This window comes from Persicimonas caeni (assembly GCF_006517175.1).
Lineage (GTDB): Bacteria > Myxococcota_A > Bradymonadia > Bradymonadales > Bradymonadaceae > Persicimonas > Persicimonas caeni.
On sequence record NZ_CP041186.1, the window covers coordinates 1 to 57,671 of the forward strand.

General features: G+C 64.3%; 43 protein-coding genes and 1 pseudogene (1 of these 44 running past the window's edge). 18 read left to right on the forward strand and 26 right to left on the reverse strand.

Features of this window, described 5'->3' with window-relative positions:
* The first annotated feature begins 15 nt into the window (after positions 1-15).
* Positions 16-1,512, forward strand: a complete 1,497-nt coding sequence (locus FIV42_RS00010) for a DNA translocase FtsK (RefSeq protein WP_246099118.1) — start codon at positions 16-18, stop codon at positions 1,510-1,512.
* 93 nt (positions 1,513-1,605) lie between these two features.
* On the opposite strand, the gene FIV42_RS00015 is transcribed toward FIV42_RS00010, so the two are convergent.
* Positions 1,606-3,477 (reverse strand): M48 family metallopeptidase, encoded by a 1,872-nt coding sequence (locus FIV42_RS00015; protein WP_168210286.1) that lies wholly within the window; start codon positions 3,475-3,477, stop codon positions 1,606-1,608.
* 187 nt (positions 3,478-3,664) lie between these two features.
* Between FIV42_RS00015 and FIV42_RS00020 the strand changes: the two genes are divergently transcribed.
* The 7 genes from FIV42_RS00020 (at position 3,665) to FIV42_RS00050 (ending at position 12,309) form a co-directional block, all read left to right on the forward strand.
* Positions 3,665-5,467 carry a hypothetical protein gene (locus tag FIV42_RS00020; RefSeq protein ID WP_141195678.1) on the forward strand — a complete coding sequence of 601 codons (1,803 nt, stop codon included), beginning with the start codon at positions 3,665-3,667 and terminating at the stop codon, positions 5,465-5,467.
* Positions 5,468-5,753: 286 nt separating this feature from the next.
* Complete coding sequence (locus tag FIV42_RS00025; RefSeq protein WP_222615346.1) at positions 5,754-7,445, forward strand: FAD-dependent oxidoreductase; 1,692 nt, start codon at positions 5,754-5,756, stop codon at positions 7,443-7,445.
* Positions 7,446-8,011: 566 nt separating this feature from the next.
* A complete protein-coding gene (locus tag FIV42_RS00030; RefSeq protein WP_141195679.1) occupies positions 8,012-8,347 on the forward strand; it encodes a hypothetical protein in 336 nt (111 codons plus the stop codon).
* 54 nt (positions 8,348-8,401) lie between these two features.
* Positions 8,402-8,629, forward strand: coding sequence for a hypothetical protein (locus FIV42_RS00035; RefSeq protein WP_141195680.1), 228 nt, complete (start codon positions 8,402-8,404; stop codon positions 8,627-8,629).
* A gap of 140 nt (positions 8,630-8,769) precedes the next feature.
* Positions 8,770-10,308 carry an alpha/beta hydrolase gene (locus FIV42_RS00040; RefSeq protein WP_141195681.1) on the forward strand — a complete coding sequence of 513 codons (1,539 nt, stop codon included), beginning with the start codon at positions 8,770-8,772 and terminating at the stop codon, positions 10,306-10,308.
* Positions 10,309-10,546: 238 nt separating this feature from the next.
* Complete coding sequence (gene tnpA / locus FIV42_RS31345; protein ID WP_141195682.1) at positions 10,547-11,191, forward strand: IS200/IS605 family transposase; 645 nt, start codon at positions 10,547-10,549, stop codon at positions 11,189-11,191.
* A gap of 149 nt (positions 11,192-11,340) precedes the next feature.
* Positions 11,341-12,309 (forward strand): hypothetical protein, encoded by a 969-nt coding sequence (locus tag FIV42_RS00050; protein ID WP_141195683.1) that lies wholly within the window; start codon positions 11,341-11,343, stop codon positions 12,307-12,309.
* A gap of 349 nt (positions 12,310-12,658) precedes the next feature.
* Here FIV42_RS00050 and FIV42_RS00055 read toward each other — a convergent pair whose 3' ends face one another.
* Both FIV42_RS00055 and FIV42_RS00060 read right to left on the reverse strand, forming a co-directional pair.
* On the reverse strand, positions 12,659-14,845 hold the full coding sequence (locus FIV42_RS00055) for a hypothetical protein (protein ID WP_141195684.1): 2,187 nt from the start codon (positions 14,843-14,845) through the stop codon (positions 12,659-12,661).
* Positions 14,846-15,064: 219 nt separating this feature from the next.
* Positions 15,065-15,538 carry a TspO/MBR family protein gene (locus tag FIV42_RS00060; RefSeq protein ID WP_141195685.1) on the reverse strand — a complete coding sequence of 158 codons (474 nt, stop codon included), beginning with the start codon at positions 15,536-15,538 and terminating at the stop codon, positions 15,065-15,067.
* Positions 15,539-15,614: 76 nt separating this feature from the next.
* Here FIV42_RS00060 and FIV42_RS00065 point away from each other — a divergent pair, with 76 nt between their 5' ends.
* From FIV42_RS00065 to FIV42_RS00080, 4 genes are all read left to right on the forward strand, one after another.
* On the forward strand, positions 15,615-17,183 hold the full coding sequence (locus FIV42_RS00065; RefSeq protein WP_141195686.1) for a Re/Si-specific NAD(P)(+) transhydrogenase subunit alpha: 1,569 nt from the start codon (positions 15,615-15,617) through the stop codon (positions 17,181-17,183).
* 3 nt (positions 17,184-17,186) lie between these two features.
* Positions 17,187-18,629, forward strand: a complete 1,443-nt coding sequence (locus tag FIV42_RS00070; protein WP_141195687.1) for an NAD(P)(+) transhydrogenase (Re/Si-specific) subunit beta — start codon at positions 17,187-17,189, stop codon at positions 18,627-18,629.
* Positions 18,630-18,723: 94 nt separating this feature from the next.
* Complete coding sequence (locus tag FIV42_RS00075) at positions 18,724-20,226, forward strand: PhoPQ-activated protein PqaA family protein (RefSeq protein WP_141195688.1); 1,503 nt, start codon at positions 18,724-18,726, stop codon at positions 20,224-20,226.
* A gap of 498 nt (positions 20,227-20,724) precedes the next feature.
* Positions 20,725-21,336 (forward strand): metallophosphatase domain-containing protein, encoded by a 612-nt coding sequence (locus FIV42_RS00080; protein ID WP_141195689.1) that lies wholly within the window; start codon positions 20,725-20,727, stop codon positions 21,334-21,336.
* 196 nt (positions 21,337-21,532) lie between these two features.
* On the opposite strand, the gene FIV42_RS00085 is transcribed toward FIV42_RS00080, so the two are convergent.
* On the reverse strand, positions 21,533-22,603 hold the full coding sequence (locus FIV42_RS00085) for a DUF4279 domain-containing protein (protein ID WP_141195690.1): 1,071 nt from the start codon (positions 22,601-22,603) through the stop codon (positions 21,533-21,535).
* Between the two features lie 32 nt (positions 22,604-22,635).
* Positions 22,636-23,019, reverse strand: a complete 384-nt coding sequence (locus FIV42_RS00090; protein ID WP_141195691.1) for a polymorphic toxin-type HINT domain-containing protein — start codon at positions 23,017-23,019, stop codon at positions 22,636-22,638.
* Here FIV42_RS00090 and FIV42_RS00095 point away from each other — a divergent pair.
* Positions 23,003-23,323 (forward strand): annotated as a pseudogene (locus FIV42_RS00095) (PhoPQ-activated protein PqaA family protein); the annotation flags it as partial. The gene FIV42_RS00090 and the pseudogene FIV42_RS00095 sit on opposite strands and share 17 nt — an antisense overlap.
* Before the next feature lie 215 nt (positions 23,324-23,538).
* Here the strand turns inward: FIV42_RS00095 and FIV42_RS00100 are convergent.
* Positions 23,539-24,264 carry a hypothetical protein gene (locus FIV42_RS00100; RefSeq protein ID WP_141195693.1) on the reverse strand — a complete coding sequence of 242 codons (726 nt, stop codon included), beginning with the start codon at positions 24,262-24,264 and terminating at the stop codon, positions 23,539-23,541.
* 243 nt (positions 24,265-24,507) lie between these two features.
* On the opposite strand from FIV42_RS00100, the gene FIV42_RS00105 reads away from it, so the two are divergent.
* Together FIV42_RS00105 and FIV42_RS00110 are read left to right on the forward strand one after the other, a co-directional pair.
* Positions 24,508-27,264, forward strand: a complete 2,757-nt coding sequence (locus FIV42_RS00105; protein WP_141195694.1) for a TIM-barrel domain-containing protein — start codon at positions 24,508-24,510, stop codon at positions 27,262-27,264.
* Positions 27,265-27,397: 133 nt separating this feature from the next.
* On the forward strand, positions 27,398-29,071 hold the full coding sequence (locus tag FIV42_RS00110; protein WP_141195695.1) for an FHA domain-containing protein: 1,674 nt from the start codon (positions 27,398-27,400) through the stop codon (positions 29,069-29,071).
* Positions 29,072-29,234: 163 nt separating this feature from the next.
* Here the strand turns inward: FIV42_RS00110 and FIV42_RS00115 are convergent, their stop codons facing one another.
* The 10 genes from FIV42_RS00115 to FIV42_RS00160 form a co-directional block, all read right to left on the reverse strand.
* Entirely contained in the window at positions 29,235-30,884 is a 1,650-nt protein-coding gene (locus tag FIV42_RS00115; protein ID WP_141195696.1) for an NADH-quinone oxidoreductase subunit N, read from the reverse strand.
* A 75-nt stretch (positions 30,885-30,959) separates the two neighbouring features.
* On the reverse strand, positions 30,960-32,765 hold the full coding sequence (locus FIV42_RS00120) for a complex I subunit 4 family protein (RefSeq protein WP_141195697.1): 1,806 nt from the start codon (positions 32,763-32,765) through the stop codon (positions 30,960-30,962).
* 84 nt (positions 32,766-32,849) lie between these two features.
* Entirely contained in the window at positions 32,850-34,979 is a 2,130-nt protein-coding gene (gene nuoL / locus FIV42_RS00125; RefSeq protein ID WP_141195698.1) for an NADH-quinone oxidoreductase subunit L, read from the reverse strand.
* Positions 34,980-35,041: 62 nt separating this feature from the next.
* A complete protein-coding gene (gene nuoK, locus FIV42_RS00130) occupies positions 35,042-35,353 on the reverse strand; it encodes an NADH-quinone oxidoreductase subunit NuoK (protein ID WP_141195699.1) in 312 nt (103 codons plus the stop codon).
* 62 nt (positions 35,354-35,415) lie between these two features.
* On the reverse strand, positions 35,416-36,240 hold the full coding sequence (locus FIV42_RS00135; protein ID WP_141195700.1) for an NADH-quinone oxidoreductase subunit J family protein: 825 nt from the start codon (positions 36,238-36,240) through the stop codon (positions 35,416-35,418).
* 107 nt (positions 36,241-36,347) lie between these two features.
* Entirely contained in the window at positions 36,348-37,649 is a 1,302-nt protein-coding gene (gene nuoF, locus FIV42_RS00140; protein ID WP_141195701.1) for an NADH-quinone oxidoreductase subunit NuoF, read from the reverse strand.
* 60 nt (positions 37,650-37,709) lie between these two features.
* Complete coding sequence (locus FIV42_RS00145; protein ID WP_141195702.1) at positions 37,710-38,237, reverse strand: NADH-quinone oxidoreductase subunit NuoE family protein; 528 nt, start codon at positions 38,235-38,237, stop codon at positions 37,710-37,712.
* A gap of 95 nt (positions 38,238-38,332) precedes the next feature.
* Positions 38,333-40,096 carry a GGDEF domain-containing protein gene (locus FIV42_RS00150; protein ID WP_141195703.1) on the reverse strand — a complete coding sequence of 588 codons (1,764 nt, stop codon included), beginning with the start codon at positions 40,094-40,096 and terminating at the stop codon, positions 38,333-38,335.
* Positions 40,097-40,138: 42 nt separating this feature from the next.
* Entirely contained in the window at positions 40,139-40,633 is a 495-nt protein-coding gene (locus tag FIV42_RS00155; protein WP_168210288.1) for a GNAT family N-acetyltransferase, read from the reverse strand.
* Positions 40,634-40,841: 208 nt separating this feature from the next.
* A complete protein-coding gene (locus tag FIV42_RS00160; RefSeq protein WP_168210289.1) occupies positions 40,842-41,345 on the reverse strand; it encodes a hemerythrin domain-containing protein in 504 nt (167 codons plus the stop codon).
* Between the two features lie 196 nt (positions 41,346-41,541).
* Between FIV42_RS00160 and FIV42_RS00165 the strand changes: the two genes are divergently transcribed.
* A complete protein-coding gene (locus FIV42_RS00165) occupies positions 41,542-42,318 on the forward strand; it encodes an alpha/beta fold hydrolase (protein ID WP_141195706.1) in 777 nt (258 codons plus the stop codon).
* A 25-nt stretch (positions 42,319-42,343) separates the two neighbouring features.
* Here the strand turns inward: FIV42_RS00165 and FIV42_RS00170 are convergent, their stop codons facing one another.
* The 4 genes from FIV42_RS00170 to FIV42_RS00185 all read right to left on the reverse strand — a co-directional run bounded on the left by FIV42_RS00170 (position 42,344) and on the right by FIV42_RS00185 (position 46,938).
* On the reverse strand, positions 42,344-43,255 hold the full coding sequence (locus FIV42_RS00170) for an SDR family oxidoreductase (protein ID WP_141195707.1): 912 nt from the start codon (positions 43,253-43,255) through the stop codon (positions 42,344-42,346).
* Entirely contained in the window at positions 43,252-44,112 is an 861-nt protein-coding gene (locus tag FIV42_RS00175) for a lysophospholipid acyltransferase family protein (RefSeq protein WP_141195708.1), read from the reverse strand. Before FIV42_RS00175 ends, FIV42_RS00170 begins: the two co-directional genes overlap by 4 nt.
* A 56-nt stretch (positions 44,113-44,168) precedes the next feature.
* Positions 44,169-45,905: a hypothetical protein gene (locus FIV42_RS00180; RefSeq protein ID WP_141195709.1), complete on the reverse strand. Its 1,737-nt coding sequence runs from the start codon at positions 45,903-45,905 to the stop codon at positions 44,169-44,171.
* A 64-nt stretch (positions 45,906-45,969) separates the two neighbouring features.
* A complete protein-coding gene (locus FIV42_RS00185) occupies positions 45,970-46,938 on the reverse strand; it encodes an endonuclease/exonuclease/phosphatase family protein (RefSeq protein ID WP_141195710.1) in 969 nt (322 codons plus the stop codon).
* Between the two features lie 205 nt (positions 46,939-47,143).
* Between FIV42_RS00185 and FIV42_RS00190 the strand changes: the two genes are divergently transcribed.
* Complete coding sequence (locus FIV42_RS00190) at positions 47,144-48,085, forward strand: acetamidase/formamidase family protein (RefSeq protein WP_141195711.1); 942 nt, start codon at positions 47,144-47,146, stop codon at positions 48,083-48,085.
* A gap of 452 nt (positions 48,086-48,537) precedes the next feature.
* On the forward strand, positions 48,538-49,311 hold the full coding sequence (locus FIV42_RS00195) for a hypothetical protein (RefSeq protein ID WP_141195712.1): 774 nt from the start codon (positions 48,538-48,540) through the stop codon (positions 49,309-49,311).
* Between the two features lie 704 nt (positions 49,312-50,015).
* On the opposite strand, the gene purL is transcribed toward FIV42_RS00195, so the two are convergent.
* From purL to FIV42_RS00225, 6 genes are all read right to left on the reverse strand, one after another.
* Positions 50,016-52,247, reverse strand: a complete 2,232-nt coding sequence (gene purL, locus FIV42_RS00200) for a phosphoribosylformylglycinamidine synthase subunit PurL (RefSeq protein ID WP_141195713.1) — start codon at positions 52,245-52,247, stop codon at positions 50,016-50,018.
* Positions 52,248-52,279: 32 nt separating this feature from the next.
* On the reverse strand, positions 52,280-52,969 hold the full coding sequence (gene purQ, locus FIV42_RS00205) for a phosphoribosylformylglycinamidine synthase subunit PurQ (protein WP_141195714.1): 690 nt from the start codon (positions 52,967-52,969) through the stop codon (positions 52,280-52,282).
* Between the two features lie 170 nt (positions 52,970-53,139).
* Complete coding sequence (gene purS / locus FIV42_RS00210) at positions 53,140-53,388, reverse strand: phosphoribosylformylglycinamidine synthase subunit PurS (protein ID WP_141195715.1); 249 nt, start codon at positions 53,386-53,388, stop codon at positions 53,140-53,142.
* Between the two features lie 94 nt (positions 53,389-53,482).
* Positions 53,483-54,196 carry a phosphoribosylaminoimidazolesuccinocarboxamide synthase gene (gene purC, locus FIV42_RS00215; RefSeq protein WP_141195716.1) on the reverse strand — a complete coding sequence of 238 codons (714 nt, stop codon included), beginning with the start codon at positions 54,194-54,196 and terminating at the stop codon, positions 53,483-53,485.
* A gap of 89 nt (positions 54,197-54,285) precedes the next feature.
* The gene (gene purB, locus FIV42_RS00220) at positions 54,286-55,584 is read right to left on the reverse strand and encodes an adenylosuccinate lyase (protein ID WP_141195717.1); all 1,299 of its coding nucleotides are present in this window, start codon (positions 55,582-55,584) and stop codon (positions 54,286-54,288) included.
* A 132-nt stretch (positions 55,585-55,716) separates the two neighbouring features.
* Positions 55,717-57,671: the 3' portion of a protein kinase domain-containing protein gene (locus FIV42_RS00225; protein WP_141195718.1), read on the reverse strand. The gene runs 325 nt beyond the window's last position; the window shows 1,955 of its 2,280 coding nt (coding positions 326-2,280); its start codon lies beyond the right edge, outside the window; its stop codon occupies positions 55,717-55,719.

Sequence of the window (57,671 nt, forward strand, 5' to 3'; positions counted from 1 at the left end):
AAAGGCAAGTACGAGCTGCCGCCGCTTAGCTTCCTCGACTACGACGACTCCGACGGCGTCGACGTCGACACCGAGGCGCTGCGCTCGATGGCCGCCCAGATCGAGCAGACGCTCTCCGACTTCAAGGTCGAGGGTCAGATCGTCGAGATCTGCCCCGGTCCGGTCATCACGATGTTCGAGTTCAGCCCTGCCCCGGGCGTCAAGATCTCGAAGATCGCCCGGCTCTCCGACGACCTCGCCATGGCGCTGGCCGCCTACAGCGTGCGTATCGTGGCGCCGATTCCCGGCAAGGGCGTCGTCGGTATCGAGGTACCCAACCCGACGCGCGAGATGGTCTGGCTCAAAGAGATCATCGCCGACGACGTGTTCCAGGGCAACGAGATGCAGCTCCCCATGGCGCTCGGCAAGGGCACCGAGGGTGAGCCCGTGACGGCCGACCTGGCCAAGATGCCGCACCTTTTGGTCGCGGGTGCCACCGGCTCGGGTAAGTCGGTCGCGGTCAACACCATGATCGTCAGCCTCCTGTACATGAACTCCCCGGAGGACGTGCGCATGATCATGGTCGACCCGAAGATGCTCGAATTCAATATCTACGAGGATATCCCGCACCTGCTCTTGCCGGTCGTGACCGACCCCAAGCAGGCTACGGTAGCCTTGAACTGGGTCGTCAACGAGATGGAGCAGCGCTACCAGAAGCTGGCCGACCTCGGGGTGCGAAACCTCAAAGGCTACAACAAGAAGGTCGAGCGACTGACCAAGCAGGCCGAGCTCGACCACCTCGACGGCAAGGAAGAATCGGCGGCGATGCGCGAGCTCGACATCGACCACAACGGCAAGGCGACCCACGAGCGCATGCCCTACCTGGTCGTCGTCATCGACGAGTTCGCCGACCTGATGATGACCGCCTCGAAGGACGTCGAGCAGGCCGTCGCTCGCCTGGCCCAGAAGGCGCGTGCTGCCGGTATCCACGTGATTCTGGCCACCCAGCGCCCCTCGACCGACGTCATCACCGGTCTCATCAAGGCGAACTTCCCCACGCGCATGGCGCTGCGGGTCACCAGTAAGACCGACAGCCGCGTCATCCTCGACTCCAACGGCGCCGAGAACCTGCTCGGAAACGGCGACATGCTGTTCGTGCCCCCGGGCACCAGCAACCTCAAGCGCGTCCACGGCGCGTTCGTCTCGGAGAACGAGATCCACCAGATCGTCGACTTCCTCAAAGAGCAAGGCGACCCGCAATACGACGAGTCGATCCTCGTCGAGGAAGACGAAGAGGAAGAGAGCCCCCTCGAGCAAGAGTGGGAGAAGGACGAGTACTACGACGACGCCGTCAAGGTCGTCGTCGACTCAGGCAAAGCCTCGATCTCGATGATCCAGCGCAAGCTGCGCGTCGGCTACAACCGCGCCGCGCGCATGGTCGACCGCATGGCCGCCGAGGGCATCGTCGGCGAGTCCGACGGCTGCCGCCCCCGCGAGGTGCTGGTCGATACGGTGCCCGACCACTGCAAGTGAGCGAAGGAGCGAATTAGCGAAGGAGCTAATGAGCTAAACCAAAAAGCGCGGCCCCGGGGACGGGGTCGCGCTTTTTGTTTGTGAGGCTCGGGCTCACAGGATCCGTGAGCCCGAGGCCTGCTCGAGCGGGGTTCTCAGCCAAGAGAAGTCGCTATCCTTCAGGTTGATGACGAACGTCTCGCCGGGAAACTCGACCTCGTCGAGGATCATCGGAAGGAGCTCCTCGACCTCCTCACCACCGCCGAAGAGGCCGGTATGCGGCACGATTCCCAGCACGTAGAGCGGAACCTCCTTGAAGTGCCGAACATCCTTGCAGGCGATGTAGGCCTCCTCGATGGTCGGGTACATGTCGAGCTGGCTGCGCAATTGGGCGAGCTGCTCGGGCTCCAGGGAGGCGCCGAAGAACGTATCACCCGGCTTCAGCGTGTTGCGCTCTTGTCGAGCCTCGGCCATCCGGTGCTGATACACGTCGTGCCTATCGATCCACCGCTGCGCCTCTGCGCGACGGTCATTGCGAAAGAAGAACTCGACCGCGTCACGGCAAGCGTGTGGGGTGTGGGCTTCGTTCTTCTCGATGGCTGTCTCGAGGCAGCTAAGCCCCGCCTCGTCGTCTTGACTCAGCAGGAGGCGCCCGACGACGTAGTGGCCGTCGGCGTCTTCGGGATAGGTGTCCAGATACACCTGGAACAGTTCGAGTGCTTCCTCCTCGCTGTCGAAGCGCTCGGTCAACGTCGCCAACTGCCACAACTCCTGGTCACCCAACTCGCGCTCACCACGAAGCTCGCGAAGCTCGGCCAGCCGCTCTCGACCGGAGCGCGACTCGGCGTGGATCTCCTGCCACTTCCGCCGCACCGAAGCGTGCCACGCTCGGCTGAACTCCTCGGTCAATCCCTCGTGCACCCCGGCGAGGAGCACGTCTCCTGCGCTCTGCTCGGCAGGCGGCGGCAACTCGGCCTCGACGCCCAGTGCCTCGAGCCGGTCCGATAGACTCGGGTGTGTGTCGTCGAAGCCCGTCTGGCGCTGCAACGCTTGGGTCAACAGCATCTGGGCGTCCGCGCTCTCGACCGAGGCGTTGAGCTCGGTATGCATCTCGACGAAGAGACGTCGAGGCGCCTCTTCCTCACGTTGATTGCGCTCGAAGAGTTTCGGCCAGAACTTCTCCCCCAGATACGCCCCCAACACGTGCGTCTTGACCAGGGCAGCGCCGGCGACCTGCGCGCCGCTCACCTCGGCGGCGCTTCGATCAGCCTCGTACTCATCCTGTCTGGCCAGCACAAACGAGTAGGCGCCAAAATAGGGGACGAACCAATTGAAGAACCGGTTGAAGAGCATCGAAGCGTTCTGGCCATCGTCGAAGCTCGCCTTGATGCGGTACCAGGTCATGCGCAGCCGATAAATCCAGGCGCTGAATTTGCCGTGGTTCCCCGCCAGGTGACCCATCTCGTGGGCGACCACCGCGCGGAACTCGTCGAGCGTCAGCGTCATCATCAACGGCAGGCCGAGAATCAGATTGTTCTTCTGCCAACCGAAGAGACCCAGCCGAGGCACCTGAGTGATGGCAGCGTTGAAATCATCGGTGATGATGACCTCATGAACGCGCGGCGCCCCCAGGTCCTTGCGAATGCGCTTCAACTCGGCGAAGAGCTCGGGAGCCTCGTCGGGGGTCAGAGCGCGGCCCTCCGGCTCCCCCAAGCGCACCCAAATCGCCTTGGCACACACACCAATCACCACCGCGAGCGGAATGAGCAGCTTGAAGCCAATCTTGGCTAAGAGCAACGGCTTGATGAGCACCAGCGCGCCGAGACCGAGCACCAGCGCCAGAAGAACGATCAGCACACCGAAGATATACGAGTATCCCAACAGCGCCAGACCGACGACTTTAGCCTTGTAGGCGCCCGGGCTGCGTTCTGCCGAACGCTCCAAACGGGTCACGAGAGATTCGTACTCGGCGATTGTCATATCCATGAGCTTTCCCCACTTCCAGCCACGCCGTAGCTGGTTCAATTCTCCAAAGTAGCGCGCCCAGCCTATCATCCCCGACAAACTCGCGCCAAACGCAGAAATTGCCCCTCCTTGCCGATTGCACGGACGTCCCGCTCCGGTGTAAATTGGCCCCCTCGACACACAAAAGATGCAATCTTGTGAGGGCAAGATGGACGAGTTTTTCAGGCTTCCCTATCCGATGTCTGGCTTCCACGCGTTGACCCGTTGGGTCTACGGGGCTCACAGAGAGGGCCTGTCGGCACCCGTCATGGCGCGTTACGAGGAGACGCGCGCGCAGTTCGACGCCGAGGACGCTCGGCTGGCGAGAGCGCTGTTGCGTAACGAGCGCGACTGGCTGGCGCTCGCCGCGGCGCATGGCGACCCCGTCGAGCACTGGCTCGAGCGCCTCGCCCACGAGGGGCTGACCGACGAGGTCGACGCCGATTATCGTCAGCTCGTGCGCCTGCTGCACCTTCGCCAGCTCTACTTTCCGGACACGGGCGTCCCCGGCGAGCTCGAGCGGGTCCACCGCGCCTACCTGGAGGCCCGCGGCGAGGCGCATACCCCGGCCGACCCCGACACGCAGGCGCTCTTTACGCTGCAGTATATGCACCTGCACGGGCCGACGCCCTTTCTGGAACACTACGGGCGCCACGTCGAGGAGCGCATCGCGCGCTGGAGCGACTTGGTCGCCGACGGGCCCGCCCCGCGCGGCCTGCGGCCCTGGCAGAGCGAGCTTCGGCGCGTGTGCGCCGGCGAGTTGCACGTGGGCGAATGGATGGAGCAAGCGTGTCGCTCCTATCCGACCGAGGACGACGGCCTGAGGATGCTGGAGCTGCTCGCCCGCCTCGAGCGCTTCTTCCCCGACCTGAGCGAGCTGTCGCTGGCGATGAGTCGGCACATCGAACACAAACGCCATCGCCACCTGTACCTCGACGTGCACGTGGCGCACCGCGCCGACGTCGCGCTGTTTCGCTCGTATATCGAGCGCGGCAAGGGGGCGGTGATCTACGCCGAGTCAGCGAAACGAGAGAGTTGGGAGGCGACGCACGCTCGGCTGGCGGGGCTCTCGACCATCGACGCGCCCTGCCATACCGAGCCGATGCCCGAGACGGCCACCACGCGCTACGAGCGCAAGTTCGACCAATGGTGCCGCCTCAATCGCATTCACGTCGTCTACCCGTGGGCCAAAGACGACCCACCCCGGCGCGCAGAGCAGATCCGCGAGCATATCCTGCTCGGCGCGCGCGACGAATTGTGGCCGGCCTACGGCGAATGGCTGCGGGAGCAGGGGCACGACGCGACCTGGATCTTCTTGGTCGACGCGGCCGGCTGCTTCGACCCGGGCGACTGCCCGCCCCGTCAGCGCATGGTCGTGCTCGCCATCCCCACCGCCACGCGCCTGCCCCCATCGCGGCGCCCCAAGGCCCGCCAGAAGCCCTCCATCCCCGCACGCCAACTGGCCGACAGGCTGCTCAAATATCACCCGTTCTACCTGTTCGACTTCCCCCTGCCCTATGGCTCCGGTGTCAGCGCCTATCGGACAAGCGATCAGTCACCGGCCACGGCGCCGATGCGCTTTTGGGCGATGGTCGAGCACGCCGTGGCCACCTTCGCCCACGACCGCTCCCACAAAAAGGACCGCATGTCGGTCTACGTGCGCGACTGCGACTTCGTGCGACGCACCGCCGAGGAGTTCGAGGCGAGCCAGGCGGAGTTTATCCGACGGGTGGACGCGGCGGCGTACTGGGATCATTTGAAGGTCTTTACCCCGCAGATACTGCCGCGCGACGAACACCCGCACCTGCCCTATGCAGAGGCCGTGGCCCGGGTCTTCGCGGACTCGCGGCGACGCCCCGACGATCAGTTGCGCCATCGGCTGCGCAGGCACGAGAAGACGAAGGGATTTCGGTTGCGCGATGTCCTGGCTCCGAACCCCGCCCCCCGGGCGGAGGCTCCCGTGCGAGATTGATGCACGGCCGCGCCCCGCCCGGAGCGCGGCTTCGCAGCCGGCGCGCAGCCCCTCCACGCCCGGGGCGCGGCTTCGCGGCCATCGCGCAGCCCCTCCCCGCCCGGGGCGCGGCTTCGCGGCCGTTTCGCCCCCATCTTTCACCCGTGGCGCACTCTTTGCAGTCCATCCACCCCGTCAACGCGTGCGCGCCCCTTTAAGGCGTCCAAAGCCGCGCAAATACTGCATTCTCACCACGACCGCGCAGAACTTGCGCGGCGCTGTACCACATAGAAGTCGGAGTACCCTCATGACGGACCAAATGACCCAGCATCCCGAAGAGTCGAAGCACCGCACCGTCGTCATCGTCGGCGGCGTCGCCGGAGGCGCCTCGTGCGCCGCGCGCCTTCGCCGCCTCGACGAGAACGCCCAGATCATCATGGTCGAGCGTGGCCCGCATATCTCCTTTGCCAACTGCGGGCTGCCCTACCACCTCAGCGGAGTCATCGAAGAGCGCGACAGCCTGCTCGTGCAGACCCCGGAGAGCTTCAAGGCGCGCTACGGCGTCGACGTGCGTGTGCTGACCGAGGTCGTCGACATCGACCGCGACGCCAAGACCGTCGAGCTGCGCGACGTCGACACCGACGCGCGCTCGACGCTGGCCTACGACCAGCTCGTCCTGTCACCCGGCGCGACCCCGTTCATCCCGCCGATTCCCGGCGCCGACCTTCCGCAGGTCCACGTGCTGCGCAATATCCCCGACATGGACCGCATCCTCGCGGCCTGCAACGACGAGCAGCCCGCGCACGTCACCGTCGTCGGCGCCGGCTTTATCGGCCTCGAGGTCGCCGAGAACCTCGAGCACCGCGGCATCGACGTGACCGTGGTCGAGATGGCCGCCCAGGTCATGCCCAACCTCGACCGCGAGATGGCCGCCGCGCTCAGCGACGCGTGCGCTCGCCACGGGGTCGAAGTGCTCACCAGCACCCGCGTGAACGCCATTGAAGAGGACGGCGAGCGCCTGGCGGTGCAGACCCTCGACGGGCCCACCGTGGCGACCGACCTGGTCGTGATGGCCGTCGGCGTGCGCCCCGCGGTCGAGCTCGCCAAAGCCGCCGACCTCACCCTGGGCGAGCGCGGCGGCATCCGCGTCGACGAGACGCTGCGCACCAGTGACCCCGACATCTTCGCCATTGGCGACGCCGTCGAGGTCACCCACCGCGTGACCGGCCAGACCGGCTTCATGCCGCTCGCCGGCCCCGCCAACCGCCAGGGACGCCTCGTCGCCGACATCATCGGCGGCCTCGAGCGCACCTACGGCGGCCCGCTGGGCACCAGCATCATCAAGGTCTTCGATACCGTCTCCGCCTGCACCGGCATGTCCGAGGGCCTGGCCAAGCGCCTCGACCTCGACCACCGCGTCGCCTGGATCAGCGGCTCGTCGCACGCCTCGTACTTTCCGGGCGCCGAGAATATCACCCTCAAGGCGATCTTCGACCCGACCGACGGCAAGCTTTTGGGCGCGCAGGGCTACGGCCGCGACGGCGTCGACAAACGCATCGACGTCCTCGCCACGGCCATCGCCGCGGGCATGACCGTCGACGCACTCGAGGAGCTCGACTTGGCCTACGCCCCGCCGTTCTCCTCGGCCAAAGACCCGGTCAACCACCTCGGCGCCGTCGCCGCCGGCATGCTCGCCGGCGCGCACCCGACGATCGCGTGGAACGAAGTCGCCGAGCTCGGCGACGACGTCAAGCTCGTGGACGTGCGCACCGAAAAGGAGTACGCCGCCGGCACCATCCCCGGCGCCGTCAACATCCCCCTCGACAACCTGCGCGAGCGCCTCGACGAGCTCGACCGCGACGTGCCCATCGTCATCAACTGCAAGCGCGGCAAGCGCGGGTATCTGGCCGTGCGCATCCTGCTGCAGCACGGGTTCGAGGCGCGCAATCTGTTGGGTGGGTATTGTTTGTGGAGTATGGCGGTGGGTGACGACCGCTGACTGGACGCATTGCCGATACGCTGCGATGCCCGCGGGGGTGCCTCCGCCCCCCGGCCCCCGCTGCTTCGCCCACTCGACCCAATCATCGAGGAGGCGTGGGGACATTCGAGTTTGGTGGCCTTGCTAGCGAGCGACGCCTGCTACATAGGGCGCCCTGAACTGCGGGCGTTAAGGACATAGGGGCTGCGTGTTGCGAGAGGTTCCAGGTTGCCGACCTGCGAGTTGGAACCACCTCGCGACTCGCAGCCCCTATGTCCTTAATTGCTTATGTAGCAGGCGTTTCTCACCTCGAGGCCCACACAGGACAGCTACCACGGTCAGGCGCACGGGCACAAAATGAACTCACAGCCGACGCAACCACTTGTGTATGCCCATGAGGCGCTAAGCAACTGGGGCCTTTATGGTTTGTTCTAGCAGCATTGGTGCATTGTTGTAGGTTCGCCGCTGAACCACTTCTGATAGGCCGACCATATAGGCCCCCGCTGCTTCGCCCACTCGATCCGAATCATCGAGGAGGCGTGGGGGCATTCGAGTGGGAGGAGCGTCCAGAAAGAAAAGAGGATGTAATGATTGTGTTCGACCAAAAACAAACCGGGCACAAAGCCTGGAAATCATTACTTCCGGAGACGATCATGCCAGCCACTCGCCTCAATGTCCGCCTCCAAACGCTCGATCTTTCTGAGCCGCGGCGAGCAGTACCCGCCGATTTCAATGAATATATCGTTGCCTGCGCGCATCTGCGCGGTGAGGGTATCCTCGATGCGATCGAGCAGCAGTTTCGGCTCGACCGCGGCGGCTACCAATTTGTCGACGCGGTGCTGGCGGGGCTGGCTTTTTTCAGCGCCCAGCCGACCTACTCGGGGCTTCGCGGGATGCTAGACGAGGTCAATGACCGTGGTTGATCGCTGGCCCTGGCGGCGGCCGAGGGCCGAGACAGGCTTCGCAGCCAGGCTTCGATGTCACGCGTGCTGGACGACATCCCCGACGAGATGGCGTGTCGATTCACCGAGCAGCTGCTCGGGGAGTGGACCCCGCCCGCAGCTCTTTCGGCCTACGAGGGCGTGCGGTGGCGCGATTGCACCGGCCAGCCCTGGCACGGCTTCGCCATCGATGGGCGCGTGCAGCCCTTTCGACGCCGGGCGCTGTGCGAGGGCGAGGAGTATCCGCCCGCCCATAGCCTTTGAGCGATGGAAACTCAATTACGGATTTCGTTTACGGAAGGAGGCCCTCGTAGGCGAACGGCGGCCCCAGTCTTCTTGCCACCTCCCCGCGCCAACGGCTAAAACCAGCGCAGTCGACATCCCCTCTTTCCAAGGAGTTCACCGTGCCCCACAAAAGCCTCACCCTGCTGCTCACCACCGCCCTACTCACCCTCGCCGCCTGCGCCTCGAGCCCTGCCGAGCAACCAGACCAACAGGACAAGGAGCAACAAACGATGCCCGACGCCACCCAGCAGCCGTCCCTCGAGGGCACCTGGCAAGGCCCGTTGACCGTCCCCGGCGCCCAACTCACGCTCGTCTTTCACCTCGACAAGACCGACGACGGCACCTGGAACGCCACAATGGATAGCCCCGACCAGGGCGCGACGGGCATCCCCGTCTCGGCCGTCGAGCACGACGGCGACAAGGTCACGATCGCCGTGGTGAGCATCGGCGGGGTCTTCACGGGCACGCTCTCGGACGACGGAACCGCCATCGACGGCGAGTGGTCCCAGGGCAGCTCGTCGCTCCCGCTCGACCTCGAGCGCACCGAGGCCAAAGAGGCCAAAGGAGTCAACCGCCCGCAGAATCCCGAGCCGCCCTTCCCCTACACGGTCGAAGAGGTGAAATTTGCCGGCGGCGAGCCGACGAAGGGAACCGCCGACGCGGTGCAGCTCGCGGGGACGCTGACCTTGCCCGAGGGCGAAGGCCCGCACCCGGCGGTCGTGCTGCTGACCGGCTCGGGCCCGCAGGACCGCGACGAGGCCCTCGCCGGCCACAGGCCGTTCTGGGTGCTCGCCGACTACCTGACCCGCCACGGCGTGGCCGTGCTGCGCTTCGACGACCGCGGCGTGGGCGAGTCGACCGGCACGTTCGAAGACGCGACCATCGCCGACTTCACCCAGGACGCCATCGCCGCGGCCGAGTTCATGGCCCAGCGCGACGACATCAAGGCCGACGCCATCGGGCTCGTGGGCCACAGCGAGGGCGCCAACGTCGCCCCGCGGGCGTCGAACGCCTCCGACAAGGTCGCCTTCATCGTGCTCCTCGCCCCCACCGCGGTGCCCGGCCACGAGCTCCTCGCCCGCCAAAACCGGCTCGTCTTCGAGGGCTTGGGCATGAGCGCCGAGGGCGCCCAGACCTACGAGAAGAACATGCACGCCGTGCTCCGTAAGATCGTCGCGGTGCCCCTCGACAAGCCCGTCCCTGACGAGCTTCGCAAGGAGCTTCGCGCCGACTTCAACGCCGCCATCGACGCGATGAGCCCCGAAGACCTCGCCGTGTACGGCGTCGTCGACGACAACACCCGCAAGGTCGTCCTCGACCAACTCGTCGGACAGCTCACCAAGCCGTGGATGCGCTCCTTCTTGGCGATGACGCCCCAGAAGACCTTCCAGAAGGTCGACGTCCCCACACTCGCCCTCTTCGGCGCCAAGGACGTGCAAGTCTCCTCCGAGCAGAACGCCCCCGTGCTCGAAGAGGCGCTCGGCGACGACGCCGACGCGACGGTCGAGACCCTCGAGGGCCTCAACCACCTCTTCCAGCCGGCAAACACCGGATTGCCCGCCGAGTACTCGCAGATCGAGACGACGCTCTCGCCGAAGATGCTCGAGACGCTAGTGCAATGGATGGCGGAAAAAGGATACGCGGAGGCGGGCGAGTAGCTATTGGAGGCCACGTCGAGCTCGCCTCTTGATAAGCGGAGGCGAAGCCGAAGCGCCACCCCTCGGAGCGTAGCGTAGAGGGGTCTCTGTAGCCGGGTGTGACCGTAGGGAACGCCCGGAAAAAGAGCCCCCTACACCCCACCAGAGGGCGATTCGCAAAAAAGTACGCAACAAATCGCCTCCTTTTGCCGAAAACCAAAGTAGAGGGTTTTCGTCATGTTCGACTTTCGGAGGAGATATGCCTTACACCAGACTTCGCTACCACTTCATCTTCGCCACCAAAAACCGTGCCCGTTGGATTTGGCCTGATGTCGAGTCATTTCTGTACCCAGTCCTCGTGCGGCTCATCAAGCGTGCCGGGGGACACGCCATTCGCCTTGGTGGAGTCGAAGACCACGTCCATATCGTCAGCGCACTGGAGCCGAAAGTTTCGGTAAGTGACTTTTTGGAGCGCATCAAGTCGGAGTCATCACAGGCAGTACGTGGACGATTTAAGAACCTGTGGGGATTCGGTTGGCAGGATGGCTACGGAGCGTTCACTCTGAATCCGACCGATATGGACCGCATCCTCGAGTACGTGGAGAACCAGAAAGAGCATCATCGGACCGGAAACCTCTGGCTGCCCTACGAGAAGCTTGCGGATAAACTCGTAGGTCCGGATGGACTACCAGCGAACAAGGCGCCTTCCACGTCGGCTCGACCAATCGTGTCACGTGGACTTCGACGCCAGCACCATCGACTGGCCCGCCAAATGTGGGGTGCGTCATGGTGGACTGAGGTGAGCTCAAACTCCGGGCGTTCCCTTCGGTCACACCCGGCTACAGAGACCCCTCTCCGTTTCACTTCGAGGGGTGGCGCTCCGGCTACGCCTCCGCTTATCTAAGAGCAAGCCGAAGCGCGAGTCTTTAGCAAGCCGAAGCGCGAGTCTTTAGCAAGCCGAAGCGCCGGCGAGTAACGCTGGACCTCACTACTCTCACGTCTACGTTCCTCGCAGCCCAATGATGTTGTTGGAACGAACACGAGGAGCCCACCATGTGGACCGGCGAACAAATCGACGAGCGCCCGCACACCGAGAGCTTGTGCCACTACAACGGCCGGCTGTACTGGCTGGTCGATGACGAGGAGGCCGACCCGACCGAGGATTTGCTCGGTCGCAAGGTCGCGCGCAAGCAACTGATCACCTACGACGTCGACACGGGCGAGCGCGCCACGCTCGCCCGGTCGCTGCCGCCCTCCCCTTCACTCGCCGTGGGCCCCAAGGGCGCCTTTTTGTGGGGCCTCAAACAAGAGAGCGTGCTTCGGGTGACGCCCGCAGGCGCCGTCGAGCAGTACACGGTCACCGAGGAGCAGCCCGACGGGGCGCTTCGGTGCGTGGGCGAGCGCCTCTTCTTTGAGGGCAAGCTCAACCCGGCGACTACCGGCGTGGCGGTCTACGAGCCCACTGATGATCGCTTCCGCCGCATCCTGGAGACCGGCGACCCGACGCCGAGCACCCTCGACCGGGTGCACGTCGACGAAGACTGCGTCTGGTACCTGCACCACACCCCGCGCGGCTGGAAGCTCGACGCCGTCGACCTCGCGCGCGACGAGCAACAGCAACTCGTCACCGACCAAGACCTGATGCTGCGCCGGTTCACCAAGACCGACCGCGGCTTTCTGATGTGCGACGACCACGCCATCTACCTCTACGCCGACGGCGAACTCTCCGAGCTCACCGAATGCGACGTCCCGCCCGAGCATCTGCACGGCATGGGCGAGCGCGCGCTGTGGACGAGTTCGGCGGTCGAGAACGAGGACAGCGAGCTCGTCGCAGGTTGGCAGATCCACGCGGTCGACCTCGACGGCAGCGAGGCCGAAGTGCTCTACGAGACCGACCACCACATCGCCGATCTCGAATGCGGCGAGTGGGGCCTGGCGTGCTTGCTGCGAGAGGCGAAGTTTGGCGTGGTGGCCGAAATTGGGACGGGGACGGTGGGTAGTGTGGTGGTGGTGCGGCCTTAAGTAACTGCACGGAGATTGTGCGGGAAAGCTCGGCGAGCAATCGGCGGCAAGCACAAGGAGACAGCCCGCAGGCGATGCCAGCGGCATCGTCGAGGGATGGCGACGCAGTGATTGGCGTCGAGAGCCGCCGAGATGACCGACAGAATCTTCGTGTAGTTACTTAGAGTGTAGGCATTGCCGGTTCGTGACGATGCCCCCGGCCGGCCTTCGCCGGCCGCCCCCCGCGCGGAGCGGCGGGGGGCTTTATGGTTGCTCTAGCAAAAGTGGTTCAGAGATGAACCTTCGAGAACCGACCACTTCTGATAGGCCGACCATATAGGCCCCCGTTGCTTCGCCCACTCGATTCGGATCACCTATTCGCCTTGTTTTGAAAGGGGGGATCCGATGCGGGGGTATTTGCCTCCGGTAAAAGACGTGCGGCAGTTAAGGGGGCTCTGATGGCGATTGTTATGTTGGCCTGCTGGGGCAGGCTGTTCCACTGTAGCCGCTCGTCCCAGGTTTTCCGGCGTCGCTGGCGACGTGCGGCGGTCATCGCCAGATAGTCTACGTGGCGAGTTGAGGAATCCGGTGGAGATTTTGTCACCTCGACCTTGAGGCTTCGAGCAGCTTTTCGAAAGGCGTTGCGAAAGGTGCTTGCGACCAGTACCGGCTGACGCATGTGGAGGTCGCCGGGTTCGGGCAAGTCGTCAGGAATCGACAGTCTAAGCCCTAGCAGGGCCGTTGAGGGCGACGCCTTATCAGCGGGATCACTGCCATGCGTCGGCGCGTCAGCGGCCTTATCTTGGCCTTGGATCGCAGCTGGCTCATCGTGCGCACCCAGCGTGGCTGGCGGCGGCATGTGAATCTCGATCTCTTTTCTGTAGGTCGGCGACGTCGACGAGGTGCATTCGCGGCGGAAGGGGCAGCCCTGGCAGGCTTGTGGGGAGCCGATGCGGAATCTGACGATCACACGGCCGCCGCGCTGGCGCATTCCGGACAGGCCCAGATAGGCGCCTTTCGCACAGCCGATCTGGCGGGTTTGAGCGTCATAGCTGAATCCATCGAGCCCACCGATGCGCTGCTCGACCTTTCGGGTGACACTCTGCCACCAGGCGTGCGATGCCTCGAAGCCGACGGCGAGCGAGGCCGGCTCCGGACGGCCTGCCGCTGGGGCTGCGTGGGGTGCGGGGGCACCGGTCGGCGCGAGCGGCAGCGTGTCGGCCGATTCGAGCTTGCGCGGCGCAGCCTCGACGTCGATAGGCTCGAGCTCGCCGAAGAGCTCGGCGCCCCTAATAGCCCTGAAATTGTGTAGCCAAACCCCCAGCGCCATCATGACCTGCTGGCCGGGCGCGCAATCCGAGTACATCTTCTCCAGATCCATGTGCCGATCGAGTCGGGCAAAGCCGTTTTCCTGGCGGCCGGCCCGGGCGTAGTAGGTGGTGACGACTTCTGCGGCCGGATAGGCCGTCGGGTCGAGATCGCAGGCGTAGACCTCGTACTGAAGCCCGTCGACAAAGCATCCGGCGCCGCGCTTCTTGCCGTCGGTCGGCTCAAAGCAGCTGACCACCAGCCTGGCCCGGGCGTCACCAAGCCAGTAGTCGCCCATTTCGGTCGCCCAGCGCTGGGGGCCGCTTCGGGAATCGTCGACCTTCTGCCATGTCTGCTGGGCCAGCTGAGCGCGCACCGCAGGATCTTTGAGCGGCTCGTAGTAACGAAGCCGGGTCAAAAAGTGCACCGGCGAGCGAAGCGCCGCGCGCAGCTGGGCAAACCCTCCCTGGTGGCCGTCGATGGCCAGAAAACACCGGCCGGGCTCGAGCCCGCGGGCGTTGGCCCATCGCTCTATCAGTGCCAGGCCCTGCGCAAAGTCATCGCTGAGCTGGCCGTTTCCGGCCGCATAATTCATCGCCAGATAAAGCCCGCTTCCCAGATGCTCCAAGATCGACGTCTCCATCTGGACGTCGGCGCGCTTTCGGCCCGAATAGCCCGGTTTGGCGCCCAAGCTGTCGACCCGACGGCGGGCGGGCGGGTACTCCTCGCCCTCGCACAGCGCCCGGCGTCGAAAAGGCTGCACGCGCCCATCGATGGCGAAGCCGTGCCAGGACTGCCCGGTGCAATCGCGCCACAGCACAGCCTCGTAGGCCGAAAAAGGCGCCGCCGGGGTCCATGCTCCGAGCAACTGCTCTTTGAATCGACACGCCATCTCCTCGGGAATGTCGCCCAAAACGCGCGACATCGATGCCTGGCTGCAAAGCCTGTCTCGCCCCCCTGCCGCTGCCAGGGCCTGCGACCACCCTCGGCCATTGACTTCGTCGAGCATCCCACGAAGCCCCGAGTACGTGGGCTGGGCGCTAAAAAAGGCCAGCCCCGCCAGCACCGCGTCGATAAACTGGTAGCCGCTTCGGTCGAGCCGAAACTGCTGCTCGATCTCGTCGAAAATGCCCTCACCGCGCAGATGCTCGCAGGCTACGATATACTCGTTGAAGTGAGCGGGCACTGCTCGCTGCGGCTCGGAACGCTCGTGATTTTGGAGGCTGACATTGAGGCGAGTGTCTGGCATGATCGTCTCCGGATGTAATGATTTCCAGGCTTTGTGCCCGGTTTGTTTTTGGTCGAACAAAATCATTACATCCTTTTTGTTTTCTTGACGATCCTCCCGATCGGTCGCCCCCCACGCCTCCTCGCTGATTCGGATCGAGTGGGCTTCGCACGGGGGCCGGGGCGGCGAAGGCCGCCCCGGGGGCATCGTGACTGACCGGCAATGCCTACTCTCCCATCCTCAATTCAACCGCCAAATCTCGAAATTCAGCGCCGACGCATACGTCACCCACGCCAAATACGGCGCCAGCAGCCACGCCGCGGCCTTGCTGTGCTGCGCGAACAGGTAAATCGTGACGATGATGGCCACCCACAACACCGCGATGATCACCAACCCGGCCATCGGCGAGCGCGCCCCGAAGAACGCCGGCGACCACGCCGCGTTGATGACGAGTTGGACGCCGTAGGCGATCAGCGCCACGCGCACACCCTCGTCGGAGAAGCCCCCTTTGCGCCACACGAGCCACGCGGCGACGCCCATGAGCGTGTAGAGCGTGATCCACGCCGGACCGAACAGCCAGTTGGGCGGGGTGAACCACGGCTTGTCGAGAGTCTTGTACCAACTGCCGACCGACGACCGCGTCGCGAACGCGCCGATGATACCGGCGAGTTGGGCGATGATGACCGACACGGCGATTTGGAGAAATGTGCTCATATGTTGAGGTAGACGGGCGGATCGTGTGTTAATTCGAGAGAGTAGGCACTAAGAACGTAAACCCACAGCAACCCGCATGAAACTCACAATCCCCCGCGAAACACGCCCAGGCGAGCACCGCGTCGCCGGCACGCCGGCGAGCGTCGAGCGCCTGTGCCGTCTCGGCTACGACGTGCTCGTCGAACGAGACGCCGGTGCCCGAGCCGGCCTCGCCGACTCCGACTACGAGGCTGCGGGCGCGACGATCGTCTCGCAGACCGAGCAGTTGTGGGCGCAGGCCGATATCGTCACGAAGGTGCGCCCGCCGACGCCCGACGAGGCGGACATGCTGCGCGAGGGCGCGCTGCTCATAAGCCACGTCTGGCCCGAGCAGCACCCTGGCCTGCTCGACCGGCTCGCCGAGCGCGAGGCGACCGTGCTCTCCCTGGAGCGCGTGCCGCGCATCAGCCGCGCGCAGGCCGTCGACGTGTTGAGCTCGATGGCCGGCATCGCCGGCTACCGGGCCGTGATCGACGCGGCGCACGCCTACGGGCGGTTCTTCACCCCGCAGATGAGCGCGGCGGGCTCGACGCCGCCGGTGCGCGTGATGGTCATCGGCGCGGGCGTCGCCGGGCTGGCGGCCATCGCGCAGGCCCACAAGATGGGCGCCAAGGTACGCGCCTTCGACACCCGTGAGGCGGTGCGCGAGCAGGTCGAGAGCCTGGGCGCCGAGTTCCTCGAGGTCGAGCTCGAGGAGTCGGGCAGCGGCGAGGGAGGCTACGCGCGCACCATGAGCCCGGAGTATATCGAAGCCGAGATGGCGCTATTCGCCGAGCAGATGCCCCAGACCGACATCCTCATCACCACCGCCGCCATCCCCGGCAAGAAGGCGCCCCGGCTCATCACCAAGCCGATGGTCGAGTCGATGCCGTCAGGCTCGGTGATCGTCGATTTGGCGGTGGCCACCGGCGGAAATTGCGAGCTGACCTGCCCCGACGAGGTCGTCGACCACCACGGGGTCACCGTGCTCGGGCCGACCGACCTGGCCAACCAGATGCCGACGCAGGCGAGCGCTTTCTTCGCAGAGAATGTCGCCAACTTGGTCGACTTGCTCGGGCCGGCGGACGCGTTCGAGCTCGACCTGCACGACGAGATCATCCGCGGGATGTTGCTTTTGCAGGACGGCGGCGAGGTCGAGCTTCCCGAGCAGCCCGAAAAACCCGAGCCGATGCCGCCTCGCGAGACCGCGCAGCCACCCGAGCCTCGCCGAGAACCCGAGGATCGACCCACACGCAAACGCCTGCTCACCGCCGCGGGCCTCGCGCTCCTCGTCGCGCTCTTCCTGGCCGTAGGCCTCTACGCCCCGGCCGAATTCGTGGGCCACTTCACCGTCTTCGTGCTCGCCTGCTTCGTGGGCTGGCAGCTCATCTGGAACGTCACCCCGTCGCTGCACACCCCGCTGATGAGCGTGACGAACGCCATCAGCGGCATCGTGGTCGTCGGGGGCATTCTGCAGGTCACACAAGGGGCGAGCGCGGCCGTGCTGGCCCTGGCGGGCGCGGCGGTCGTGGTGACGAGCATCAATATCTTCGGCGGCTTCTGGGTCACCCAGCGCATGCTCGGGATGTTTCGCGCTGAATCCGCTTCCAACGGTGAGAGGTCGTAGACGATGCTGCAGATACTCGACATCGCCGCACTCGTCGCCCCCGAGAGCCTGCAGACCATCGGCTACTTGGCCGCCGCGATCCTGTTCATCCTCGCGCTCGCCGGGCTGAGCCGCCAGGAGACCGCGCGGGCGGGCAACGTCGCCGGCATCGCCGGCATGGCCCTGGCGGTTGTGGTGACGCTCTTTTCGCGCGGCGACTTGTCGTACGCGCTGACCGCCGGATGCATCGTCGCCGGCGGCGCGGTGGGCGCGCTCGCCGCCGCGAAGGTGCGCATGACCGCCATGCCCGAGATGGTCGCCATCCTCAACGGCTTCGGGGGCCTGGGCACCGTCTTCGTGGGCTTTTCGAGCTACCTGACCGAGGCGGAGTACGCCTCGAGCGCGGCGATGAATATCCACCTCGTCGAGGTCTACGTGGGCGTGGCCATCGGCGCGCTCACCTTCGTCGGCTCGATGGTCGCCTGGGGCAAACTCGCCGGGCGCTGGACGAGCGCGCCGGTGCTGCTTCCGGCGCGCCACCTGCTCAACCTCGTCCTGCTCGCCGGGCTCATCGCCGCGGCCGTGCCCGTCATGGGCGCCGCCCCCGGCGAGGCGGTGGTGTTCCTGGGCGTCAACGCCGCCATCAGCGCCCTGCTCGGCCTGCACCTCGTCGCCGCCATCGGCGGGGCCGACATGCCCGTGGTCGTCTCGTTGCTGAACAGCTACTCCGGCTGGGCGGCCGCCGCCGCGGGCTTCATGCTCGGCAACGACCTGCTCATCATCACCGGCGCGCTCGTCGGCTCGAGCGGAGCCATCTTGAGCCACATCATGGCCGAGGGCATGAACCGCTCGCTCGTCAACGTCGTCTTCGGCGGCTTCGGCACGAGCGACCAGAAGACGCCCGGCGACCGAGGCAGCGGGAGCAGCAGGGGCGCCGAGGCCGGCGAAGCCCGCGCGACCGACGCCGACGAGGTCGCCCAGCTGCTCGAGCGCGCCGAGCGCGTGGCCATCGTCCCCGGCTACGGCATGGCGGTCGCCCGCGCCCAACACGCCGTCAGCCAACTGACCCGCAAGCTTCGCCGCGCCGGCAAAGAGGTCACCTTCGGCATCCACCCCGTCGCCGGGCGCATGCCCGGGCACATGAACGTGCTCCTGGCCGAGGCCGAAGTCCCCTACGACCTCGTCCTCGAGATGTCCCAGATCAACCCCACCTTCGCCGACACCGACGTGGTCCTCGTCGTCGGCGCCAACGACATCGTCAACCCCAGCGCCACCGACGACCCCACCAGCCCCATCTGGGGCATGCCGCAGATGCAGGTGTGGAAGGCCGACACGGTCGTCGTGCTCAAACGAAGCCTCTCGCCGGGCTACGCAGGCGTGGCCAACCCGCTCTTTTTTCGGGAGAACACGCGCATGTTCTTCGGCGACGCGCGCGAACAGTTAGAGGCTTTGGGGGAGAGACTCTGAGGCGCCGCATGATCCCTTTTGCATCGCGTCAGACACCATGATTAAATGCGGCGTTTGCTGTACGCATTGAGTAACACACATTACTGAGATTTCTATGTTTAGCCGTATCTCCTCGAGTCGCACTTCGCCTCGCCTGCTCGCCCTTCTGCTTACCTCGATGCTGCTCGTCACCGCCTGCGGAGACGACAGCGACCAGAAGCCGCTCCAGGACCAAGACACCGGCGTTCTGGCCGATGCCGGCGATATCGGCGCCGACGCTCAGCAAGACGCCCAGCACGACGCCGGGCAGGACGCCCAGCAAGACAGCGGCGACTCGATCGTGCGCGACAAGCCGCTCGACGAGTTTGTGGCCGACGATAGCGACTTCAGCTACGAGGTCGCCTGGGAGAAGTCGAGCACGGTCGCCAACAGCTGGCTGCTCGACGTCACCTCCGGCGAATGGCGGAGCAGCGAAGAGGTCGACCGCACCACCTGGCGCCACGACGTCATCTTGACGGTGCCCAAGAACGCCGACACGACCACGGCGCTGGTCATCATCAACGGCGGCGACAACGACGGCGGCTCGCCGGCGCAAAACGACGACGAGGTCTCCACCGCCGAGCTCGTGGCGACGCTCGTGCGCACGCCCGTGGTGAGCATCTCGCAGATTCCCAACCAGCCGCTGACCATCTTCGGCGAGGGCGAGGACATGGTCGAAGACGACCTGGTCGCCTCGAGTTGGTATAAGGCCATCGAGACCGGCGACCCGACCTGGTCGGCCTACTTCCCGATGGCGCGCGCGGTCGTCCGCTCGATGGACGCCGTCCAAGACCACATGGACGGGCTCGACCAGCCCGTCGACAACTTCGTGCTCACCGGCTTCTCCAAGCGCGGCGCGACCACCTACCTGGCCACGGCCGCCGACCCTCGCGTCATCGCCATGGCCCCGGGCGTGTTCGACTTTCTGAACTTCCGGCCCCAGGCCGCCCACCACTTGGCCGTCTACGGCGAGCCGGCCCCGGCGGTCGCCGACTACGCCGAGTACAACCTCCTGGAGCGCGTCGCCGACCCCGACGCCCAGGTCCTGCTCGACACGAGCGACCCGTACGCCTACCGCGACCGCTTCACCATGCCCAAGCTGATCATGGCCTCACCGGGCGACCAATTCTTCCTGCCCGACGCCATGCGCTTTTATATCGACGATATCCCCGGCGAAACGCTCGTGCGCTACGTCCCGAACACCGGCCACGGTCTGGTCCCCGAGGGCGAAGAACTCCTCGACACCATCAAGCCGCTCGTCGAATGGTACAAGGCCATCGCCAACGACCAGGCGCGCCCCACGGTGAGCTGGACCCACGACGCCGGCGAGCTGACCATGACGACCTCGACGGAGCCCGACTCGGTCAAGCTGTGGACGGCCACCAACGACCAGGCACGCAACTTCCGCATCGACGTCGTCGGCGCCATCTGGGAGTCCCAGGAACTCACCGCCGACACCAACGGCGACTACACCGCCACCGTCGACGCGCCCGCGGCGGGGTATACGGCGTATCTGATCGAGGCGACGTTCGGCCAAGAGATCTACACCACGCAGGTGTACGTGACGCCGGATGACTGAGGCGGCCGCACACCACAAAAAAGCCCCCGCCGGCCACAGCGCCGGCGGGGGCTTTTTCGTGCGAACGTTCGGCGGAACCCTCGGTCTCCCCCCATTTTGGCGTACAACTCGGCCTGACCGGTGACACGGCTGGCGGGTGTTTCGAGGGCCACCGACAGCTGGGACCGACCAACCCGCGGCTGTCGAGTTCCCGCGGCGGCCCCTCCGTCTCGCGCAACGCGCTCGACACCTCCCCCCGGCTGAACGCCGCGGGGAGAAGCCCCCTGCCAACTCGCCCAGCGGTTGCTTTACGCGGCGAATCCCAAACGCCGCCACTCGGCGAGGGGCTCCTCCCCAGCGCGTTGGGCGCCTGGGGAGGTGGTCGAGGGCGCTGGGAGAAGTCGGCGGTTTCACCGGGTGAAGGAAAAGAGACATTCCGCAAGCCCTTACATGGTGCCAGAGCACCATGTCATAACAGCGTGCGCAACTGCCATCGAACCAGCCCGAGGAGTTTTTCACATGACGACACTCGTAGCGATCAGTGACACCCATGGCCGCCACCGAAGCGTCGACGTGCCCGACGGCGACATCTTGGTCCACGCCGGAGACTTCTCGAGCTTCGGAAGCGAGGACGACCTCGAGGACTTCAACAGTTGGCTCGGCTCGCTGCCCCACGCCGAAAAGATCGTCGTCGCCGGCAACTGCGACCACATCTGCGAAACCTCTCCGGCCGAGGTCCGCGCCTTGCTGACCGAGGCGCACTACCTGCAGGACAGCGCGGTCGAAATCGCGGGGCTGAAGTTCTGGGGAAGCCCCTGGCAGCCGATCTTCCACCACATGGCGTTCAACCTGCCCCGAGGAGAGGCCCTCGCTGAAAAGTGGGCAATGATTCCCGCCGACACCGACGTGCTCGTCACCCACGGGCCTCCCCACGGCATCCTCGACCGCACCTCACGCGGCCAACAGGTCGGCGACCGCGCGCTGCTCGCGCGGGTGACCGAGGTGAAGCCCACCTGCCATATTTTCGGCCATGTTCACGAATCGAGCGGGATGGTCGAGCAACAAGGCACCTGCTTCATCAACGCGGCGTGCAATGCCGCGGGCGACAGGCCGTTTGTCTATGAGCTTTAGTTGGGAGGGTTGTATGCCTTGCAGGTAGCTGCAGTTGTCGTAGGTGTAGCCGACGTCGAAGAGCGTGGTGCCCTGGCTTGTGTCGGTGACCGAATAGGTCACCGCTTCGCCGAAGCCGTTGTAGGTGTAGCTCGCCTGGGTGTTCGCCAGCGTGAACTTCTCGAGCAGACAGTCCTCGTCAAACTCGTAGTTCGATTCACGATTCTTCGTCGCCGAAAAACATCGCATCCACGCTCCAACTGAGGCCGAGCCTTGCCATTCGCCGCATTTGAGTCGGCCACAGTGTTGGCCCGCCCTTACCCGATGCAGACCACCACGAGCTTCCCATTCGCATCTCGACTTCGGGATTAGCTTGCAGCTGCCTCAGCGCTCGGGATGCGGGCTCGATGCGATCGAGCACCCAGTCCAGATGGCGACGAAGCTCGCGTGAGTCAACCGCCTCTTCAGAATCAACTTCCCAGAGGTTGAGTGGCGGCGTGTGCATAATCCCGCTGCGTGGGTTCAGCTGCGGTACGCCTCCACGAACGGTTTGGGTGGGCTCGACCTGAAGTGTCTCTGTCACCCAATCCGGCGTATGAGCGCCCGGATATATCAAGATCCGCGCAGCGGCACGCTCACAATCTGCGTTTTCGCCCAGGTACGGAACAACGTGGTGCACATTCCCATGCCCCTCTGCCGACTCGACAGCGCAGCCCCGCTGCTGCCGTCGACCGGCTACCTCCACAAATGGCATCGGTTGATATCGACGCGCTGACACCGCCTCATCCACTGCATCTTCATCTCCGAGGATCAAAGTTGCTTTCTCAGTACCGCAGAACACAATATCGAAGGACAACTCGAGCTCGAGTTCAGCAAGTCGTTCCATCTGCGCGGGCCACAACGCCGGGCCGCCGTGACCATGGGCCGACCACCAATCGCAGACTACGGCCAAGCGCACTCCATCGTGACACCGCAGCTCTTCAATCCCCGCTCGAACCTGCTCTAGCGCATCGAGAAGCCAGTCCACGTGGCGCCGCGAGTCCCGTGAATCGAGGAAGTCCCGTGAGGAGTAGCACCAGGCATCGAGGGGAGGCGTGACCTGATAACCGATATGCCGTGGCCCGATCGAAGCCACCCCTCGGTGTAACACCTGCGACGGTGCGAGGCCCAACACTTGATCTACCCAATCGTGAGGCTTATTGCCGGGGAAGACCCACAGCGCAGCGTCTGTGCGCTCGCAGGTTGGGTAGTCGTCGATGTATTCAGATGCCATATCGTTTCGGTTCATCACAGTTCCAACTGCTTCGCTGAAAAAACGAGTTACAGGTAGGCGAGGATATTATCGATGAATTCGCCTGCTGCATCCCGATAGTCACCGCGCACCCATCCGCCGCGCGAGGTATAGACCTCGTCTCCCGGCTCGAGCCTTGCGGCCTCGCCAAACCCGCGCCCGGCGACCCAGAAGGGATGCTCACCGGTGACGTGCAGCAACTCTGAGGCGTTCGCGTCGTCGACCAGTTCGAGTTCCATGACCGGCTTATCGGGGGTGACAAAGACTGCGGTCACCTCGCGCCAGTCCTCCTCACCGGTCTCCGGATTGCGCGCCCAGACCCTGTCACCCACGTCGACGTCTTCGATGGGTCGCCGGCCCTCTTCGGTCTCACTGCAGTGAGTTCGCCGGCAACTACAGCAATGGCTTGCCAAGTTGAGATGCCAATTACCAGCTGCGGTCGCCGACTACGCCGAGTACAACCTCCTGGAGCGCGTCGCTGACCCCGACGCCCAGGTCCTGCTCGACACGAGCGACCCGTACGCCTACCGCGACCAGTTCACCATGCCCAAGCTGATCATGGCCTCACCGGGCGACCAATTCTTCCTGCCCGACGCCATGCGCTTTTATATCGACGATATCCCCGGCGAGACGCTCGTGCGCTACGTCCCCAACACCGGCCACGGGCTGGTCCCCGAGGGCGAGGAACTCCTCGACACCATCAAGCCGCTCGTGTGATTGAGGCGCTACCCCGGCCTTCCCGGACGCTACCCCGGCCTCCCCGGACGCTACCCCTGCCTTCCCGGACGCTACCTCGGCCTTCCTGGACGCTACCCCGGGCACCCTGGATGCTACCTCGGCCCTCCTGGACGCTACCCCAATAAAAATGGCCCCTGCACTCGAGGTGCAGGGGCCTGCGACGGCCGTGCCGGCCGCTGCATCGTCGACGCTGGTCACGCCCCGGTGGGCTCCGGTTCGTCGACGGGGTCTGCGGCGCGTGTGCGCTGCGGGACGTGGTCGGCGAAGACGGCGTCGAGCTCGTCGACGAGTTCGGGGTGCTCGACGCGGGCCATGCGTGCGGCCAACACGGCGCGATCGACGAACTCGAGACACGCCTCGCGCGCCCTCTTGCGCTCGCGACGGGCTCGGTCCGTCTCCAAGCTCTCGATATCGCGGCCCCCGAACAACTCGCCAGCGCGCGCCTGCAGCTGCTCGACCTCGGCGAGCCGGGCCCCGTAGTTGCCCATGCTCGCGCGAAGCTTGTCCTCGTGGGAACGAAGCGCGGTGAGGAGCGTCTGAAGCGCCTCGCGCGCCGCCGGCAAGGTCTTGATGCGCGAGGCCGGGCCGATGTCGAAGTCGCTCAGCATGTCGCCGAGATTCTCGTCGTCGTAATAAGCCATCTCCACCCCGGCGGTGATGGCGTCTTCCAGCGGGCCGACCTTGGCCACGAGCGCGTCCTTCTCATTCGTCCAGGCCACGTCGTCACGCATTTCAACCTGATAGGTCGTCTGCGCGTCCTCGAGGCGCTGTGCGGCGGCCTCGCCTTCCTCCTTGCCGGCGAACTCAGGGCCGAGCACCGGCTCGAGCTTCGAGGCGTTGCGCTCGTACCACTGGGCCACCGCGCGCACGGCGAAGATCAGGTGGGTCACCGGGGTATCCATCGTGGGTCGTTGTGCCATAACGTCCGTCTCCTTCTCGCAGAAAGATGGGACAGCCCCCCAGTACCGGCTCGGGCTGTCGGCTCAGGTTGTAAAAAAGGTGCTCTCTGGAGATAGCCCGAGACGGCGCGGGTTGGCAAGGGAGCGCGCGGTCGCGATCTTCGCCGGAATGAAACTGGACGGCCGCCCGCTTCTTGTGCACTAGTAGGGGAAGACCAGCGAAATTGGTGCTTCCAACGTTGTCCTACGAGTTGAGTAGTCACGATGTACCACAAGCTATGCCTTCGCCTCTCCGCCGGTGCCCTCGCCCTGCTCGTCCTCGCGGCGTGCAACGACGATTCGCCCGAGAAGCCCTCTTCGGACGCCGGATCGTCGGACGGCGGTGACGTTGCCGCCGACGCCAACCCCGACGCCACTTCCAACGCCTGCCCGCTCGACGGGACCGCTCCTGCAGACGACGTCGCGGCCGACATCAACGGCTGGACGGTCAGCGTCGACGGGGCGACCGGGGCGTGGAGTATCACTGCGGCCGGCGGCGACGAGCCCGTGCTCGCCGGGCCGGGGTCGTGTGGACGCGACGACGACGGCTGGCATGCGCCGGCGCGTGTGGCCTCGGGCGAGGCGGACGTAAAGAGCTCGTTTGGCAATTTCCGCATCGAGCTGGAGTCGGAGCAGGCGAGCCTCGAGTGGCTGTCGACGGCCAATATCGCGCCGAGCGTCGAGCAGACCGACGACGCCGTCGTGATCAGCTGGCCGCTACCGCTCGACGAGCCGGCGGACGCCGCGGCCGAGCTGCGGTTTTCGGCCGAAGGCGCGCAGAATCTGGCCGTCGAGCTCACCACGAACGTCGAGGACCTCGACACCGGCGAGATTACGACGACCTGCCGACCCGACGAGGCGTTCTTCGGCCTCGGCTCGCAGACCGCGGGCATGAACCTGCGCGGGCGGACCTTCCCGCTGTGGACCCAAGAGCAAGGCAACAGCAAGCCCGAAGACGGCGGCACCTTCCCGCTGAACAACTTCCCGGAGGCGGCCTACGCCCCCATGGGCATCTGGCACTCGTCGGCGGGCTACGCGGCGATCATCGGCCACGACAGCTACTCCGAGATCGACCTGTGTGAGGAGAGCGCCGACCGCGTGCGCCTTCGCAGCCACAAGGAGCTCCCCCGATTCGTGCTCGTGGCCGGCGAGTCGCCCAAAGAGCGCCTGACGGCCATCACCGAGTATACCGGACGGGTCGACCCCGCCCCGCCCGCCTGGGTCTTCGGCCCCTGGTTCGACGCGGTCGGCGGCCCCTGGCGCGTCGAGGAAGTGGCCACCGCCCTTCGCGACAACGACATCCCGGCCTCGGCCATCTGGACCGAGGATTGGATCGGCGGCAAGTCGACCGCGACCGGCTACCGTCTGTCGTACGCCTGGGAGTGGGACGACGAGTTGTACCCGAACCTGCCGGACACCATCGACGGACTGCAGAATCGCGGGTTCGCGTTCTTGGGCTACTTCAACCCGTTCATCCCCACGAACGTGCGGATGTTCACCGAGGGCGAGGAGAACGGCTACCTCATCCAAACCCAGGAGGATGAGACGTACCTGTTCCAGGACCCGGCGTTTCGCAACTCGACGCTCATCGACCTGACCAACCCCGACGCGGTCGACTGGCTGCAGGGATATATGACGAAGGCGGCCGACGAGCTGGGCATCGACGGCTGGATGGCCGACTTCGCCGAGTGGCTGCCCGTCGACGCGAAGCTGCACTCGGGCCAGACGGGCTGGGAGTTCCACAACCAGTATCCCCTGGCCTGGCAGAAGGCCAACAAGGACGCGCTCACCGAGGCGCACGCCGACCAGTCGCCGTCGAACGACTGGACCTTCTTCGCCCGCAGCGGCTGGGCGTCGACCAACGGCGGCAGCGCCGGATTCGCGGCGACGATGTGGGGCGGCGACCAGAACACCAACTGGCGCTACGACGACGGCTTCCCCACGATCGTGCCCATCGGCGCGCACCTGGGCCTGTCGGGCGTGTCCCTATACGGCTCCGATATCGCCGGATACAACTCGCTGGGCACCTCGAATACCGACAAGGAGCTCTTCTTCCGCTGGAGCGCGGCGGGTGCCTTCCACCCGCTGATGCGCACCCACCACGGCGGCGACAAGTGCGACAACTGGAACTTCGACCGCGACGCGGAGACCCTGGCTCACTATCGGCGCTGGGCGTCGGTGCACACCCTGCTCTACCCGTACTTCCAGCGGCTGGTGACCGAGGCGACCGAAGAGGGCCTGCCGATCACGCGCCACCCGTTTTTGGTCGAGCCCAACCGCCCGGCCCTGTGGACCGGCGACGGGTATCAATTCTTCACCGGCGACGACATCCTCGTCGCCCCCGTGCTCGCCGACGACGCGACGGACCGCACAGTTACGCTGCCCGAGCAAGGCTGGTGGCCGCTCTTTGGCGACACGCCCGCGCTGGGCACCCCGGCCCAGGGCGACGCCGTCACCGTCGACGTCTCCGCCCCGGTCACCGAGATTCCCGTCTTTGTGCGCCCGGGCACCATCCTCCCGCTCCTGTCCGAGGCGGTCGACTCGTTCTACGGCAGCAGCGAGCCGGGCGTGACCGACCTCGCCGACGTCGACGGCGAGCTTCGCCTGGCTCTGTATCCCGACACCGAGGGCAACGTGCAGTTGGGCCTCGACGATGGCGTGTCGGCCAGCGGGGCCGGCTGGACGAGCACGAGTTCGCTCGACTGGAACTCGGCGAGTCTGGGCGACACTGCCCTCCCCACCTGCGACAGTACAGGAGCGGACGCGTCGTGCGTCGACCCGGCCGCCAAGACCGCCCGGCTGGTCGGCGTGACCGAGGCGACCTTGAAGGTCGGCAGCGCCCAGTTGTCGCTCTCGGCCGACGAGGCGACAGACTTCGTCGTGGGCGTGGCCGGCGATGCGTGGGGCGAGTGGACCGAGGCGACGCCTTACACGGGGCTCAACGCCGACGCCCCGTCGTGGTGCGAAGGCCACACGGAGTGATTGGTTGCCATCATCCTCCGTGCGGCTTAGAATGCGTGCAGGACGTATCCAAAGACAGACAAATTGCCGTACCCATATAGCACGAGCGAGCCGCTGGTGCCGGCAATTCGGTTGAACCTGCACGGAGATACAGATGGCCGAAGAAATCACTTGTCCTGCCTGTCAAACCCCCAACGATGCGTGGAACGAGCTGTGCGACGCCTGTGGCGCCGAGCTCCACGCGGAGGCGGAAGTCATGGCCGACGCCACCGATGGCGATGACTTTGTCGAGCCGCAGGCCGACGGCGACCCCGCCGGCTTCGAGGGCGTCGACGAGGTGCAAGCTTACGACGAAGAGAACCCCGACTACGGCGTCGACGCCGACGACGTGGGCGAAGAGGAGCTTGCCGAGATTCCCGTCGAGGCGGACCAGGAGATTCACGAGGCCGTCGAGTACGGCGAAGAGGACCTCGCCGAAGTGCCTGTCGAGGGCTTCGAGATGGCCGAGGAGACCGGCGTCGACAACACGCCGTTCGAGCAGGCCGACGCCTTTGAAGGCGAAGGTCAGCAGCAATTCGCCGCCCACGAGGGCGACGAGCAGGCAGCTGACGAAGCCGAGAGCCTCGAGTACGAGCTCGAGCCTGTGAGCGAAGAGTTCGACGCCGATGAGTACGACGACGGCGAGTACGACGACGAAGAGTACGACGATGCCGACGACGAGTATGACGGCGGCCAGTCCCTCGACGCGTCCGCCGACGAGACCTTCGGCCACTGGGACGACGACGCTCGCGACGAGCTCGACAGCGCCGAAGCCGCGTTCAGCGACCCCGACGACGTCGACTTCGAAGACGACGAATTTGCCGCCGACGGCGGCCAGCCGCTCGAGCCGGCCGTAGCCGCCCAGTTCGGCGCCGACGGCGAGCCCGATTTCGGCGAGTTCGGCGACGACAACCGATATGGCGGACAAGACGAAGAGTTCGAAGAAGCCGTCGCCAGCGAAGTCGAAGAGAGCGTAGTCGAAGAAGAGCTCCCTCCCCCGCCCGAACTCGAGGCCATCCTCAACCCCGAGCGTGTCGAGCGCGCCCCCATCGAGCCGCTACCCACGCCCGGCCCTTACGCCGAGCTTGCCACGCTGACCGTCTTCAAGGACGGCGAGCAGATGGGTGAAGTCGCCATCGACTTCAACTGCACCGTGCTCGGACTCGACCAGCCCGACGCCGACGACTTCGACGAAGACGCGGCCGAGGACGTCGAAGAGCTCGACGAGATTGCCGAATTGGACCCTATCGAAGTGGTCGACGCCGAGCCTGAAGAAGCTGCGTACGACATCGATGCTATCGGCGACGAAGCCGACGACTACAGCGCCGACGACTTCGCGGCCTTCTCGAGCCAGCAAAACGAAGAGTTCGAGCTCGAGGCCATCGAGGAAGAAGACGAGGCCGACGAAGACGGCTTCGAGTCGTTCGGCGAAGAGGACTCGTTTGGTGAGGAAGACTCGTTCGGTGAATTCGGTGAAGACGAAGACGTCGAGCCCAGCGAGGCCGACGAAGAACCCATCGCCGAAGAAGAGCCCTACGAGGACCCCGAAGACCTCGAAGAAGGTCCGGTCATCGACCTGAGCCAATTTGGCGACGCGTCTCGCTTCGCCCGACGTCACGGCTACCTGTTCCGCCAAAATAAGCACTACACGCTGTACGTGCTCTCCGACATGGGTACCCAGATCAACGACGAGGTCCTCGACATCGGCGAGTACCGCGAGCTCGCCGACGGCGACGTCATCATCCTGGGCGGCGAAGTGGCCTTCAAGTTCAACGAGCCGGCCGCCTAACCCGCGGTTCCCCCCAGCGCAAAAAAGGGCCCGAAGGCGACATCCGCCTTCGGGCCCTTTTCTTTTCCACTCTTTTACTTCTTCACTCTTTTACTTCTTCACTCTTTTACTTCTTCACTCTTTTACTCTTTTACTCTTTCACTCTCTTACTCTTTCACTCTTCTCACTCAGCCGCTTCGAGCGCCTCGAGCTCCTGCTCGCCCAGCTCGATGACCTGCTGGACCGAAGCCGGAGCGCCCTGGAAGTCGACAATCGCCTCGCGCGCCCAGCCGAGGACCTGCCCCGGAAGGATACCCAAGTAGAGGGTGAGCACCGCGCAGATGGCGATGGCCCACTTGGCGCCGTTGTTGGCGACCGGGCGAATCTCGCGCGTGGCCTTTTTCATGTACATGTGGACCAGGACGCGCAGGTAGTAGTAGACGCCCGCGACGCTGGTGAGCACGGCCAGGATGGCCAGGCCGATGAAGGCGAACTCGCCGGTCTCGGCGCCCACGTCGACCGCTGCGCGGAAGACGTACAGCTTGCCGACGAAACCTGCCGTCGGCGGGATGCCGGCGCTCGAGAACATGAAGATGCCCATGCACAGGCCCATCATCGGGTACTTGAACCCGAGGCCGTTGAGCTCGTCGTAGGTCTCGGCAGACTCGCCGCGGCGGCCGAACCAGGCCAGCACGCCGAAGGCACCGAGCGTGCCGAAGCTGTAGGTGATGAGGTAGAAGATCACCGCGTCGTTGAGCAGGAAGAACTCGGGGCGCGCGCTGGCGGCGACGAAGCCGACCAGGATGTAACCCGCGTGCGCGATACTCGAGTAGGCGAGCATGCGCTTGACGTTGTTCTGAGTGATGGCAACGAGGTTGCCCAGAATCACCGAAGCGGCGGCGATGAACAAGAAGACGTCGACCCAGCCGTAGCCGAAGAAGCCGCCGCGAAGCATCGTCGCATCGAAGGAGATGGTGAACACGCGCACCAGCGCGGCGAAAGCGCCCGCCTTGATGGCGGTGGCCATGAAGCCGACGCCCGGGGTCGGGCTTCCGGTGTAGACGTCCGGCGTCCACACGTGGAACGGCACCGAGGCGACCTTGAAGGCAAAGCCCGACAGAATCAGCAGCACGGCCAACACGACCATGCCGATGGAGGCGCCTGCGCTGGCCTCGTTGGCCAGAATCTCGGTCAGGTGCAGCCCGATATACTCGAGGTTGGTCGTGCCGGTCAGCCCGTACAGCAGCGCGATGCCGTAGAGCATCAGGGCGGCCGAGAAGGCGCCCAGGATGAAGTACTTCATCGCGGCTTCGGCGCTGCGCGAGTCCTTACGCAGGAAGCCCGCCAAGCAGTAGATCGGAATCGACATGACCTCGAAGCCCACAAAGAAGGTGAGCAGGTCGGCCGCGCCGGCGATGATGATCATGCCCGAGACGCTGAACAGGATGAGCATGTAGTACTCACCGCGGTCCATCAGGTGGCTCTTGAGGTAAGCCGGGCTCATCAGCATCGACAAGATACCCGCTGCCGAGCCGAGCACGGCGAACAGCAAGGTGTACTTGTCCAGATACAGCATGCCGCTGAAGGCGGCCGTATCGAGCGTGTTGTCCCACAGCATCCAGCAGCTCAAGATGGTCACCCCCAGGCCAATGGCGCTGAAGGTAGCCAGGTAGCTGCGGTCGGTGTCGACCTTGTGGAAGACGTCGACCAGGATCACCATCAGGGCGGTGATCGCCACGATCGCCGCGGGAACCAGCGCGTCGTACTCCGCAATCTGCGGCGGAGTCAGGAGCGCCAGCGCGTTGAACTTCGAAACCAAGAGTGTATTCAGCATGATTAACTCTTTGATGACACGTGCACTAGTTGGACGTGTACGGCTCGGCCCTCAATAGGAGCCGAGTGATTCAGTTTACTCGGCGTCGTCTTTCTTCCCGTCGAGCAGCTTGCCCTCGGGGTACCAGCCCTCTTTCTCGGTCGGCTCGACGACCACCGAACCGGTCGCCGAGACGTTGTTGTCCATGTAGCGGAGGAACTGGTCGAGCGAGCTGTCCATACGGCTCAAGAAGAACTTCGGATACACGCCCATGATGATGGCCATGGCCACGATGGGCACGAAGTAGGCGATCTCGCGGGCGTTGAGGTCCTTGAGATTCTTGTTCTCCTCGTGGGTGATCGGGCCGAACATGACGCGGCGGAACATCCACAGCAGGTAGCCGGCGGCGAAGATGACGCCGGAGGCACCGATGATGGCGAAGATGAGCGCGGTCAACTCGGGGCCGGCCTGCTGAGCGTTGGGCAGCGGGAAGACCGGCGTCGAGCTGAGCTCGAAGGCCTGTCGGGCGCCCTCGCCCATCGGCTGCAGGAAGACCAGCGGCTCGTCGAACCACAGGAAGTGGCTCTTGGAGGCGCCGACCAGCGCCAGGAATTCACCGACGAAGCCGTTGAGGCCCGGGAGACCCGCCGAGGCGAAGACGATGATGCCGAAGATGGCCGCGAAGATGGGCATCGGCTTGGCGATGCCGCCAAAGTCTTTGATCTTTTTGGTGTGCCGGCGCTCCTTGAGGATGCCGACGCACAGGAACAGTCCGCCGGTGGCGATACCGTGGGCGATCATGACGTAGATGCCGCCTGCGAGCCCCTGCGGGGTCATCGCAATGAGGCCGAGCACACAGAAGCCCAAGTGGCTGACCGAGCTGTAGGCGACGAGCTTTTTGACGTCGTCCTGCACAAGCGCGACCAGCGCTCCGTAGACAATGCCGATGACCGACAGCACCGCGATATACGGGGCGTAGGCCTTGAGCGCGTCCGGGAAGAGCGGGAAGGCGTAGCGGATCAGGCCGTAGGTGCCCATCTTGAGGAGCACACCGGCCAGAATGACCGAGCCGGCGGTCGGCGCCTGGACGTGAGCCAGCGGCAACCAGGTGTGGAACGGGAACAGAGGCACCTTGATGGCGAACGCCAGGAAGAAGGCGCCGAACAAGATGAACTGCTCTTTGTAGCTCAGGTCGACGGCGAGCATGTCGCTCAACAGGAAGCTGTAGCCTCCGTCGGCTCCGCCGGTCTGGAAGTACACGTACAGGATGGCGATGAGCATCAAGAGGCTGCCGACCATCGTGTAGAGGAAGAACTTGACCGACGCCAAGATACGCTTCTCGCCACCCCAGACCCCGATGATGAGGTACATCGGGATGAGCATCATCTCCCAGAAGATGTAGAACAGGAAGACGTCGAGCGACATGAGCGCACCGAGCATTCCCGTCTCCAGGAAGAGCAGCGCGATCATGTACTCTTTGACGTTGGTGTCGACCGCCGAATAGGTCGAGAAGATCGTGATCGGCATCAGGAAGGTCGTCAGCATGACCAGCCACAAGCTGATGCCGTCGATCCCCATATAATAAGAGATGCCGATGGATTCGATCCACGGAATCGGACCTTCAGCCAACTGGAAGGTGAAGGGCCCGGCGGCAGCCGGCGCGTTCGGGTCGAAATTGACCAGAATGCCCAGGCTGATGAAGAAAATGCCCAGCGAGAAGAACAAGGCGGCGTTGCGAAGCGCGCCGACCTGCTCTTTGGGGATGAGCATCAGAGCCAGCACCCCGACGAGCGGTGCAAACGTGACCACCGTCAGCCAGGGAAAGGTCCCCTCGGTCAGGGCCGCGGCTCCCACTGTCAGCCAGGAGGAAAGCGCACCCAGCATGTGTGTCGCTTCAAGCATCTGTCAACATCCTCGGTAAGTTACCGTACAAACTTTGAGACTCGGCGTGTGTGCCGGCTCTAAAAAATTACAGGGCCGCTGAGTTCACCCGGGGTACATGACCGCCAGGAGAAAGAGCACGACCGCCAGCGTGATATAGACCGCGTAGCGTTGAACGTTGCCGCTCTGCAGGTGGCGCAAGATCTTGCCCAGCTGCTCGGCCAGCCAACCCGTACCGTTGACCAAGAGGCCATCGATGATGTTCTGGTCGAACCAGGTCCAGGCTCGGCCGGTGCCGATGGTGCCTTGGACGAAGCTGGCGTCGTAGGCTTCGTCGACCCAGTACTTGTTCTCGAGCACCCGGTACAGACCGCGCACGCGGTCGGCGATTTCGCCGGGCAGTTCGGTCTTCTTGAGATACATGAACCAGGCCAGCGCGATGCCGCTTGCTGCCACCACGACGCTCACACCAGCCGCAATGCCCTCTTGGACATAGGGATGGGCGCCAAATCGTCCGAAGTAGCGGTAGTTCTCCGAGACCAGCCACACCTCGTCGAGCCACAACTCGAAGGCGAGCATGACGTCGTGCAGGGTACCTTCGGCCGGCACCATGAAGTGCGGCCAGCCGGTCAGGCCGCCGATGACCGACAAGATGCCGAGCACCAACAGCGGGATGGCCATCGCGGGGGGCGATTCGTGGATATGCTTTTTGACTTCTTCGCTCGCGCGGCACTCCCCTTCGAAGGTCAGAAAGTAGAGGCGGAACATGTAGAAGGCGGTCAGGCCGGCGGTGATCAGGCCCATGATGAAGAAGAACCAGTGGAAGCCCACGGCCCAGCCGGCGATGTCGACCGGCCCTTCGCTCAGAATCGGGCTCGCTTGCACCGTGGTGAGCAGGCTCATCGACACGCCACCCTCGACGACCTCGGGGACCGTCAGGATGTGCGAGTGCGCCAGCGCCTGCCAGAGGATCAGGTCCTTGGAGAAGAAACCGCTGAAGATGGGAATCCCGGAAATGGCCAGGCAGGCGATGAGGAAAGTACCCGCCGTAATCGGCATATACTTTCGCAGCCCGCCCATCTTGCGGATGTCCTGCTCCTCGTGCATCGCGTGGATGACACTACCCGAGCCCAGGAACAACAGCGCCTTGAAGAAGGCGTGGGTCATCAGGTGGAAGACGCCCGCGCCGTACGCGCCCACGCCCACCGCCAGGAACATGTAGCCCAGCTGGCTGATGGTCGAGTAGGCGAGCACGCCTTTGATGTCGTTTTGGACCAGCGCCATGGTCGCGGCGAAGAACGCCGTGAGCACGCCGATGGTGGCGATGATGATCCCGATGAGGGGATCCATCGAGAAGATGTAGTTGAGGCGCGAGATCAGGAAGACGCCCGCGGTGACCATCGTGGCCGCGTGAATGAGCGCGGAGACCGGAGTCGGGCCGGCCATGGCGTCGGGCAGCCAGGTGTAGAGCGGAATCTGCGCACTCTTACCGGTGCAGCCGATGAAGATGAGCAGCGCGGCCGGAAGCGCCACCGGCAGCAGCGTGATCGCCGTGGCCGGGGTGGTCGCGATCTGCTCGAGGGCGACGTAGTCGAGGGTGCCCGTCTCGTAGAAGAGGATGAACAGGCCCGACAGGAAGGCGAAGTCACCGACGCGGTTGACGATGAACGCCTTTTGGCCGGCCTGCGCCTTGGCCTCGTCGGTGTACCAGAAGCCGATGAGCAGATAACTGCAGACACCGACGCCCTCCCAACCGATGAAGGTGACGAGCATATTCTTGCCCAGCACCAGCATCAGCATCGCGAAGCAGAAGAGGTTCAAGTACGCAAAGTACTTCCACTTCGCCGGGTCGTGCTCCATGTAGCCCACCGAATACAGGTGGATGAGGAAGCCGACGCCGGTGATCACCAGGATCATGACCGCGCTGAGGGGGTCGAGCAAAAACGCGATGTCGAGGGACAACGTGCCCGAGTAGATCCACTCGTAGGCGACGTAAGTGGCCTTTCCGAAGACCATCGTCTCTTCGCCGTTCTCCACGACCGTCGCCGCGTTCTTGAACAGCGTCCAGACGGCCACCATCGAGAACATAAACGACAGAAAGATGGCAGAGTTGGCCACCCATCCGGCGAATTTCTCGGGCATTTTGGCCCCGATGAGGCCGTTGATGATCGCCCCGAGTAACGGGAACAGGACGATCAGCCCGAGAACACTAAAATCTGTGAGATGCGGTTCCATGTTAGCGAATCTCGCTCCAGCAGAAAGTCATTCTGCAGCGGTACGGCCCCAAGTGGGCCGGCTCAGTACTGCAATTCGTGCGCTTCGTCGACGTTGACGCTTCGTTTGTGCCGGAAGATGTGGATGATAATCGCCAGTCCCACGGCAGCTTCGGCGGCAGCAACCGCCATGACGAAGAAGGCAAAGATCTGGCCGTCCAAGTCGACGCGGTACTTGCTAAAGGCGATAAACGTCAGGTTGACCGAGTTGAGCATCAGCTCGATGCACATAAAGAGCGTGATGGCGTTTCGGCGGATCATCACCCCCACCAGGCCGATGCTGAAAGTCGCCGCAGCGAGAATCAGGTAATGTGCCAGTGTCGGTTCCCAAGTCATCGATCAACTCCAAAATAGCGTTCAAAATCCCGTTCGTACGGGCAGTGTCGCCGTTATGCTTGTTACAGGCGTTTCTTGGCGATGATTACAGCACCCACGATGGCCGCCAGAAGCAACAAGGCGGTCAATTCGAAGGGGATCACGAAGCGGTTGACCAGCAAGACGCTGATCGGCTCGACGGTGCCAAAGAAGGAGCCCGCGTCGCGCTCGTCCGAGCTGCGTGCGGCCGCCGGGGCGGTGTCGGCACCTTCCGGTACGATTTCGGGGCGCTGGGCCTCCAAAAAGACCGGGGGCACTTCGAAGGGTTGGGTCTCATCGAAGCGCTTGTATTTGCCCGTCGAGTACATCCGCTCGCCTGCGCTCCACGCCTCGATCTGCTCGGCGTAGCGCGCCTGCAGCGCGTCTTCGGTCAGGAAGGTGTAGAGGCCGGGTACCTGGCTGGGCACCTCGACGAGCAGCAGTTGCTCCTCGTCGGATTCGGTCTTCTCGTCGACCTCTTCGGCAGCGACCGCAGTCGCCTCTTTGACCTCGTCGAAGTCGACCACGGCCAAAATCGCCGAGGCGGCGAAGACGAAGACTCCAGTGGCTGCCAGCGCGGCTAAGACGTGGTGCATGCTGAAGCGGCGAGGACCGAGGTCTTCGTCGCTCAGGTTGAGCAGCATGATGATGAAGAGGAACAGCACCATAATGGCGCCGCCATACACCAGCACCTGCGTGACGGCCATAAAGTGGGCCGACAGCAGCACGTAAAGCCCTGCGAAACAGAAAAAGTCGGCGACCAGCGCCAACGCACTGTAGAGGGGGTTACGAAAGAGGAGAACGGCGATGCTCGTACCGAGCGCGCCGCCTGCCAATATCCAGAAAAATAGGGGTTCCCAGAAACCCATGAACAACTCTCCTTCTGAGAGACGCAGCGTCAGGCTCGGGTGAGATAGCGCATTTCATTGACGAGGTCAAAGGCTTCGCCCGCCCTATTGGGCGGGACGAAACAAGCTTATGCGACCTTCTTACCCTTGCCCTTGCCTTTGCCCCATTTCGGATAGGGACAACAGCCTTTTTCGATGTGTGCTTCGAATTCTTCGGGGAAGACCTGCAGGTAGCTGCGCACCGGGATCGCGAGGGCGTCGCCGAGCGCACAGATGGTGTTGCCCTGGACGTTGTCGACCATGTCGAGCAGCAGCTCGAGGTCTTCTTTGCGCCCACGCCCGGCCTCGATGGCATCGAGCACTTTGCTCGCCCATCCGCTGCCCTCACGGCACGGCGTGCACTGTCCGCACGACTCGTGGTGGTAGAAGTGGGCCAGGCGCTGAGCGATGCGCACCATGCAGGTATTCTGATCCATAAAGGTGATGCAGCCGGTGCCCATGGTGCTGCCGTACTCGCGCATGCCCTCGAAGGACATGGGCGCGTCGAGCGCATCGGGGGTCAGGACTGCACAGGAGGATCCACCCGGGATGAACGCTTTGAGCTCACTCCCTTCGCGCATGCCGCCGCCATACTCCTCGAGCAGCTCACGCACGGTGATCCCTGAGGGCGCCTCGTAGACGCCCGGCTTGTTGATGTGGCCCGACAAGCCGTACAGCTTCGGGCCGCCGTTTTTCTCGACGCCCATCGAGGCGAACCACTCCCCTCCCCGCTCGATGATGAACGGAATGGACGAGATCGACTCGACGTTGTTGACCAGCGTGGGGGCGCCGAAGACGCCGACGATCGCAGGGAACGGAGGCTTGAGGCGCGGCTGACCAGGCTTGCCCTCGAGCCCCTCGATCATGCCGGTCTCCTCGCCGCAGATATACGCGCCGGCCGAGGAGTGGACGTACAGATCGAAGTCGAGGCCGGTGCCCAGGATATTCTCGCCCAGGTAGCCCTTCTCGTAGCACTCGTTAATCGCGCGCTGGAGCGTGCGGATGGCGTTTTGCAGCTCACCGCGCACGTAGATGTAGCCGTAGCGAATGCCCAGCGCCCAAGCCGTGATGATGCAGCCCTCGATCAGCCGGTGCGGATCGAGCTCCATGCAGTAGCGATCCTTGAACGTGCCCGGCTCGCCCTCGTCGGCGTTGACCGTCAGATACATCGGCACGTCGGAGTCTTTGGGCATGAAGCCCCACTTGACGCCGGTGGGGAAACCAGCGCCGCCACGGCCGCGCAGGTTCGACTTTTTGACCTCGTCGATGATGGCCGAGCCATCCATCTTGAAGGCCTTTTTCATCGCCTGGTAGCCGCCGTTGGCTTCATAAACACGAAGGGTGTGGGCGTTGGGAACCTTGAAGTTCCGGCTCAAAAAGAGTTCTTCCATGGTCTTGCCTGCAGTCGCGAGGAGGTTAGTTCCTCCTATGAGATGAGCGCACCAGCTCGATCAGTGCATTTCGGCGGGAGCCGGCAGCTGCTCGAGCTTTTTGTCGAGCTCGTCGAGCAGTTCGTCGACGCTGTCGGGGGTGAGATTCTCGTAGTACTCGATCTCACCGTCCGAGAACGTGATCTGGAACATCGGGGCCGTGCCGCACGAGGCCAAGCACTCCGCCTCGGCAAGCGTGTACTTGCCGTCGGGGGTGGTCTCGCCGAGGCGAATACCCAGACGCTCTTCGAGGTGCTCGATGATCTCGTAACCGCCGCAAAGCGCGCAGCTCAGGGTCGTACACACCTGGATGTGCGCTTTTCCGAGAGGCTGCTTGTTGAACATCGTGTAGAACGTCGCCGTGCTCAACACCTGTGCGGGGTTGAGCTCGAGGCGCTCAGCCAGATAGTCCATCACCTCGACGGACACCCAGCCGAACTCGGACTGTGCCAGCAAAAGCGCGGGCAGCAGCGCGGCCTGGGTGTTGGGGTAACGAGAGACCAGTTCTTGGAACTGTTTTTCGGTTTCTTCGGAGAATTGTAGTGCCATGACTTCTGCGTTCCGCTCCGGGGGTGCAATGCGGCAGTGAAGCTAGTGTTAGCCATTCGCACTGTCAAGAACGGAACTGGAGTCTGCAGGCAAGCTCAGTCGCGCTCGTCGGAAAGGTCGCGCGATCGCGCCGGACGAGGAACTGCTGCGGGGTCGAGCTGGGCGACAAGGAGGCGCTGTTGACGCGTCGAGGACGCGCGCTCGAGGACGATCCACGACTTCCTGAGGCAATACTCCGCGCTGGCACCCACCGGCGGGACGACCACACAGCCTGCGGAGGCGGTCGCATAGGTCCCACGCCCGTCGACGGCCCGGAAGGTCTGCTGGCGAAACACGTGCAACGCGCGGTCGAGCCGATCGCGGGTCTCGAGCCACTCGCTCTCGTCGATGCGCTGGAGCAAAAAGAACTCGTCGGCGTCGCTTCGATAGATCGCATTGCGTTGGCCGGTGGCCAGATGGAGCGCGTCGGCAAGCGAACGCAACACCGTATCCCCGACGACTTTGCCGTAGCGGTAATTGATCTGGCCCAAGTTATCGATATCGACGGCGGTGAGCACGACGAGCTCACCCACCTCGGCGGTTTCATCCAGCAGCGCTTGCAGATGATCTCCGAGCGCCAAGATCGAGTTGACCCCGGTGAGGTGGTCGCGCTCGAGCGCGGCGCGTCCCATGCTCGCCTGAGCGAGGTGCAACCGCACCAGCCGGCGAATATCCGAGGGGAGAAACGGAGCGGTGATCACGTCGTCGAAAGACTCGCGAGCCTGTGCGGCGACGCTGTCGGCCGCCTCGAGGGTGACGAGGTATCGAGTGGCAGCAAATGGAAAGCGCCGACGAAGCTGCTCGATGGTCGCCGCCGCGTCGATCTCGGTGCCGACCGTGTCGACCAGAACGATTTCGGGCGGCTCGCCGCCTTCGCTGGCGATATCTTCTACTGAACTGGCAAAGAGGGTGTCGATCGGCTCTCGGCTCAGTGCCGTTCGAAAGAGCGCTTGGCGTGTAGCATCGGCGCTGATCACCAGCAACTCGTTCGCATCAGTCGCTTGGCGCATCTGGGCGCGCTCGATCAACTCGGCCGGCTTGATGGGTTGCTCGAGGACCAGATCGGCTCCCAAGGTGCGCCCCAGCCCGTCTCCCATCTCCTCGTCGGCTTCGGCGAGCAGGATCAGCTCGAAAGGCGACTCGGGCTGGCGCCGCCGCAGGTAGCGGATCAGGCGCCGCGTGGTGCCAAGTTCGCCTTCCACGGACAACACGACCAGATCGATCGGCGGCGCACCGGCAGGCACGACCACTTCATGGGGGCTGTCGACCAAGACGAGTTCGACGACGCCTTCGGCTGCCTCTTCGAGGCGCTGGCGAAATCCGCTCGGACGTCCGACGTACAAGAGACGAACCGCCGCCCCATCGTCGACTTCCACGTGAGAGGTGTGTCGATCGAGACCGTCGGTGGTCTTGAGGTACGGGCGACCCTGGGTGTCCGACGGGAAATAGGCCCCCGACTCGGGCCTCTCGGACAATACGCCGCGTTGGGCCACCAGATCGGCGAGGTCGTCGAGCAGATCAGTCAGATCGACATCATCGCCCAAGTGGGCGTGCTCGGGCAGGGATTCAAACGTCTCCTCGCCCACCGCAAACAGCGGCGTTTGAGTGCCGCCTGCGGAGATCAATCGCGAGCGTTCGTCATCGGCCAACTCGGCGGCCGTGTCGTCGACCAACACGGCGTCGAAGGAGGCTTCGTCGAGGTGGTCGACAACCGCCCCGACCTCGTCAGCCACAACGAGCTGGAGTGAACAAGCCTCGGCGGCTTGCTGCAGGCGGTCTTGAAAGCTGGAATCTGTCGAGAAGACGAGAATGCGGTACATATGCGTTGCTCTTGGGTCGTTCGGCGCCTTAGGGCATCCGAATCAAAGAAACTCCTGGCTGCCCAGACGATAGTAGAATCGCTCGCGCCCCAACCGGTGAAAGCCCATCGTACGGTACAGGACCGACGCAGGGGTGTTGCCTTGGTAGGCCTCCAGATCGACCCCTTTGAAGCCGTGGTCCTCGGCATAGTCGAGCACTTGGGCGACCAACTCGCGACCGATCCCGCGACGCCGAAACTTCGGCGTCACGTACAGCTCTTCGATCCACAGCGCGCGCCCAGCAAACTTCAACGACCAGTTGAAATTGGCCAACAGTACCCCGCACGGCTCGCCATCGGCGCCCGGCCGGGCCACCCAGCAGATGCACTCCGCGGGGTCGGACTGCGAGGCAGCGATGACCTGTTGCGCCAGATCGTTCATCTCCTCACGCGTCTTGTGAACCCCCAGATCGGTCATATCCTCGAAGAACAGCCGGCCGATGGCCTCGCTGTCTTCGGTTCGGGGTTCTCCATAGACGATGTCAGCAGTGTCACTCACGTTACTGGTATCCATCCGTCAACATCAGAGCTGTGGTTGCGAAGAGTGCGTTGCCCCCAGTGTACTCAAAATTCTGCCAAACGATAGGGAACACCGCAGGAACATCTCGATTCAAGCTGCCCAGTCGTGTACCGACATGCAGCAAGGGTCCCCTGCGGAGGCCGAAGAGTTCGAACCGCAGGCTGCAACGGCAGCCTGGGCTGGGTGTCTAGATACGGCGCATCTCTGCGAGGAGCAACTCGCGCTCTTCCGGGGGCATATTCTCGAGAACGCTGTCGAAGAGGCGGTTTTCGTTGGTGGTGTGCTGGCCCAGAAGGTTGCGCATCTGCTTGACGACTTTCTGAATTTCGTCGGACCGATCCGCGATGGTGTCGCGCGATTGGTTCAACTGCCGGTGCAACCAGCGGGTGCGGTCGCACATCAACTCGTGGGCACTTGCCAAGCTGGCAATGTCGTCGGCCAAATCGGGCCGACGCTTCTCGATTTCGACGAAGAAGACTTCTTCTTCTTGATTGAAGTGATGGAGCATCTCTTCGAGCGCCAGCTTCAGGTCGTCGCTGGCCGTCTCGAGCACCTCCTCACGACGCGCCTTGTCGAGCTCGCCGCTCGAGATCTTTTCGAAGGTATCGCCGATATCTTCGAAGAGCTTGAGGAGATGATCGTGTTCGTGATGAACCACTTCGATCAGATCGGATGAATTGCTCTCTGCCATGAAGCTCGGGGGGGTCGAGAAAGCTGATTGCCCGCCAGGCGCCGCGCAACTTGCAACGGCGACGCGCATCTAAAAGATATCTACGGTCTCTGGTATTCGCAAGCGCGAATGGTATTGCAATACCGCACGGAGTTCCCAAAATCGGTCGAGCGTGGGCCAACGCCCGCCAGATTGTTGTTCACCCACACAGGTCAACATGTCAGCAACATCCGATATTCATCTCGCCCCGCCCTTGGCCACCTGCGTGTACGGCGACGGCTCGGCGAAATTTGTGGGTTTGCACGGTTGGAACGGCAGCCGCGACACCTTCGACGCGCTGTACGAACGATTGGGCGAGGACAGCTGCATTTTGGGGCTCGACCTTCCCGGCTACGGCGACTCGGCCGAGCCGACGCGTTGGGAACTCGAAGCGGTCGCCGAGCAGATCGTCGCCACGATCGACCACGAGCTCGGCCCGGGGCCCGTCTCGTTGGTGGGAAGTTGCAGCGGCGGCATCGTCGCCCTCTTCGTCGCCCCGCTGTTGGGCGAGCGCATGGAGCGGTTCATCTTTCTGGAGCCGTTCGCCTACGTGCCCGAGTACCTGCGAATCTTTCTGAAGCCGGCCGTCGGCCGCCTTTTCTACTACTCGGCGTTCGGCAATCCGATCGGCCGATGGATCACCAACACCGCGCTTTCGGGCCACCGCCAAGACGACACCGACATGATGTCGTCGTTCGCCGAAGGCTCGCTGAAAGTACCGCTCGAGTACCTGCGTCTGTTCGACTCGATCCCGCGACCCGACGACTTCGCCGACCTGCCCGGCCAGATCGAGCTCGTCTACGGTGAGCACACCTTCGACGCCATTCGCGATTCGGTCGAGACGTGGTCCGAAATCTGGCCGCACGCCACCAGGCTGGAGGTCGAAGGCTCGGGGCACCTCATCTTGAAAGAGGCCCCCGATGCCGTCGCAAAGCTTGTGTTCGATCGGGAGTGAGGGTCCAAAAACAGACCCACGCGTCTTACGCCCACCTGAACGCCTCCATCGTCTGAATCTCGTCGAAGCGCTGCTGGAAGCCGGTTTCACGGCGGAACGCGCTGTCGTCGATGACGATGGGGTACTTGATGTGGTTGGTCGAGCCTTTCGGAAGATTCGGAAACCCAAACTTGCCCAGTGAGCGCCCGTAGAGCGGCTCGGGGATGGGGATCTGGGTCCGACCGGTCACGTCGATGAGCAGCGACAGCGGCACCGGCTGAGGGCCGGCGACGTTGAAGACTCCGCGAAGCTTGTGGTCGAGCGACAAGCAGATCGCCTCGGCGGCGTCCTGCTCGTGCATGAACTGGTACAGGGGATCGAACCCGAGCACGGTGGGCACACGCGGCCCTTTCAAGTAACTGGCGAGCGTACCGCGCTGCGACGGCCCCAGCGTGTAGCAAAGCCTCAAGACGGTGGTGTCCATGTCCGGGTAGCGCCACAGCGCCGACCCCGCAAAGAGATCGGCGGCCACGAGGTCGGCCAACTCCGGAAAGGTCGACACCGCCAAGGGCGGCTCTGACTCGGTGTGATACAGCGGCGAGTCGGGCGCGGCGCCATAGAACGTGTGCCGCCCGACGAACACGGCGTGCTCGACGCCGTACGCGTGGCAATGATCGAAGACGGTGCGCGTGCCGCGAAGGTTGATGCGGTAGCGCTCCTCGGCGCCGGCGGTGAAGTGGGTGACCGTGGCCATGTGGATGACCGCGTCGGGCTGCTCGGTGCGGAAGACATCTTCGGCCGGACGCTTTCGGATGTCGGCGCGAAACATCTTGACGCCCTCGGGGGCGTCGGGCCACGGACGCCGGTCGATGCCGAGCACCTCGTGGCCCTCCTCGATCAGCTTCTCGGCCACCAGTCGACCAAGCTTTCCCGAAATTCCGGTAATCAGCGCCTTCATGACTGCCTCGTGTCGTCTTCGGATGTCAGCTGCGGATTGCCGTCGCCAAAGATGCTGCGCCGCTCGGCGCGTCCGCGCTCGATAAGCTGGCGAATGCGCTCTTTGACCTGCCCCACATATCGTTCGATGACCTCGTCGGCCTCGGTGCCGTCGCCCTCGAAGTGCATCGGCTCGCCGTAATAGATCTCACAGTGCACCGGCATCGGCACCGGCAACAGATACGGCGGCACCGGAATGTAGGGCGCCCCGGTGAGCTTGGCGATGCGCTTGAGGTGAAACATCGTCGGCAGGGCCTCTTCGCCGCCGATGAACGCGAAGGGCACGATGGGCGTATTCGTCTCGAGCGCCAGGCGCATAAACCCGGTGCCGAAGCGCACGAGCTGGTAGCGGTCCTTGTAGAGTTTGCCGGTGCCGCGGGCGCCCTCCGGGAAGACCATCAGCAAACGGTCCGCCTCGAGCATGCGAAGCGCGTGCTCGGGCAGGCCGGTAAACTGGCCCACCCGGCTGAACCAATGCGAGACGACCGGCCAGCGCTGGGCGAATCGCTCGACCATGCCCTGGGCGAGCCTGGGCGGGTTCATCTCGAAGAAGAGCGAGGCGATGACCATGGCGCCGTCGACCGGCACGCCGCCCGAGTGGTTGCCCACCACCATCGCCCTCCCCTGCTCGGGGACATTCTCGACGCCATGGGTGCGCACTGTGAAGTAGCTGCGGTACAGCCAGCCGAGCAGCGTGTAGAACTGGGCCAGATGCTTCTGGGAGACCCCGTACGGGTCGAGTCCGTAGCGGTTGAACGGAAGCTCCAAGCGGCGGACCCGCTCGAAGACCTCCTCGTCGACAAAAAATCTCAGCGGCATGACATCACCCCGACAAAATCGATGGTTGGCACGAAGGCGACCAAGCTACGGCTGCTCTAGTTTCCCTGCGGCGGGAACATATTGAGCCGGTAGCGCAGCACGATGCCGTCGTCCGTGGCGTCGACCTCGCCCACAAAAGTGCCGAACATCTTCTGCATCGAGCTGAACATGCCGCCCATCGGATTCGCGCCGCCCATGCCATACATCGGGGCGAGCTTGTCCATGAACTTGCCGTAGTCGTAGGCGATGAGCATCAGCGGGGTATCTTCGGCGCCGGCCGCGTTCTTTCCTTCCAGCAAAACGGCCATCTCGTCCTGCATGCCCACGCCGGCCGATGCAGCCAGAGTGTCCTTGTCCATCGCCATATGCGGCGACTGCAGCCAGGGAGCGTCGGGCACGGCTTTGAGCGCCGACGGCACACCGTTGGGCTTGAGGCTCAGGCCTTGGATGTGCGGGATATACATCTGCATTTGAGACAGCAGCGTCATCGGGTCGCCACTCTCCACCAGCGCCACAGCGTCGAAACTCTGCGGCTGGAAGCTCTGCTGGTCGAGCTGGACGTCGGTCACGACGGCCATCGCCCCGCGCAGGCTGCTGACGAACGGCGGCACGAGCTGGCTATACATCGTGGCCTGCTGGGCGGCCTGATTCCACTGCGCGAAGTCGGGACACTGGAACGGGTCCTGGTTGATGCGGGCGGCCTGATTGTTCAAAAAGCCGATCATCTTCTGGACGTCGACGCCCAGCCCCACCGCGAAGAACGACTTGTCGACCAAGTCGGAGCTGTAGGCAGGCATCGGCGCGGCCGTCTGGGCGAGGTCTTTGGCGAAGCCTCCCTCGGTCTCGAGCACGGCGGTGACCTCCATCAGCTCGGGCGACAGCTCGGTGTAGCCCATGACCACGCGCGGCATCTTCTCGAAGATCGACATGTATTCGCCGCGGCACACCTCGGTCATCTGCGGCGCCTTATAGTCGATGGCCTGGAGCATCGAGGCGGTGATCTCGTCGGCGGGCGCAGCACCTGTGGCGGCGCCTGCGATGCCGACGATGTCGGCGTAGCCCACCGCGTAGGGCAGCAGGCTGTACTTGGCCTGAATGTCCTGGATGACGTTGACGTCAGCCAAGCTGCGCGCCGGCTTCTTCTGGCCGAGCATGTAGGCGACGAACTCGTCGAACGCCTGGGTGGGAGCGAAGCCCACGATGAGCTCCGAGTCGGTGATCGCCAGCGCGATCTTGATCTCGTCTTCGATGTCGTATTGACGGTAGGTCTGCTTGGCGACCTGGCGCATCTGCACTTCGAGGCCCGCCTTGGTCTCCAGGCGGCTGAGCATGCCCTCGAATGCCTTGGCGTTGCCCAGCGACACGCGCATGACCGGGAACCAGCCGATGCCGTAGATGGCCGCCTGGGGGCGCGTCGACAACCCGAGCTGCTTGTACCCTTCGATGGAGCGCGCTTTGCTCAGCTCCTCGAACAGCGCCAGCATGAACTCTTCGCCGGGGTCGCGCTGCGGCTGGTAGTTGTACTGCTGTTGCTGCTGCTTCATCTGCTGACTCAGCGAGTCGTACATCTCCGCATAAGTCTTCATGTACGGCTCGAGCACCTCCATAGGGAACGGCTCGAGGCTGGTGAAGACGTACGGCGTGGTCGCCGGAATCTCTTCGAAATAGGCCGGGACGCGGTCCTCGGCCGCAGTCAGCGCCTTGTCCTTTTTATCGGGAGAGCTCGCGCAGCCGAAGGAGCCGACGGCGAGCAGACAGAAGACAGACGAAAGCAACAAAAGACGTCGAATCATCACACTCTCACAACGCGTCAATATGGGTGCGGGCGAGCCCGCGGCGTGTCGGTTTGTATCAGGTCTATCGCATTTCGAACGTGGCGACCAGCGCGCCGTGATCAGATCCGCCCAATCCGGCGGGCTGGCGGTCGTGGACCGAGCGGGCGCTGCCGTCGACGTAGGCGCCTCCGGAGGTCGACGCCAACAGCAGGTGATCGATCGCCTCTTGCTCCCAGTTCCACACGTAGGTGAACACATCTTCGAGACTCTGGTCGGCGCCCACGCGCAACAAGCCGCCGTCGTCGGTCAACGCGGCCATCGGCTCGGAGTCGGGGGTGTCGTTCAAGTCGCCGCCGAGGACCACGAGCGCGTCGTCGTTTTGCGCGGCTACCTCATCCAAGATGCGGCGTGCTTCCTGGGCTTCGGCGAGCCGGCGGCCGGCGTCGTCACTTGCTTTGGAGACGAAGTGGGCCGTGAACACGATCACCCGCTCGCCGTCGATGTCGAGGTCGACGCGCAGAAACTCACGCGCAAACCGCGTGTGGCTGCCGTCGGGGCGCTGCAGGTCGCTGCTGTCGCGGTAGCCCTTCGTGTCGACCAGCGTGCCGCGGGCGAGCACGCCGACGTCGACCGAGGCGACGTTGCCAATCTCGCCGAGCTCGGAGACCGGGTACTCCCCGTCGAATTTGGCGGCCAGCGCGTCGAGCACCGACTGCTTCTCGATTTCTTGGAGCAGGACCACATCGGCGTCGAGGTCGTCGATCGCCGCCGAGAGCTTGTCGAGCCGGTTGTTGAAGCCGTTCTCGGAGAGTTGCTCCTCCCAGTCGTTCGGCCCGCAGCGGTTCGAGTCACATTCGGTATCGAAAAAGCGGCGCACGTTGAAGGTGGCGATGGTGATTTGCGCAGCGTCCGGCGCGGCGTCGACGCCGGTGTCCGCCTCGAGCGCCGCGTCGTCACCCGAGGACGACGGCGGCGCAGAACAGCCGCCCAAGGCCACGAGGGTGGCGGTAAGAATGAGGACGAGGAGTTGTTCGAGCCGCCGTGCGATCATGCAGTGTTCCAAGAGATGCCGTATCTGAGTGCCTTTATCAGCAGTTTTGCGGCATTCTAGGACTTTTTGTATCGAAAATCGATTGCGCCAACCAACAATTCGGCAACCTCAGCACTCACGGCCGCAGACCCTCCGCCCGTCATTGATGTAGCACACCGAGTCGTGGCATCATCGTGCCCATCATCATACATCCTAGAAGGCAAAAATGAGACACACTCTCGAGCCGTCGCGCGCCACGCTCCACGGCAAATTCTCGCCCGACCTCGACCCGGCGCTGACCGTCGACCGGGGCGACACGGTCGTCTACCGCACCCTCGACATCAGCTTCGGGCGCGGCCAACACGTCCGCGGCGAACCGACTCGTCCCAAGTGGGGGCCCCGGGAGAGCCCGCGCGACGATGGGCCGGCGCTGCACGGCCCGGTCTACGTGCGCGGAGCCCTCGCCGGCTCGACGCTCGTCGCCCACCTCGAAGAGATCCGCCCCGCCGACTGGGGCTGGACCTACTCGGGTCAGGGCCCCTTTAACCGCGCGCTCAACGAAGCCGTCGGCCTAGGCGACGCCGACAGCCGCCTGCTGCTGTGGGAGCTCGACGCCGACGCCATGGTCGGCACCAGCGAGCGCGGCCACCGCGTCGAACTGCGCCCTTTCATGGGCACTATCGGCCTGACTCCGGCAGGCTCTGGCTGGCACGAGGGCTGGTTCCCCACTCCTCATGGCGGCAACATGGACTGCAAGGAGCTCGTCGCGGGTACCATGCTCTACCTGCCGGTCGGCGTCGACGGCGGCCTCGTATCGCTCGGCGACGGCCACGCCCGCCAGGGCGACGGCGAACTCGCCGGCACCGCCATCGAGTGCCCGATGGAGCGCGTGGTGGTGCGCTACGACGTCGAGACGTCCTTCTCCGTGGACGTGCCCACCGCGCGCACGCCCTCCGGGTGGGTGACCCTGGGATTCTCGCGCGACCTCGACGAAGCCGCCGCCCAGGCCGTCTCGGGCATGCTCGACGTGCTCGAGCGCGAACTCGAGGTCGACCGCCAGGAGGCCATGCTGCTCGCAAGCGTGGTCGTCGACGTGCGCATCACCCAACTCGTCAACGGCGTGCGCGGCGTCCACGCCGTGTTCGACCCCGACGATTTGCTGGGGTGAGGTCGACGCACCGGGTGATCTCGGCGCGTTCGCTTTGGGACGGGCGGACCGTCCGAGGTCGACACGAATCGACAACCCGAATCGAGTCGATCATCGGGTGCGCTCGTCCTTTTGGATTTTGGAAGTCCGGATCGAGCGACGTCGTAGTGTGCCCGCTAACATCATCGACTCCATCATCGGACGCACTCGTTCCCTCACGTTTTGGAACACCGGATCAACCGATGTTCACGACTTCTCACATTCTGATCTCGGCTGATCATCGGTCGGTCTGGGCCTCTCATGTTGTCGACTCGCGAGGACCACGCTATCGTAGAGCTCTCACACTCAATTCACGGGGGAACATTGGACTCCCGGACGTGCCAACGACTCGCGGTCGCCCCACCCCCGTTGGATCTCTGGTGGAAGGCTGTTGGCGCTCCACAACGCTGATTGACGTCATCAAGGAGCATGCAATGAGCAACAAAATTGGCAAGCCAATCCAAAACCAACTCGACACCACCCGTGAAGTCGTCGCATCGATCGATACGCACATCGATCTCGTCACCCCCAAACTCGATGGCTGGGCGGGCCAGAACGAAGGACAATGGCGCGCGGTGATGCAGGGATGCCGCGGCGAACTCTCCGGGGCCGCCGACCAGCTACGTGATGCGGCGACCAAGCTGGCCGAGGAGCGTTCCGACGACGCGCGCCACCTCGAGGAGCGCGATCACCTCAACGGCGTACTGTACGACAACACCGTCAACATCAAGTCGGCTATCGACGGGTCGAGCCGCCCGCAGCTGCTCGAGGAGACTGGGCTCGACGGGGTCACCCCGCGCAACGCCAAAAACCTGCTCGAGTACACCGGCCGCGCTATCCGCGGCCTCGAGACTGTCGACGCGCGCCTCGAAAGCCCGCTGGGCTTCGAGTTCAGCACTCCCGAAGTCGCCGAGCGCCTCAAGCCCGAGCATCAGGCACTGTCGGACAAACTCGAGGTCGTCGCCCGCGAGTACCGCGAGCTGGAAACCGCCCTGCTTCGCCGCGACCAAGCCATCGAGCGCTGGACGACCACCTACCAAGCCGTCGCCAGCATCCTCGAGCAACTCTACACCATCGCCGGCTTCGAGGAGCTCGCTGGGCGCATTCGCCCGACGGCGCGTCGCGCACGTGGCGTCGACGGCCCCCAGGACACCGACGCCGACGACGTCGTCGACACCGACGTGGACGTCGAGCCGGTCGAGGCGTGATCGTCTCGCTCGAGTAGACCGACACGCCGACTAAACAAAACGCCCCTGGCAGATCGTCGGATCTGCCAGGGGCGTTTTGGTGTTCGACGCACACCGATGCGCCTACCGACGATTTTCGCCGGCATGGGCGCTGATCGAATATGCGAATGGTTGTGACTTCGACGGGCAAAGCCCGCCTCGTTTTTGAAGCCTCCCCGGCCAGGTCGCACACTGCGCACTTCGCACGCCTGACCCGACGCCACCACCTACACCGACGCCGCTGCGGCAACTCCCACGGCACAGACCCATCTTCACGCCACGTCTTTTACTTCGACGCTTCCACGAGCCCGCACCGGGCAAATCCGCCGACCGACCGACCGAAGCCGGCCGAACGACGGCGCCGCCTCCGCCGAGCGCGTCGAAGATGGACGGACAAACATCCCATCGAAGATACGCTCGCTACGAAGACATTGTTTTGCGGAACGAGGAAACCGATTCCGCCGCAACTACCGTGAGCCCACCGGCTCGACCACCACGCGTGAGCCAAAACCGACTTCGACTCACCCGTTCAACAAAAAAATGCGCGGACAACCCACCCGGGTTGTCCGCGCATTCGTAAGAGAGCTTTCGGCCTTCGGTGCGAGTGCTTCCAGCTCTCGCAAACGAGGGCAAGATGCCCCCGCACCGACTTTCTTCGGCCCTCGCACCGATGCTCTTCGGCGTCATCATCCGTGCAACGAATCGAGGCCGGTGCGCCAGCGGTCGGCGAGTGTGTCGACGGCAACGTCGAGCACCTCACCCCACACGAATTGGCCGTCGTCGGTCGTCTCGCCGATGTCGGCGGCGGGCACGCCGGCGGCCTCGGCCGCCTCGAGCACGGCGTCGGCCTTGTCGGCGGCGACGCTGACGACGATGCGCGAGGGCGACTCGCTGAACAACTCGAGGTCGGGACGCTCGGTGGCGTCCATGTCGAGTTTGACGCCGATGCCGTCGACCGAGGAGGTAAAGCAGCCCTCGGCGAGCGCGACGCCCAGACCGCCCTCGGCGCAGTCGTGAGCGCTGCGAACCTGTCCGTTGGCGATCAACTCGCGCACGAGCTTTTGGACGACGACCTCGCGGTCCAGGTCGAGCTTGGGCGGCTTGTCGCCGATTTGGCCCGTCTGGCGCCACAGGTACTCCGAGCCGCCCAGGTCGTCCTGGTCGGTCTCGCCGAGCAGGATGATGCGGTCGCCCGACTCCTTGAAGTCCATGGTCGTGTAGCCGCCTGCCTCGTACTTCGTGCCCTCGAGCGGGCCGTCGAAGCCGCCGACGAGCGCGACCGACGGGGTCGGGTAGATGTCGACCTCGTTCGAGGCGTTGTAGAGGCTGACGTTGCCGCTGACCACCGGGGCGTCGAGCGCGATGCAGGCTTCCTTCATGCCGTCGACCGCGCGGGCGAATTGCCACATGATCTCGGGGTTTTCGGGGTTGCCGAAGTTCATGCAGTCGGTGGTGCCCAGAGGCTTTGCGCCAACGCAGCTCAGGTTGCGCGCGCACTCGGCGACGGCGAGCTTGGCGCCCTCCTCGGCGTCGAGGTAGCAGAACCGGCTGTTGCAATCGACGGCGATGGCCAACGACTGGTCGGTTCCGGGCACGCGCAGCACGGCGGCGTCACCGGCGCCGGGACGCACGACCGTGCCCACGCCGACCATGTGGTCGAATTGCTCGTAGACGTAGTTTCTGGAGCAGATATTCGGGCTTCCGACCAGGTCCTCGAAGGCCTCGGCCAGGTCGGCCGGCGCGTCGACGCTGGCCGGCTCGAGCTCGTCCATATACGCCGGGCGCTTTTGCGGGCGGTCGTATTTGGGGGCAGCCGAGGTGAGCTTGGAGACGGGGATATCGACGACTTTTTCGCCGTGCTGCCACACCTCGAAGCTGTCGCCCTCGGTGACCTCGCCGATCTGGGCCCATTCGAGCTCCCAGCGGTCGAAGATCTCGGCGACGGCGTCCTCTTTGCCCTTCTCGACGACGATGAGCATGCGCTCCTGGCTCTCGCTGAGCAGGAACTCGTAGGCGCTCATATTCTCTTCGCGCGCCGGGATCTTGTCGGCGTCGATGCGCACGCCGTTGCCGGCGCGGTCGGCCATCTCGACCGACGAGCTCGTCAGGCCGGCGGCGCCCATGTCCTGGATGCCGACGATGGAATCGGTGCGCATGAGCTCTTGGCAGGCTTCGAGCAAGAGCTTCTCGCGGAACGGGTCGCCCACCTGGACGGTCGGGCGCTCGGCCTCTTTCTCCTCGGAGAACTCCTGGCTGGCCATCGTCGCGCCGTGGATGCCGTCGCGGCCGGTGCCCGAGCCGACGTAGAAGATCGGGTTGCCCACGCCCTCGGCGATGCCCTTGAAGATCTCGTCCTTCCTGCACACGCCGACGTTGAAGACGTTGACCAGGATATTGCCGTTATACGACGGGTCGAAGTAGATCTCGCCGCCCACGGTGGGCACGCCGATGCAGTTGCCATAGCCGGCGATGCCGGCGACGACGCCGTGGAACAGGTGCGGGGTCTTCTCGTGGTCGACCGCGCCGAACCGGAGGCTGTTCATGTTGCCGATGGGCCGCGCGCCCATGGTGAACACGTCGCGAAGGATGCCGCCCACGCCGGTCGCCGCGCCCTGATAGGGCTCGATATAGCTCGGGTGGTTGTGGCTCTCCATCTTGAAGACCGCGGCGTAGCCCCCGCCGATGTCGACCGCGCCGGCGTTTTCGCCGGGGCCTTGGACGACCTGCGGACCCTCGGTCGGCAGGCGGCTCAGGTGGACCCGCGAGCTCTTGTACGAACAGTGCTCGCTCCACATCGCGCTGACCACGCCCACCTCGGCGAGCGTCGGCTCACGACCCAAGATCTCGAGGGCGAGGTCGAATTCCTCGTCGGACAGGCCGTTGGCCTTGGCGAATTCTCGTTTTTCTTCGAGTTTCATCTCTAACGTAGTCCTTCAGAAATCGAGGCGCCTCAAACGAGCGAATCGACAACCGCCTTGAATAACGCCAATCCTTCATCACTGCCCAACACGGCCTCTGCTGCGCGCTCCGGGTGCGGCATCATGCCCACCACGTTGCCCTCGCGGTTACAGATGCCGGCGATATTGGCCACGCTGCCGTTGGGGTTGAACTCCGGGGCGACCTCGCCGTCCTTCGAGCAGTACTCGAAGACGATCTGGTCGTTGTCGCGAAGCTCGGCCAGGCCGTCTTCGTCGATGAAGTAGTTGCCCTCGGCGTGGGCGATGGGGAGCGTGATGACCTCGCCCTGCTCGAGCGTCGACGTGAACGGGGTTCGCGTCGTGGCGCAGCGAAGCGGGCTGTCCTTGCAGATGAAGGTGAGCGACGTGTTGCGGAGCATCGCGCCGGGCAGAAGCCCGGTCTCGAGCAAGACTTGAAAGCCGTTGCAGATGCCCAGCACCGGCCCGCCGTTGGCGGCGAACTCGGCGACGGTGTCCATCACCGGGCTCATCTTGGCGATGGCGCCGGTGCGCAGGTAATCACCGTAGGAGAAGCCGCCCGGAAGGAGCACGCAGTCGGCGCCCTTGAGGTCGGTGTCGCGGTGCCAGACGTACTCGACGGGGGCGTCGAGCACGCGGGAGACCACATGAAAGCAGTCCCGGTCACAGTTCGAACCGGGAAAGACCACTACTGCGAATTTCATAACTGGTTCTTGGTTCTTGGTTTTTGGTTCTTGGTTTGGGTTCGCGAGGCGTGTCATTCGAATCGATACGCCTCTGGCTCGCGTCGGCCATGCCGATGAACAGTGCGAATGGCCTCGGTTGGCAACGCCAAGAACCAAGAACCAACCACCAAGAACCGTGAAAACGGAGCTTATTCGTCCAGAAACTCGACGGTGTAGTCTTCAATCACCGGGTTGACCAAGAACTCCGAGCACATCTGGTCGATCTCGGCGGCGATTTCCTCGCGCGTGCCCGACTCGAAGTGCAGGTCGATGACCTTCCCGACGCGGACTTGGTCGACCTGGCCGTGGCCGAGGCGCTCCAATCCGGTGTGGACGACTTTGCCCTCGGGATCGAAGACCCCGGGCTTGTTCTGAATCAATACTCGTGCGCGCGGCATATGTATTTTCCTACTGCAATTGGTTGATGTTCGCCGCCCCCTCCGCCTCGCAGACTACGCTCGGCACCTCCCCCAATCGGGGAGGGGTGGCGATTCAAACTTCGACGCCCAGTCGCTCGGCGACTTCTTCGTACGCCTCGATGAGCTCGCCTTTGTCGTAGCGGAACACGTCCTTGTCGAGGCTGTCGCCCGACTCGATGTCCCACAGGCGGCTGGTGTCGGGGCTGATCTCGTCGCCGAGAATGATCGCGCCGGCGGAGTCGACGCCAAACTCGAGCTTGAAGTCGACCAGGCGGATGCCCGCCTTCTCGAAGATCGGCTGGAGCACGTCGTTGACCCGCAGCGCGGCCTGCTTGATCTGGTCGAGCTCTTCATCGTCGACGATGTCGAGCATCTTGATGTGCACGTCGGCCAAGATCGGGTCGCCCAGCTCGTCTTTTTTGTAGTAGGTCTCGACGATGGGCGGGTCGACCTTGCTGCCTTCTTTGAGGCCCGTGCGGCGTCCGAGGCTGCCGGCCACGTGATTTCGCACCACGACCTCCAGCGGCACGATCTCGAGCTTGCGGATGAGCATATCGGTCTCGGTGCGCCGCTCGATGTAATGCGTAAGGACCCCTGCCTCTTCCAACTTCTCGAACAAAAACGACGAGATGGCGTTATTGAGGGCGCCTTTGCCCTCGAACTGAGCGAATTTCTCGCCGTTGAACGCCGTGGCGTCGTCCTTGAAGCGCTGGACGTAGTGGTCCCGGTCGTCTTCGAGCAGAATCAGCTGCTTGGCTTTGCCTTCGTATGCGACGTCAAAATCCATGGTGGCTCCTCTTAGTTCCTCACCAGACTCTCAATTGTGGGCCGGTCGGTTGGCCAGACTCGCTCGCTCTCGTCGGACTCTCGGCAGACTCACTGGCCGAAGACACGCGCGAAGATGTCGTCGACGTGTCGCAGCGAGTGCTCGAGGTCGAAACATTGGTCGAGCTCTTCATCGCTCAGGTGCTCGGTGATGTCGTCGTCGGCGCGCGCGAGCTTCTCGAAGTCCTTCTCCTGCTCCCAGGCGACCATCGCCACGCTTTGAACGCGCTTGTACGCCTCGTTGCGGGACAGGCCCTTGCGAATCAGCATCGACAGGACACGCTGGCTGAACGGCAGCCCGCGGGTGCGGTCGAGGTTGGCGCGCATGTTCTCGGGGTAGACCACGAGGTTGTCCAAGACCTTGGTCATGCGCACGAGCGCAAAATCGAGCACGCCGGTGGCGTCCGGACCGATCATGCGCTCGACCGACGAGTGGCTGATATCTCGTTCGTGCCACAGCGCGACATTTTCGAGCGCGGGGGTAATATAACCCCGAACCGTGCGAGCCAAGCCGGTGACGTTTTCACTTAGCACCGGATTGCGCTTGTGAGGCATCGAGCTCGAGCCCTTCTGGCCCTTGCGAAACTTCTCTTCGGCCTCGCGAAGCTCGGTGCGCTGCATGTGGCGGATTTCGACGGCGAATTTTTCCAGGCTCGAGGCGATCAGCCCCAGGGCGCAGAAGAATTCGGCGTGGCGGTCGCGCTGGACGATCTGGCTCGACGCCGGCGCGGCGTTCAGCCCCAGCTTGTCGCACACGTAGGCTTCGACCGACGGCGGCACGTTGGTGAAGGTGCCCACCGACCCGGAGATCTTGCCGTACGAGATGGTCTCGCGCGCGTTCTCCAGGCGCTTTCGGTTGCGGCGCATCTCGTCGTACCAGATGGCCAGGGTGTGCCCGAAGGTGGTCGGCTCGGCGTGGATGCCGTGGCTTCGACCGATCTTGGGGGTGTGTTTGTGCTCCATGGCGCGCCGCTCGATGACCTCCATCATCTCGTCGATATCGGCGAGGAGGATGTCGGCGGCCTGGCGCAGTTGGATGGCGAAGGTGGTGTCGAGGATATCCGAGCTGGTCAGCCCGAAGTGAATCCAGCGCCCGTACTCCTCGCCGACCTGCTCTTCGAGGCTCTGCACGAAGGCGGCGATGTCGTGTCGGGTGATCTTCTCGATCTCTTTGGCCCGGTCGACGTCGACGACCGCGTTGTCGCGGATCTCGGCGGCGGCCTCTTCTGGCACAACGCCTTCTTCGGCCCACGCCTCGACGGCGGCCAATTCGACATCAAACCAGATATTGTACTTGTTGGTTTCGGACCAGAGTTCGGCGAGTTCGGGGCGGGTATAGCGGGGGATCATCTCAGACTCCCTGCAAAGGCAGACTCGTCAATGGGAGGCGGCGGCCCTCGAGCCGCCAGCCGGCGGTCGCCCCCTACCTAGCGCAAGCTCCCCGAATTCACAAGCAGTCTGAGTCAGAAAAATTTCGCCGACTTACTCGGGATTGGCGCAGCAGCGGAACCCGATATTCGACGAGCCCGACCCCGGCGCCTTGGGCGACGAGTAGCGGCACGAGGCGACCTCGGGGCCGCTGTCGAAGCCACCGCCGGCGATGCGCTGCTCGGCGACCCACTCGTGGGCGTTGCCGGTCATGTCGCGCGCGCCGGTCCAGCTACGGCAACTGCTGAAACTGCCGGCGGCCGCCAAGCTACGCTCGAATTCGTCTTCGTCGACGGTGTTGCACTTGTTCGGGTCCCACTTTCGACCGTAGGGGTATTTGCTGCCGCAGGCGCGGCGCCACTCGCTCAGCTCGCACAGGCGCTTGCCCTTGGCGTTGCACAACTGCTTGGCCTTGAACCAGCTGACGTTGGTCTTCGGCTTCACACCGCGCGCAGGATATTCGTAGGCGTCGATGCAGTAGTTGCCCTTCTTCGACTTGACCAGCAGCATGCCCGGCTTGCACTTGGTGCCGGAGGCCACGGCCTTCTTCTCTTCCTTCTTGTCGTTCTTTTTGGCCGCGCCGCCAGACGCCTTTTTGGCAGCGCCCTGCCCTTTGTCGCCCGTCGACGTCTTGCTCTCGCTGCTCGTCGAGGCGCGCGCGCCGTCGTCAGCCTTCTCGTCTTTGAGCATGGCGGCGGCTTCGGCCATGTCTTTGAGGCCTTCAGCGTCGTCCTTGGCCGACGTCTCCTCGGCCTTCTTGGCGGCGACGACAGCCTTGCCACGCGCGGCGAGCATGGTCTTGCCGGCCTTTTCGGCCGCGGCGGCGACCTCTTTGCCGGAGGCTTCCGTTGCCGAGTCGCCCTTGTCAGCCGTCTCGGTCTCGTCGCCATTCTCCTCACCTTCGGGCGTCTCGGACGCCTCGACGCTCGCCTCGTCACCGTCGCCGATCTCGACGTGCTGACCCTCCTCCTTGCCGCTGCTCATCCACATGATGGCGCCGATGAGGCCGACGAGCGCGATCAGACCGGCAAAGATAAGCGCCGGAGACGTATCGGAGTCGTCCTCGGCCTTTTTGGCCCCCGGCGGAGGCTTGATGGCTGTCTTGGTCTCTTCCTTGGGCTCGAGCTTGGCTGCGGCGCCTTTGGGGGGCGGCGGCAGCTCCTCGCGGCGAACCTCGTTAGTCTCGAGCAGGTCGCCCAACTCGGGGTCCTCGGGCTCGTCGCGGTCGTATTCGCGCGTGGCGATATCGTCTTCAATGGGCTCGGCGATATCCGACGGCGTCTCTTCGAGCAGCAGCTCGTCGGCGGGCGCCGACTGCGGCGGAGGCGGCGGCGTGCTGACCTCCGCAAGGCCCGCGGGTTCGGGAACCGAGATCTCGTCGCCCGAGCTGTGCAGCAGGCTTCCGGTGTCGACGAGCGTGACGAAGTCTTCGCTCAAGGCCTCCACGCTCGGATAGCGCTCAGATGGGTCGAAGGCGGTCGCGCGTCGAACGAGCGCGTCGACGCCGGCGACCTCGGGACGATCGGAGGGCGGCGAACCCGGGGTATAATCGGGCCCGAAGAGCATCTCGCCGATGAGCATGCCTAGGCTGTAGACGTCGCAGCGCGGGTCGGCCTCTTCGGACGGCGTGTGTAGCTCGGGAGCCACATACGGGCTATCGGACGCGCGATCGGCGAACATCTCGTGGTCGATCGCCGCGTACAGATAGTGGTCGGTGAGCTTGATGAGCTCGGGCAGGAAGATGATGTTCTCGGGCTTGAGGTTTCCGTGGGGAAACTCCCGATTGATATGCTGCACCGCCAGGGTGATCTGGCTGACGATGGGCTCGAGCTCCTCGAGGGTGAACTTCTCGCCTTTGTTGCGCCGCATCTTGAGCACTTTGCGCAGGCTCAAGCCTTCGAGCGCCTGCATCGACACCCAGGCGTGGTCTTTGTGCACGCCGCTGCCGTGAACCCGAACCACGTTGGTCTGGGTCATCGTGCGCGCCGTGCGCGCGGTGCGCAGGAACT

What these genes read in the sequence shown, in the direction of transcription:
- FIV42_RS00015 (WP_168210286.1), bottom strand. Translation starts at nt 3,477, where the DNA reads ATGGATATGACAATCGCCGAGTACGAATCTCTCGTGACCCGTTTGGAG.
- FIV42_RS00020 (WP_141195678.1), top strand. Translation starts at nt 3,665, where the DNA reads ATGGACGAGTTTTTCAGGCTTCCCTATCCGATGTCTGGCTTCCACGCG.
- FIV42_RS00025 (WP_222615346.1), top strand. Translation starts at nt 5,754, where the DNA reads ATGACGGACCAAATGACCCAGCATCCCGAAGAGTCGAAGCACCGCACC.
- FIV42_RS00030 (WP_141195679.1), top strand. Translation starts at nt 8,012, where the DNA reads ATGATTGTGTTCGACCAAAAACAAACCGGGCACAAAGCCTGGAAATCA.
- FIV42_RS00035 (WP_141195680.1), top strand. Translation starts at nt 8,402, where the DNA reads ATGTCACGCGTGCTGGACGACATCCCCGACGAGATGGCGTGTCGATTC.
- tnpA (WP_141195682.1), top strand. Translation starts at nt 10,547, where the DNA reads ATGCCTTACACCAGACTTCGCTACCACTTCATCTTCGCCACCAAAAAC.
- FIV42_RS00050 (WP_141195683.1), top strand. Translation starts at nt 11,341, where the DNA reads ATGTGGACCGGCGAACAAATCGACGAGCGCCCGCACACCGAGAGCTTG.
- FIV42_RS00055 (WP_141195684.1), bottom strand. Translation starts at nt 14,845, where the DNA reads ATGCCAGACACTCGCCTCAATGTCAGCCTCCAAAATCACGAGCGTTCC.
- FIV42_RS00060 (WP_141195685.1), bottom strand. Translation starts at nt 15,538, where the DNA reads ATGAGCACATTTCTCCAAATCGCCGTGTCGGTCATCATCGCCCAACTC.
- FIV42_RS00065 (WP_141195686.1), top strand. Translation starts at nt 15,615, where the DNA reads ATGAAACTCACAATCCCCCGCGAAACACGCCCAGGCGAGCACCGCGTC.
- FIV42_RS00070 (WP_141195687.1), top strand. Translation starts at nt 17,187, where the DNA reads ATGCTGCAGATACTCGACATCGCCGCACTCGTCGCCCCCGAGAGCCTG.
- FIV42_RS00075 (WP_141195688.1), top strand. Translation starts at nt 18,724, where the DNA reads ATGTTTAGCCGTATCTCCTCGAGTCGCACTTCGCCTCGCCTGCTCGCC.
- FIV42_RS00080 (WP_141195689.1), top strand. Translation starts at nt 20,725, where the DNA reads ATGACGACACTCGTAGCGATCAGTGACACCCATGGCCGCCACCGAAGC.
- FIV42_RS00085 (WP_141195690.1), bottom strand. Translation starts at nt 22,603, where the DNA reads ATGAACCGAAACGATATGGCATCTGAATACATCGACGACTACCCAACC.
- FIV42_RS00100 (WP_141195693.1), bottom strand. Translation starts at nt 24,264, where the DNA reads ATGGCACAACGACCCACGATGGATACCCCGGTGACCCACCTGATCTTC.
- FIV42_RS00105 (WP_141195694.1), top strand. Translation starts at nt 24,508, where the DNA reads ATGTACCACAAGCTATGCCTTCGCCTCTCCGCCGGTGCCCTCGCCCTG.
- FIV42_RS00110 (WP_141195695.1), top strand. Translation starts at nt 27,398, where the DNA reads ATGGCCGAAGAAATCACTTGTCCTGCCTGTCAAACCCCCAACGATGCG.
- FIV42_RS00115 (WP_141195696.1), bottom strand. Translation starts at nt 30,884, where the DNA reads ATGCTGAATACACTCTTGGTTTCGAAGTTCAACGCGCTGGCGCTCCTG.
- FIV42_RS00120 (WP_141195697.1), bottom strand. Translation starts at nt 32,765, where the DNA reads ATGCTTGAAGCGACACACATGCTGGGTGCGCTTTCCTCCTGGCTGACA.
- nuoL (WP_141195698.1), bottom strand. Translation starts at nt 34,979, where the DNA reads ATGGAACCGCATCTCACAGATTTTAGTGTTCTCGGGCTGATCGTCCTG.
- nuoK (WP_141195699.1), bottom strand. Translation starts at nt 35,353, where the DNA reads ATGACTTGGGAACCGACACTGGCACATTACCTGATTCTCGCTGCGGCG.
- FIV42_RS00135 (WP_141195700.1), bottom strand. Translation starts at nt 36,240, where the DNA reads ATGGGTTTCTGGGAACCCCTATTTTTCTGGATATTGGCAGGCGGCGCG.
- nuoF (WP_141195701.1), bottom strand. Translation starts at nt 37,649, where the DNA reads ATGGAAGAACTCTTTTTGAGCCGGAACTTCAAGGTTCCCAACGCCCAC.
- FIV42_RS00145 (WP_141195702.1), bottom strand. Translation starts at nt 38,237, where the DNA reads ATGGCACTACAATTCTCCGAAGAAACCGAAAAACAGTTCCAAGAACTG.
- FIV42_RS00150 (WP_141195703.1), bottom strand. Translation starts at nt 40,096, where the DNA reads ATGTACCGCATTCTCGTCTTCTCGACAGATTCCAGCTTTCAAGACCGC.
- FIV42_RS00160 (WP_168210289.1), bottom strand. Translation starts at nt 41,345, where the DNA reads ATGGCAGAGAGCAATTCATCCGATCTGATCGAAGTGGTTCATCACGAA.
- FIV42_RS00165 (WP_141195706.1), top strand. Translation starts at nt 41,542, where the DNA reads ATGTCAGCAACATCCGATATTCATCTCGCCCCGCCCTTGGCCACCTGC.
- FIV42_RS00170 (WP_141195707.1), bottom strand. Translation starts at nt 43,255, where the DNA reads ATGAAGGCGCTGATTACCGGAATTTCGGGAAAGCTTGGTCGACTGGTG.
- FIV42_RS00175 (WP_141195708.1), bottom strand. Translation starts at nt 44,112, where the DNA reads ATGCCGCTGAGATTTTTTGTCGACGAGGAGGTCTTCGAGCGGGTCCGC.
- FIV42_RS00180 (WP_141195709.1), bottom strand. Translation starts at nt 45,905, where the DNA reads ATGATTCGACGTCTTTTGTTGCTTTCGTCTGTCTTCTGTCTGCTCGCC.
- FIV42_RS00185 (WP_141195710.1), bottom strand. Translation starts at nt 46,938, where the DNA reads ATGATCGCACGGCGGCTCGAACAACTCCTCGTCCTCATTCTTACCGCC.
- FIV42_RS00190 (WP_141195711.1), top strand. Translation starts at nt 47,144, where the DNA reads ATGAGACACACTCTCGAGCCGTCGCGCGCCACGCTCCACGGCAAATTC.
- FIV42_RS00195 (WP_141195712.1), top strand. Translation starts at nt 48,538, where the DNA reads ATGAGCAACAAAATTGGCAAGCCAATCCAAAACCAACTCGACACCACC.
- purL (WP_141195713.1), bottom strand. Translation starts at nt 52,247, where the DNA reads ATGAAACTCGAAGAAAAACGAGAATTCGCCAAGGCCAACGGCCTGTCC.
- purQ (WP_141195714.1), bottom strand. Translation starts at nt 52,969, where the DNA reads ATGAAATTCGCAGTAGTGGTCTTTCCCGGTTCGAACTGTGACCGGGAC.
- purS (WP_141195715.1), bottom strand. Translation starts at nt 53,388, where the DNA reads ATGCCGCGCGCACGAGTATTGATTCAGAACAAGCCCGGGGTCTTCGAT.
- purC (WP_141195716.1), bottom strand. Translation starts at nt 54,196, where the DNA reads ATGGATTTTGACGTCGCATACGAAGGCAAAGCCAAGCAGCTGATTCTG.
- purB (WP_141195717.1), bottom strand. Translation starts at nt 55,584, where the DNA reads ATGATCCCCCGCTATACCCGCCCCGAACTCGCCGAACTCTGGTCCGAA.